The 57671-nt window shown below is 52.3% G+C and carries 55 protein-coding genes (1 of these 55 cut by a window edge); 38 read left to right on the top strand and 17 right to left on the bottom strand.

What is annotated here, in order from left to right; genetic code table 11:
• From mutL to NNO02_RS01260, 12 genes are all read left to right on the top strand, one after another.
• On the top strand, positions 1-1819 hold the 3' portion of the coding sequence (gene mutL, locus NNO02_RS01315; RefSeq protein WP_271454072.1) for a DNA mismatch repair endonuclease MutL. 44 nt of this gene lie to the left of the window's left edge; only the last 1819 of its 1863 coding nucleotides appear in the window; its start codon lies beyond the left edge, outside the window; its stop codon occupies positions 1817-1819.
• Positions 1812-2762, top strand: coding sequence for a tRNA (adenosine(37)-N6)-dimethylallyltransferase MiaA (miaA, locus tag NNO02_RS01310; RefSeq protein WP_271440275.1), 951 nt, complete (start codon positions 1812-1814; stop codon positions 2760-2762). The genes mutL and miaA overlap by 8 nt, the downstream gene beginning before the upstream one ends.
• A 210-nt stretch (positions 2763-2972) precedes the next feature.
• Entirely contained in the window at positions 2973-3281 is a 309-nt protein-coding gene (gene hfq, locus NNO02_RS01305) for an RNA chaperone Hfq (RefSeq protein WP_003025584.1), read from the top strand.
• A gap of 74 nt (positions 3282-3355) precedes the next feature.
• Entirely contained in the window at positions 3356-4636 is a 1281-nt protein-coding gene (gene hflX, locus NNO02_RS01300; protein WP_271440276.1) for a ribosome rescue GTPase HflX, read from the top strand.
• A gap of 189 nt (positions 4637-4825) precedes the next feature.
• The gene (gene hflK / locus NNO02_RS01295) at positions 4826-6079 is read left to right on the top strand and encodes an FtsH protease activity modulator HflK (protein ID WP_271440277.1); all 1254 of its coding nucleotides are present in this window, start codon (positions 4826-4828) and stop codon (positions 6077-6079) included.
• Positions 6080-6081: 2 nt separating this feature from the next.
• Positions 6082-7086 carry a protease modulator HflC gene (gene hflC, locus NNO02_RS01290; RefSeq protein WP_005122169.1) on the top strand — a complete coding sequence of 335 codons (1005 nt, stop codon included), beginning with the start codon at positions 6082-6084 and terminating at the stop codon, positions 7084-7086.
• Between the two features lie 83 nt (positions 7087-7169).
• Positions 7170-7367 carry a DUF2065 domain-containing protein gene (locus tag NNO02_RS01285; RefSeq protein ID WP_005122170.1) on the top strand — a complete coding sequence of 66 codons (198 nt, stop codon included), beginning with the start codon at positions 7170-7172 and terminating at the stop codon, positions 7365-7367.
• A gap of 102 nt (positions 7368-7469) precedes the next feature.
• The gene (purA, locus tag NNO02_RS01280) at positions 7470-8768 is read left to right on the top strand and encodes an adenylosuccinate synthase (protein WP_271454071.1); all 1299 of its coding nucleotides are present in this window, start codon (positions 7470-7472) and stop codon (positions 8766-8768) included.
• A 228-nt stretch (positions 8769-8996) separates the two neighbouring features.
• Complete coding sequence (nsrR, locus tag NNO02_RS01275; RefSeq protein WP_005134424.1) at positions 8997-9422, top strand: nitric oxide-sensing transcriptional repressor NsrR; 426 nt, start codon at positions 8997-8999, stop codon at positions 9420-9422.
• 38 nt (positions 9423-9460) lie between these two features.
• Positions 9461-11923, top strand: coding sequence for a ribonuclease R (rnr, locus tag NNO02_RS01270; RefSeq protein ID WP_271440278.1), 2463 nt, complete (start codon positions 9461-9463; stop codon positions 11921-11923).
• A 70-nt stretch (positions 11924-11993) separates the two neighbouring features.
• Entirely contained in the window at positions 11994-12725 is a 732-nt protein-coding gene (gene rlmB, locus NNO02_RS01265; protein WP_271440279.1) for a 23S rRNA (guanosine(2251)-2'-O)-methyltransferase RlmB, read from the top strand.
• 119 nt (positions 12726-12844) lie between these two features.
• Positions 12845-14467 carry an isovaleryl-CoA dehydrogenase gene (locus NNO02_RS01260; protein ID WP_271454070.1) on the top strand — a complete coding sequence of 541 codons (1623 nt, stop codon included), beginning with the start codon at positions 12845-12847 and terminating at the stop codon, positions 14465-14467.
• An 85-nt stretch (positions 14468-14552) separates the two neighbouring features.
• Here NNO02_RS01260 and yjfN read toward each other — a convergent pair whose 3' ends face one another.
• Complete coding sequence (gene yjfN / locus NNO02_RS01255; protein WP_005134428.1) at positions 14553-14828, bottom strand: DUF1471 family protease activator YjfN; 276 nt, start codon at positions 14826-14828, stop codon at positions 14553-14555.
• A gap of 147 nt (positions 14829-14975) precedes the next feature.
• The gene (bsmA, locus tag NNO02_RS01250; RefSeq protein WP_271440281.1) at positions 14976-15305 is read right to left on the bottom strand and encodes a biofilm peroxide resistance protein BsmA; all 330 of its coding nucleotides are present in this window, start codon (positions 15303-15305) and stop codon (positions 14976-14978) included.
• 181 nt (positions 15306-15486) lie between these two features.
• Between bsmA and yjfP the strand changes: the two genes are divergently transcribed.
• Complete coding sequence (yjfP, locus tag NNO02_RS01245) at positions 15487-16236, top strand: esterase (RefSeq protein ID WP_271454069.1); 750 nt, start codon at positions 15487-15489, stop codon at positions 16234-16236.
• Here yjfP and ulaR read toward each other — a convergent pair.
• The gene (ulaR, locus tag NNO02_RS01240) at positions 16233-16988 is read right to left on the bottom strand and encodes an HTH-type transcriptional regulator UlaR (protein ID WP_271440283.1); all 756 of its coding nucleotides are present in this window, start codon (positions 16986-16988) and stop codon (positions 16233-16235) included. The two genes, yjfP and ulaR, sit on opposite strands and share 4 nt — an antisense overlap.
• A gap of 105 nt (positions 16989-17093) precedes the next feature.
• Positions 17094-18158 carry an L-ascorbate 6-phosphate lactonase gene (ulaG, locus tag NNO02_RS01235; RefSeq protein WP_271454068.1) on the bottom strand — a complete coding sequence of 355 codons (1065 nt, stop codon included), beginning with the start codon at positions 18156-18158 and terminating at the stop codon, positions 17094-17096.
• 367 nt (positions 18159-18525) lie between these two features.
• Between ulaG and ulaA the strand changes: the two genes are divergently transcribed.
• The 6 genes from ulaA to NNO02_RS01205 are packed head-to-tail and all read left to right on the top strand — an operon-like array spanning position 18526 to position 22936.
• Positions 18526-19923 carry a PTS ascorbate transporter subunit IIC gene (gene ulaA, locus NNO02_RS01230; RefSeq protein WP_271440340.1) on the top strand — a complete coding sequence of 466 codons (1398 nt, stop codon included), beginning with the start codon at positions 18526-18528 and terminating at the stop codon, positions 19921-19923.
• A 15-nt stretch (positions 19924-19938) separates the two neighbouring features.
• On the top strand, positions 19939-20244 hold the full coding sequence (ulaB, locus tag NNO02_RS01225) for a PTS ascorbate transporter subunit IIB (RefSeq protein ID WP_045439008.1): 306 nt from the start codon (positions 19939-19941) through the stop codon (positions 20242-20244).
• 11 nt (positions 20245-20255) lie between these two features.
• Entirely contained in the window at positions 20256-20723 is a 468-nt protein-coding gene (gene ulaC, locus NNO02_RS01220) for a PTS ascorbate transporter subunit IIA (RefSeq protein ID WP_271440285.1), read from the top strand.
• Between the two features lie 12 nt (positions 20724-20735).
• Positions 20736-21386, top strand: coding sequence for a 3-keto-L-gulonate-6-phosphate decarboxylase UlaD (locus tag NNO02_RS01215; RefSeq protein ID WP_271454067.1), 651 nt, complete (start codon positions 20736-20738; stop codon positions 21384-21386).
• A 9-nt stretch (positions 21387-21395) separates the two neighbouring features.
• The gene (locus NNO02_RS01210) at positions 21396-22250 is read left to right on the top strand and encodes an L-ribulose-5-phosphate 3-epimerase (RefSeq protein ID WP_271440287.1); all 855 of its coding nucleotides are present in this window, start codon (positions 21396-21398) and stop codon (positions 22248-22250) included.
• Positions 22250-22936, top strand: a complete 687-nt coding sequence (locus tag NNO02_RS01205; protein WP_271454088.1) for an L-ribulose-5-phosphate 4-epimerase — start codon at positions 22250-22252, stop codon at positions 22934-22936. Before NNO02_RS01210 ends, NNO02_RS01205 begins: the two co-directional genes overlap by 1 nt.
• A 136-nt stretch (positions 22937-23072) precedes the next feature.
• On the opposite strand, the gene yjfY is transcribed toward NNO02_RS01205, so the two are convergent.
• Positions 23073-23348 (bottom strand): DUF1471 family protein YjfY, encoded by a 276-nt coding sequence (yjfY, locus tag NNO02_RS01200; protein ID WP_202039800.1) that lies wholly within the window; start codon positions 23346-23348, stop codon positions 23073-23075.
• Between the two features lie 298 nt (positions 23349-23646).
• Between yjfY and NNO02_RS01195 the strand changes: the two genes are divergently transcribed.
• The 6 genes from NNO02_RS01195 to NNO02_RS01170 all read left to right on the top strand — a co-directional run bounded on the left by NNO02_RS01195 (position 23647) and on the right by NNO02_RS01170 (position 27075).
• Positions 23647-24411, top strand: coding sequence for a TSUP family transporter (locus NNO02_RS01195; protein WP_271440288.1), 765 nt, complete (start codon positions 23647-23649; stop codon positions 24409-24411).
• A 158-nt stretch (positions 24412-24569) separates the two neighbouring features.
• A complete protein-coding gene (rpsF, locus tag NNO02_RS01190; RefSeq protein ID WP_003025672.1) occupies positions 24570-24965 on the top strand; it encodes a 30S ribosomal protein S6 in 396 nt (131 codons plus the stop codon).
• 6 nt (positions 24966-24971) lie between these two features.
• The gene (gene priB / locus NNO02_RS01185; protein ID WP_003025674.1) at positions 24972-25286 is read left to right on the top strand and encodes a primosomal replication protein N; all 315 of its coding nucleotides are present in this window, start codon (positions 24972-24974) and stop codon (positions 25284-25286) included.
• A gap of 4 nt (positions 25287-25290) precedes the next feature.
• The gene (rpsR, locus tag NNO02_RS01180; RefSeq protein WP_000135199.1) at positions 25291-25518 is read left to right on the top strand and encodes a 30S ribosomal protein S18; all 228 of its coding nucleotides are present in this window, start codon (positions 25291-25293) and stop codon (positions 25516-25518) included.
• Between the two features lie 41 nt (positions 25519-25559).
• On the top strand, positions 25560-26009 hold the full coding sequence (gene rplI, locus NNO02_RS01175) for a 50S ribosomal protein L9 (protein ID WP_137383988.1): 450 nt from the start codon (positions 25560-25562) through the stop codon (positions 26007-26009).
• A gap of 142 nt (positions 26010-26151) precedes the next feature.
• Positions 26152-27075, top strand: a complete 924-nt coding sequence (locus tag NNO02_RS01170; protein ID WP_202039798.1) for a DMT family transporter — start codon at positions 26152-26154, stop codon at positions 27073-27075.
• A 92-nt stretch (positions 27076-27167) separates the two neighbouring features.
• Here the strand turns inward: NNO02_RS01170 and NNO02_RS01165 are convergent, their stop codons facing one another.
• Positions 27168-27818, bottom strand: coding sequence for an OapA family protein (locus NNO02_RS01165; protein WP_271440289.1), 651 nt, complete (start codon positions 27816-27818; stop codon positions 27168-27170).
• A gap of 218 nt (positions 27819-28036) precedes the next feature.
• Here NNO02_RS01165 and fklB point away from each other — a divergent pair, with 218 nt between their 5' ends.
• Positions 28037-28657 carry an FKBP-type peptidyl-prolyl cis-trans isomerase gene (gene fklB / locus NNO02_RS01160; RefSeq protein ID WP_170974407.1) on the top strand — a complete coding sequence of 207 codons (621 nt, stop codon included), beginning with the start codon at positions 28037-28039 and terminating at the stop codon, positions 28655-28657.
• A 308-nt stretch (positions 28658-28965) separates the two neighbouring features.
• A complete protein-coding gene (cycA, locus tag NNO02_RS01155) occupies positions 28966-30375 on the top strand; it encodes a D-serine/D-alanine/glycine transporter (RefSeq protein WP_137383985.1) in 1410 nt (469 codons plus the stop codon).
• Between the two features lie 131 nt (positions 30376-30506).
• On the opposite strand, the gene ytfE is transcribed toward cycA, so the two are convergent.
• Complete coding sequence (gene ytfE, locus NNO02_RS01150; protein WP_137383984.1) at positions 30507-31169, bottom strand: iron-sulfur cluster repair protein YtfE; 663 nt, start codon at positions 31167-31169, stop codon at positions 30507-30509.
• 245 nt (positions 31170-31414) lie between these two features.
• On the opposite strand from ytfE, the gene NNO02_RS01145 reads away from it, so the two are divergent.
• Positions 31415-32986 carry a methyl-accepting chemotaxis protein gene (locus NNO02_RS01145; protein ID WP_271440291.1) on the top strand — a complete coding sequence of 524 codons (1572 nt, stop codon included), beginning with the start codon at positions 31415-31417 and terminating at the stop codon, positions 32984-32986.
• Between the two features lie 61 nt (positions 32987-33047).
• Here NNO02_RS01145 and NNO02_RS01140 read toward each other — a convergent pair whose 3' ends face one another.
• From NNO02_RS01140 to NNO02_RS01130, 3 genes are all read right to left on the bottom strand, one after another.
• Complete coding sequence (locus tag NNO02_RS01140; protein WP_271454087.1) at positions 33048-34016, bottom strand: DMT family transporter; 969 nt, start codon at positions 34014-34016, stop codon at positions 33048-33050.
• 76 nt (positions 34017-34092) lie between these two features.
• Positions 34093-34917 (bottom strand): AraC family transcriptional regulator, encoded by an 825-nt coding sequence (locus tag NNO02_RS01135; RefSeq protein WP_271454066.1) that lies wholly within the window; start codon positions 34915-34917, stop codon positions 34093-34095.
• Positions 34918-34998: 81 nt separating this feature from the next.
• Positions 34999-35847 carry an SDR family oxidoreductase gene (locus NNO02_RS01130; protein WP_271454065.1) on the bottom strand — a complete coding sequence of 283 codons (849 nt, stop codon included), beginning with the start codon at positions 35845-35847 and terminating at the stop codon, positions 34999-35001.
• A gap of 89 nt (positions 35848-35936) precedes the next feature.
• Between NNO02_RS01130 and NNO02_RS01125 the strand changes: the two genes are divergently transcribed.
• Positions 35937-36317, top strand: coding sequence for a winged helix-turn-helix transcriptional regulator (locus NNO02_RS01125; RefSeq protein ID WP_271440294.1), 381 nt, complete (start codon positions 35937-35939; stop codon positions 36315-36317).
• Positions 36318-36379: 62 nt separating this feature from the next.
• On the opposite strand, the gene NNO02_RS01120 is transcribed toward NNO02_RS01125, so the two are convergent.
• Complete coding sequence (locus NNO02_RS01120; RefSeq protein ID WP_271454064.1) at positions 36380-38323, bottom strand: bifunctional 2',3'-cyclic-nucleotide 2'-phosphodiesterase/3'-nucleotidase; 1944 nt, start codon at positions 38321-38323, stop codon at positions 36380-36382.
• Between the two features lie 188 nt (positions 38324-38511).
• Here NNO02_RS01120 and cysQ point away from each other — a divergent pair, with 188 nt between their 5' ends.
• A complete protein-coding gene (gene cysQ, locus NNO02_RS01115) occupies positions 38512-39252 on the top strand; it encodes a 3'(2'),5'-bisphosphate nucleotidase CysQ (protein WP_271454063.1) in 741 nt (246 codons plus the stop codon).
• Here cysQ and NNO02_RS01110 read toward each other — a convergent pair.
• Entirely contained in the window at positions 39242-39799 is a 558-nt protein-coding gene (locus NNO02_RS01110) for a YtfJ family protein (protein ID WP_271454062.1), read from the bottom strand. The two genes, cysQ and NNO02_RS01110, sit on opposite strands and share 11 nt — an antisense overlap.
• Before the next feature lie 326 nt (positions 39800-40125).
• Here NNO02_RS01110 and NNO02_RS01105 point away from each other — a divergent pair, with 326 nt between their 5' ends.
• Entirely contained in the window at positions 40126-40332 is a 207-nt protein-coding gene (locus NNO02_RS01105; protein WP_003025710.1) for a DUF1107 domain-containing protein, read from the top strand.
• A 65-nt stretch (positions 40333-40397) separates the two neighbouring features.
• Here NNO02_RS01105 and NNO02_RS01100 read toward each other — a convergent pair whose 3' ends face one another.
• Both NNO02_RS01100 and msrA read right to left on the bottom strand, forming a co-directional pair.
• Entirely contained in the window at positions 40398-41735 is a 1338-nt protein-coding gene (locus tag NNO02_RS01100; RefSeq protein WP_271440298.1) for a hemolysin family protein, read from the bottom strand.
• Positions 41736-42031: 296 nt separating this feature from the next.
• Positions 42032-42670: a peptide-methionine (S)-S-oxide reductase MsrA gene (gene msrA / locus NNO02_RS01095; protein ID WP_271449167.1), complete on the bottom strand. Its 639-nt coding sequence runs from the start codon at positions 42668-42670 to the stop codon at positions 42032-42034.
• Between the two features lie 212 nt (positions 42671-42882).
• Here msrA and tamA point away from each other — a divergent pair, with 212 nt between their 5' ends.
• Genes tamA through NNO02_RS01080 form a run of 3 tightly spaced genes read left to right on the top strand, consistent with a single transcriptional unit; the run spans position 42883 to position 48736 of the window.
• A complete protein-coding gene (gene tamA, locus NNO02_RS01090) occupies positions 42883-44616 on the top strand; it encodes an autotransporter assembly complex protein TamA (RefSeq protein WP_271454061.1) in 1734 nt (577 codons plus the stop codon).
• Complete coding sequence (gene tamB / locus NNO02_RS01085; RefSeq protein WP_271454060.1) at positions 44613-48389, top strand: autotransporter assembly complex protein TamB; 3777 nt, start codon at positions 44613-44615, stop codon at positions 48387-48389. The genes tamA and tamB overlap by 4 nt, the downstream gene beginning before the upstream one ends.
• A gap of 2 nt (positions 48390-48391) precedes the next feature.
• Positions 48392-48736 carry a gamma-glutamylcyclotransferase family protein gene (locus NNO02_RS01080; protein WP_048212859.1) on the top strand — a complete coding sequence of 115 codons (345 nt, stop codon included), beginning with the start codon at positions 48392-48394 and terminating at the stop codon, positions 48734-48736.
• A 57-nt stretch (positions 48737-48793) separates the two neighbouring features.
• Here the strand turns inward: NNO02_RS01080 and NNO02_RS01075 are convergent, their stop codons facing one another.
• The 3 genes from NNO02_RS01075 to ppa form a co-directional block, all read right to left on the bottom strand.
• Positions 48794-50803 (bottom strand): TonB-dependent receptor domain-containing protein, encoded by a 2010-nt coding sequence (locus NNO02_RS01075; RefSeq protein WP_271454059.1) that lies wholly within the window; start codon positions 50801-50803, stop codon positions 48794-48796.
• Between the two features lie 86 nt (positions 50804-50889).
• The gene (gene yncE / locus NNO02_RS01070) at positions 50890-51960 is read right to left on the bottom strand and encodes a 7-bladed beta-propeller protein YncE (protein ID WP_271454058.1); all 1071 of its coding nucleotides are present in this window, start codon (positions 51958-51960) and stop codon (positions 50890-50892) included.
• A 209-nt stretch (positions 51961-52169) separates the two neighbouring features.
• Entirely contained in the window at positions 52170-52697 is a 528-nt protein-coding gene (ppa, locus tag NNO02_RS01065) for an inorganic diphosphatase (protein ID WP_005134479.1), read from the bottom strand.
• A gap of 309 nt (positions 52698-53006) precedes the next feature.
• Here ppa and ytfQ point away from each other — a divergent pair, with 309 nt between their 5' ends.
• The 4 genes from ytfQ to yjfF all read left to right on the top strand — a co-directional run bounded on the left by ytfQ (position 53007) and on the right by yjfF (position 57593).
• Complete coding sequence (ytfQ, locus tag NNO02_RS01060) at positions 53007-53963, top strand: galactofuranose ABC transporter substrate-binding protein YtfQ (RefSeq protein WP_048212856.1); 957 nt, start codon at positions 53007-53009, stop codon at positions 53961-53963.
• A gap of 103 nt (positions 53964-54066) precedes the next feature.
• Positions 54067-55569 (top strand): galactofuranose ABC transporter, ATP-binding protein YtfR, encoded by a 1503-nt coding sequence (ytfR, locus tag NNO02_RS01055; RefSeq protein ID WP_271440305.1) that lies wholly within the window; start codon positions 54067-54069, stop codon positions 55567-55569.
• Between the two features lie 13 nt (positions 55570-55582).
• Complete coding sequence (ytfT, locus tag NNO02_RS01050; RefSeq protein ID WP_271440306.1) at positions 55583-56605, top strand: galactofuranose ABC transporter, ATP-binding protein YtfT; 1023 nt, start codon at positions 55583-55585, stop codon at positions 56603-56605.
• Positions 56592-57593: a galactofuranose ABC transporter, permease protein YjfF gene (gene yjfF / locus NNO02_RS01045; protein WP_271449172.1), complete on the top strand. Its 1002-nt coding sequence runs from the start codon at positions 56592-56594 to the stop codon at positions 57591-57593. Before ytfT ends, yjfF begins: the two co-directional genes overlap by 14 nt.
• Positions 57594-57671 lie beyond the last annotated feature (78 nt).

Genomic DNA, 57671 nt, shown 5'->3' with positions numbered 1-57671 from the left:
CGCAGGCGAGGTGGTGGAACGACCTGCGTCGGTGGTTAAAGAGCTGGTAGAAAACAGCATCGATGCGGGTGCAACGCGTATCGATATTGATATCGAACGCGGTGGGGCGAAGCTTATCCGTATTCGTGACAACGGTTGTGGGATTAAAAAAGACGAGCTGGCGCTGGCGCTGGCGCGTCACGCCACCAGTAAAATTGCCTCGCTTGATGATCTCGAAGCGATTGTAAGCCTTGGATTTCGTGGAGAGGCACTGGCGAGTATCAGCTCGGTTTCCCGTTTAACACTGACATCGCGTACGCAAGAACAACCCGAAGCCTGGCAGGCCTATGCTGAAGGGCGTGACATGGATGTGACGGTTAAACCCGCTGCGCATCCGGTGGGTACCACGCTGGAAGTACTGGATCTGTTTTACAACACGCCAGCACGACGCAAGTTTATGCGCACGGAGAAAACGGAATTTAACCACATCGACGAAATTATCCGCCGCATTGCGTTGGCGCGTTTCGATGTGACGATTAATCTGTCGCACAACGGCAAAATGGTGCGCCAGTATCGTGCTGTCGCGGCGGATGGACAAAAAGAGTGCCGACTGGGTGCTATTTGCGGGACACCGTTTCTGGAGCATGCTCTGGCGATTGAATGGCAGCATGGCGATTTGGCGCTGCGCGGCTGGGTGGCCGATCCGAACCACACGACGGCGGCGCTGGCGGAAATCCAGTATTGCTATGTGAATGGCCGGATGATGCGCGATAGACTGATCAACCATGCCATTCGCCAGGCTTGTGAAGATAAGCTGGGCGCCGATCAGCAACCCGCATTTGTACTGTATCTGGAAATTGACCCGCATCAGGTGGATGTCAACGTGCATCCAGCCAAACATGAGGTACGCTTTCACCAGTCTCGTCTGGTGCATGATTTTATTTATCAAGGGGTGTTAAGCGTCCTGCAACAGCAGTTGGAAACCTCGCTGCCGTTGGTTGATGACGAAGAACTCGCCCCGAGACACATCCCGGAAAATCGCGTGGCGGCAGGGCGTAACCATTTTGCCGAACCTGCGCCAGCGCGTGAACCTGCTACTCCCCGTTATTCTGCCTCTTCCAGTAGCGGGAGTGGTCGCCAGGGGCAGGCAAGCGCCAGTTGGCCGCATGCCCAGCCTGGATATCAAAAGCAGCAGGGCGAAATTTATCAGCGCCTGCTGCAGACACCGGCTCCGATGCACAAACCACCGGTCGCTGAAACACCGACGGTACCTCTTACCGGCAACAGTCAGGGGTTTGGACGGGTGCTGACTATCGTAGGGACAGACTGTGCATTACTGGAAAGCGATGGCCAGATTCGGCTGCTGGCGTTACCTGTTGCGGAACGGTGGTTGCGTCAGGCGCAGCTTACGCCTGGGCAGGGTCCTGTTTGCGCTCAGCCACTGCTGATCCCGTTGCGTCTAAAAGTCACCGCAGGTGAAAAAGCAGCGTTGCAAAAAGGACAAAGCCAACTGGCCGATTTGGGGATTGAATTTCAGCTGGATGCGCAGCATGTGACCATCCGAGCGGTGCCTTTACCCTTACGCCAACAAAATTTACAAATCTTGATTCCTGAACTGATAGGCTACCTGGCGCAGCAAACCGTATTCGAAGCGGGCAACATTGCGCAGTGGATTGCACGTAACCTGATGAGCGAGCATCCGCAGTGGAGCATGGCCCAGGCGATTACGCTGTTGGCGGATGTTGAGCGGCTATGCCCACAACTCGTGAAGGCGCCGCCGGGTGGTCTGTTACAACCTGTTGATTTACATTCGGTAATGAACGCCCTGAAACATGAGTGATACCTGTAAGGCGAGCCTGCCAAAGGCAATTTTTTTAATGGGGCCGACGGCCTCCGGTAAAACGGCATTAGCAATTGAATTGCGTAAAGTTTTGCCTGTAGAGTTGATAAGCGTTGATTCCGCCCTTATTTACAAGGGGATGGATATTGGCACCGCGAAGCCTGATGCTGATGAATTGAAGGCCGCACCACACCGATTGCTGGATATTCGTGATCCGGCGCAAGCGTATTCTGCAGCGGATTTTCGTCGCGATGCGCTAGCCGAGATGGCCGATATCACCGCAGCGGGGCGTATCCCGCTGTTAGTGGGTGGCACAATGTTATATTTCAAAGCGTTGCTTGAAGGGTTGTCACCGTTACCGTCGGCGGACTCGGAGGTCAGGGCCAGAATCGAGCAGCAGGCGGCAGAGCTTGGATGGGACGCGTTACACCGACAGCTTCAGGAGATTGACCCGGTAGCTGCGGCGCGGATTCATCCAAATGATCCGCAAAGACTTTCCCGGGCACTGGAAGTTTTTTTCATTTCGGGTAAAACTTTAACGGAGCTGACGCAAACGTCAGGAGATGCTTTGCCGTATGAGGTGCACCAGTTTGCGATCGCTCCGGCGAGCCGTGAATTGCTCCATCAGCGAATTGAGCAGCGTTTTCATCAGATGTTAGCTTCAGGTTTTGAAGCAGAAGTCCGGGCGCTTTTTGCCCGAGGAGATTTGCATACGGATTTGCCTTCCATTCGTTGTGTAGGGTATCGCCAGATGTGGTCATACATTGAAGGCGAAATTTCATACGATGAAATGGTTTATAGAGGTGTTTGCGCCACGAGGCAGTTAGCGAAGCGGCAGATAACCTGGTTGCGTGGTTGGGAAGGGGTGCACTGGCTTGACAGTGAAAAGCCTGACCAGGCGCGAAACGAAGTATTACAGGTTGTTGGTGCTATCGCGAACTGAATGTGTACAATTGAAACGTATCGTGCGCAATTTTTCAGAACCATAAGGTTCAATACGCAAAGTCATTCAAGTTGCATCAAGGCAGCAAGAGAGTGAATCCCCAGGAGCTTACTCAAGTAAGTGACAGGGGTGAACGAACGTCGCTAACGTAGAGGCAACCTGAAGGATGAAGCGTATTAAGTACAAATAAGCATATAAGGAAAAGAGAGAATGGCTAAGGGGCAATCTTTACAAGATCCGTTCCTGAACGCACTGCGTCGGGAACGTGTTCCAGTTTCTATTTATTTGGTGAATGGTATTAAGCTGCAAGGTCAAATCGAGTCTTTTGATCAGTTCGTGATCCTGTTGAAAAACACGGTCAGCCAGATGGTTTATAAGCACGCGATTTCCACTGTTGTCCCGTCTCGCCCGGTTTCTCATCACAGCAATAATGCCACCGGCGGCACTGGCAGCAACTACCATCACGGTAGCAACGCGCAGGGTTCATCAGCGCAACAGGACAGCGAAGAAACCGAATAAGGTTTTAGGCTGTTTTACACACGGGGAGCCAGAGATCCTGCGTTCCCCGTTGATATATATTGAGGGGTTGACGCTTGTTTGACCGTTATGATGCCGGTGAGCAGGCGGTACTGGTACACATCTATTTTTCGCAAGACAAAGATATGGAAGACCTCCAGGAGTTTGAATCTCTGGTTTCTTCCGCCGGTGTCGAAGCAATGCAGGTGATTACCGGGAGCCGTAAAGCACCGCACCCGAAGTTTTTTGTTGGTGAAGGTAAGGCAATCGAAATTGCCGAAGCCGTAAAAGCGACTGGCGCTGCGGTGGTGATTTTTGATCATGCTCTAAGCCCTGCCCAGGAACGTAACCTGGAACAGTTATGCCAGTGTCTTGTTATCGACAGGACTGGTCTCATTTTAGATATTTTTGCCCAGCGTGCGCGGACCCATGAGGGTAAGTTGCAGGTTGAGCTGGCGCAGTTGCGCCATATGGCTACACGCCTGGTCCGTGGCTGGACTCACCTTGAAAGGCAAAAAGGCGGGATTGGTTTGCGTGGTCCGGGTGAAACCCAGCTCGAAACTGACCGTCGTTTGCTGCGTAATCGCATTTTGCAAATACAGTCGCGCCTGGAAAAAGTTGAAAAGCAACGTGAGCAGGGGCGGCAGTCGCGCAAGAAAGCGGATGTCCCAACCGTATCACTGGTGGGATATACCAACGCCGGAAAATCCACCCTGTTCAACCAGATAACCGAAGCTCGGGTCTACGCAGCGGATCAACTGTTCGCGACCCTGGACCCAACGCTGCGCCGCATAGACGTTGCGGATGTCGGTGAAACCGTGCTGGCGGATACTGTAGGGTTTATCCGTCATTTGCCGCACGACCTGGTGGCGGCGTTTAAGGCCACTTTGCAGGAGACTCGTCAGGCGACCTTGCTGTTGCACGTTATTGATGCGGCAGATTTTCGTGTGCAGGAAAACATTGAGGCCGTCGACACGGTTCTTGAAGAGATCGATGCAAATGAAATCCCGACGCTGCTGGTAATGAATAAGATCGATATGCTGGATGATTTTGAACCGCGTATCGACAGAGATGAAGAGAATAAACCCATTCGCGTGTGGGTCTCAGCGCAAACGGGAATTGGCATACCACAGCTTTTTCAGGCTTTGACAGAGCGACTTTCCGGTGAGGTTGCGCAACATACGTTGCGTCTGCCGCCGCAGGAAGGGCGACTGAGAAGCCGGTTTTACCAACTTCAGGCAATAGAGAAAGAGTGGATGGAGGAAGACGGTAGCGTAGGTCTGCAAGTACGTATGCCGATCGTAGACTGGCGTCGCCTCTGTAAACAAGAACCGGCACTGGAAGACTATGTTGTCTGACCTGACGGATATGGCCTGAAGATTTTTTCGCCTCTATTCCTCGTGGATTTTATGCGGCAGGAAGGCGGCAAGTCCTGAAATCTCCAGGCACATAGTCAACTATGTGACTGGGGTTGAAAGACGTAGCCAACGCATCTGCAGCGCAAAAGACGCAGGTATAGCATCGCATAACAAATATGGAGCACAAAAATGGCGTGGAATCAGCCCGGTAATAACGGACAAGACCGCGACCCCTGGGGAAGCAGCAAACCTGGCGGCAACCCTGAGGGAAATGGAAATAAAGGTGGTCGCGATCAGGGACCTCCCGATCTGGATGATATCTTCCGCAAACTGAGTAAAAAACTCGGTGGTTTGGGCGGCGGTAAAGGTACTGGCTCTGGCGGTGGTAGTTCATCACAAGGCCCGCGTCCGCAACTGGGCGGCCGAGTCTTTACTATCGCAGCGGCAGCTATCGTCATTATCTGGGCGGCTAGCGGTTTCTACACCATTAAAGAAGCGGAACGTGGCGTGGTGACACGCTTCGGTAAATTCAGCCATCTGGTTGAGCCGGGTCTGAACTGGAAACCGACCTTTATCGACGAAGTGACTCCGGTCAACGTTGAAGCTGTGCGTGAACTTGCCGCATCCGGCGTGATGCTGACATCAGACGAAAACGTCGTGCGCGTTGAAATGAACGTGCAGTACCGTGTGACCGATCCGCAGCGTTACCTGTTCAGCGTAACCAGCGCGGATGACAGTCTGCGTCAGGCAACTGACAGCGCCCTGCGTGGGGTCATCGGTAAATACACCATGGATCGTATCCTGACCGAAGGGCGTACCGTTATTCGTAGCGATACCCAGCGTGAACTGGAAGAAACCATTCGTCCGTACAATATGGGTATCACCCTGCTGGACGTCAACTTCCAGGCTGCACGTCCGCCGGAAGAGGTAAAAGCGGCGTTTGATGATGCTATCGCAGCGCGTGAAAATGAGCAGCAGTACATCCGTGAAGCAGAAGCGTATACCAACGAAGTTCAGCCACGTGCAAACGGTCAGGCGCAGCGTATTCTGGAAGAAGCGCGTGCGTATAAGACCCAGACCATCCTGGAAGCACAGGGTGAAGTGGCTCGCTTCGCAAAAATTCTGCCGGAATATAAAGCCGCACCGCAGATTACTCGCGAGCGTCTGTATATCGAAACCATGGAAAAAGTGCTGAGCCATACCCGTAAAGTACTGGTTAACGATAAGGGCAGTAATCTGATGGTTCTACCGTTGGATCAGATGCTGAAAGGCGGTACTGCGCCAGCAGCTAAGACTGACAGCAGTTCAAATCTGCTGCGTCTGCCACCGGCAACGTCTTCCAGCACTGGAGCAAGCAACACCTCGTCCACCAGTCAGGGCGATATTATGGACCAACGCCGCGCGAATGCGCAGCGTAACGACTACCAGCGTCAGGGGGAATAACGATGCGTAAGTCAGTTATTGCGATTATTATCATCGTTCTGGTAGTTCTGTTCATGTCTGTCTTTGTGGTCAAAGAAGGCGAGCGCGGTATTACCCTGCGCTTTGGTAAAGTTCTGCGTGACGATGACAACAAGCCGCTGGTCGTTGCACCAGGCCTGCACTTCAAGATTCCGTTTATTGAATCCGTGAAGATGCTGGATGCGCGTATTCAGACCATGGACAACCAGGCCGATCGCTTTGTGACCAAAGAGAAGAAAGACCTGATCGTTGACTCCTACATCAAGTGGCGCATCAGTGACTTTAGCCGCTACTACCTGGCAACGGGCGGTGGCGATGTTTCTCAGGCAGAAGTGCTGTTGAAACGTAAGTTCTCTGACCGTCTGCGTTCTGAAATCGGTCGCCTGGACGTGAAAGATATCGTTACCGATTCCCGCGGTCGTTTGACTCTGGAAGTCCGTGATGCGTTGAACTCCGGTTCTGCTGGCACAGAAGATGAAGTCGCGACTCCGGCGGCGGATAGCGCGATTGCCGAAGCGGCTGAACGTGTGCAGGCTGAAACGAACGGTAAAGTCCCGGTCATCAACCCGAACAGTATGGCGGCACTGGGTATCGAAGTGGTCGATGTGCGTATCAAGCAAATCAACCTGCCAGCTGAAGTGTCCGAGGCTATTTACAACCGTATGCGCGCTGAGCGTGAAGCGGTAGCACGTCGCCATCGTTCACAGGGTCAGGAAGAAGCGGAAAAACTGCGTGCAACAGCGGACTATGAAGTCACTAAAACGCTGGCAGAGTCTGAGCGTCAGGGCCGCATTATGCGCGGTGAAGGCGATGCAGAAGCCGCTAAACTGTTTGCCGATGCGTTCAGTCAGGATCCTGACTTCTACGCCTTCATCCGTAGCCTGCGCGCTTACGAGAAGAGCTTCGAAGGAAACCAGGATGTCATGGTCATGAGCCCGGACAGCGATTTCTTCCGTTACATGAAGACGCCGAATAGCGCAACACGCTAAAATAGTTCCAGCGGTTTTAGACCAGCAAAACCACCGGTATCCCCAGGGATACGGTGGTTTTCTTTTTTATATAAGGACGACGGATGAATTCAACAATTTTGCTGGCGCTCGCGCTGGTTTTGGTGCTGGAAGGCTTGGGTCCTATGCTGTATCCCCGCGCCTGGAAGAAAATGATCTCGGCGATGGCACAACTTCCTGAAAATATTTTGCGTCGTTTTGGTGGAGGTCTTGTGGTCGCGGGCGTTGTCGTCTACTACATGTTGAGGAAAACGATTGGCTGATCAATAAGTAGACTAATTTGCAGATTTTTGGATGCAAAAAGTGCTGTATATCTGAAAAAGCGGTGGTAGAATCCATTTTTAAGCAAACGGTGATTTTGAAAAATGGGTAACAACGTCGTCGTACTGGGCACCCAATGGGGTGACGAAGGTAAAGGGAAGATCGTCGATCTTCTGACTGAACGGGCTAAATATGTTGTGCGCTACCAGGGCGGTCACAACGCAGGCCATACTCTCGTAATCAACGGTGAAAAAACCGTCCTCCATCTTATTCCATCAGGTATTCTTCGCGAGAATGTAACCAGCATCATCGGTAACGGTGTTGTTCTGTCTCCGTCCGCGCTGATGAAAGAGATGAAAGGGCTGGAAGATCGTGGTATCCCGGTTCGTGAGCGCCTGCTGCTGTCTGAAGCGTGTCCGCTGATCCTTGATTATCATGTTGCGTTAGATAACGCTCGTGAGAAAGCGCGCGGTGAGAAAGCGATCGGTACCACCGGTCGTGGTATCGGCCCGGCTTATGAAGATAAAGTGGCTCGTCGCGGTCTGCGCGTTGGCGATCTGTTTGATAAAGCAACTTTCGCTGAAAAACTGAAAGAAGTGATGGAATATCACAACTTCCAGTTGGTGAATTTCTACAAAGTTGAAGCAGTTGACTACCAGAAAGTGCTGGATGATGTGATGGCGATTGCCGACATCCTGACGTCTATGGTTGTTGATGTTTCCGATCTGCTGGATCAGGCGCGTAAGCGTGGCGATTTCGTCATGTTTGAAGGTGCGCAGGGTACTCTGCTGGATATCGACCACGGTACCTATCCGTACGTAACGTCCTCCAACACCACTGCGGGTGGCGTGGCGACCGGCTCCGGCCTGGGCCCGCGTCATGTGGACTACGTTCTGGGTATCATCAAAGCATACTCCACCCGTGTAGGTGCAGGTCCGTTCCCGACTGAATTGTTTGATGATGTCGGCGAGTTCCTGTGCAAACAAGGTAACGAGTATGGCGCAACGACGGGTCGTCGTCGTCGTACCGGCTGGCTGGACTCCGTCGCTGTGCGCCGTGCGGTACAGATTAACTCCCTGTCTGGCTTCTGCCTGACCAAACTGGACGTACTGGACGGTTTGAAAGAGGTGAAAATCTGTGTTGCTTACCGTATGCCGGATGGCCGTGAAGTCACGACTACTCCGTTGGCAGCAGACGACTGGAAAGGTATTGAGCCGATTTACGAAACCATGCCTGGCTGGTCTGAATCCACCTTTGGTGTGAAGGATCGTAGCGGTCTGCCGCAGGCAGCACTGAACTACATCAAGCGTATTGAAGAACTGACCGGTGTGCCGATTGATATTATCTCAACTGGCCCAGACCGTACTGAAACCATGATCCTGCGCGACCCGTTCGACGCATAATCATGTTTGGCGCAGTGCCGCTGGCGCTGCGCATATCAGGCCTACATGTGTTATTTTGTAGGCCGGATCAGGCGCTTTTCACCGCCATCCGGCTTAACAAAGAGTGAATTCCTCGCTTTTTTCCTTCCCGAACTGAAATAAATTAGCGACCTGGCTGGTGGCTGGTTTATCATCAATATAAATAATACTACCAGGCTTATCCGTTTTATCCCTTTTCCTGAGGTTGATGTGCAGTTAACAAGTTTCACCGATTACGGATTACGTGCGCTAATCTACATGGCGTCGCTACCCGAAGGACGTATGACCAGTATTTCTGAGGTGACAGAAGTCTACGGCGTGTCCCGTAATCATATGGTCAAAATAATCAATCAACTTAGCCGGGCGGGCTTCGTTACTGCTATTCGTGGAAAAAATGGCGGCATCCGCTTGGGCAAACCGGCTAAGGCTATTGGAATTGGTGATGTGGTTCGCGAGCTGGAACCCTTATCGCTGGTTAACTGTAGCAGCGAGTTTTGCCACATTACCCCTGCCTGCCGACTCAAGCAGGCGCTTTCTAAGGCAGTGCAAAGTTTTCTCACGGAACTGGACAACTACACACTTGCTGATTTGGTTGAAGAGAATCAACCGCTTTATAAATTATTGCTGGTGGAGTGACGAAAATCTTCATCAGAGCTGACAATGGAGGAACCTCGATGTCACAAGATCCTTTCCAGGAGCGCGAAGCTGAAAAATACGCGAACCCTATCCCGAGCCGGGAATTTATCCTCGAACATTTAACTAAACGTGAAAAACCGGCCAACCGCGATGAGCTGGCCGCTGAACTCAATATTGAAGGTGAAGAGCAGCTGGAAGCGCTGCGTCGCCGCCTGCGCGCGATGGAGCGTGACGGGCAACTGGTCTTTACCCGTCGTCAGTGCTACGCGCTGCCGGAGCGTCTTGACCTGCTAAAAGGCACCGTTATTGGCCATCGTGATGGCTACGGTTTCTTGCGCGTCGAAGGACGCAAAGATGATTTGTACCTGTCCAGCGAGCAGATGAAAACCTGCATTCATGGCGATCAGGTACTGGCACAACCGCTGGGTGCGGATCGTAAAGGCCGCCGCGAAGCACGTATCGTGCGCGTGCTGGTACCGAAAACTAGCCAGATTGTTGGTCGCTACTTTACTGACGCTGGTGTGGGATTTGTCGTACCGGACGATAGCCGACTGAGTTTTGACATCCTGATCCCGCCTGAAGAGGTGATGGGTGCCCGTATGGGCTTTGTGGTGGTGGTTGAACTCACTCAGCGCCCGACTCGTCGTACCAAAGCGGTGGGTAAAATTGTCGAAGTGCTGGGCGATAATATGGGCACCAGCATGGCCGTTGATATGGCCCTGCGTACTCATGAAATTCCCTATATTTGGCCGCAGGCAGTAGAGAAACAGGTCGCCGGTCTGAAAGAAGAAGTACCGGAAGAGGCGAAAGTCGGGCGTGTTGATTTGCGCGATTTACCGCTGGTTACTATCGATGGTGAAGATGCGCGTGACTTTGACGATGCCGTTTACTGCGAGAAAAAGCGTGGTGGCGGCTGGCGTTTATGGGTGGCGATTGCTGACGTAAGTTATTACGTTCGCCCACCGACCCCGCTGGACCAGGAAGCCCGTAGCCGCGGTACATCCGTGTACTTCCCATCGCAGGTTGTTCCAATGCTGCCGGAAGTGCTGTCAAACGGATTGTGTTCGCTCAACCCGCAGGTGGACAGGCTGTGTATGGTCTGTGAAATGACCATTTCGTCAAAAGGTCGTTTAACCGGCTTTAAATTCTACGAAGCGGTAATGAGCTCCCATGCGCGCCTGACTTACACCAAAGTCTGGCACATGCTGCAGGGCGATCAGGAACTGCGTGAGCAGTACGCGCCGTTGGTGAAACATATTGAAGAGCTGCATAACCTCTACAAAGTGCTGGATAAAGCGCGTGAAGAGCGCGGCGGTATCTCGTTTGAAAGTGAAGAAGCGAAGTTTATCTTCAATGCTGAACGCCGTATCGAGCGTATTGAACAGACGCAGCGTAATGACGCGCACAAACTGATTGAAGAGTGCATGATCATGGCGAATATCTCAGCGGCGCGATTCGTTGAGAAAGCCAAAGAGCCTGCACTGTTCCGTATTCACGATAAGCCAACGACCGAAGCGATTAATTCTTTCCGCTCGGTACTGGCCGAGCTGGGACTGGAGCTGCCTGGCGGTAACAAACCAGAGCCGCGTGATTATGCTGAACTGCTGGAGTCGATTGCTGACCGACCTGACGCAGAAATGCTGCAAACTATGTTGCTGCGCTCCATGAAACAGGCCATTTACGATCCGGAAAACCGTGGTCACTTTGGTCTGGCGCTGCAATCTTATGCGCACTTCACCTCACCGATTCGTCGTTACCCGGACCTCTCGTTGCACCGTGCTATCAAATATCTGCTGGCGCAGGAGCAGGGTCATAAAGGTAACACCACGGAGACGGGGGGCTACCATTATTCGATGGAAGAGATGCTGCAACTGGGCCAGCACTGTTCGATGGCAGAGCGCCGTGCTGACGAAGCCACGCGCGATGTTTCTGATTGGCTGAAGTGCGATTTTATGCTGGATCAGGTCGGTAATGTCTTTAAGGGCGTTATTGCCAGCGTGACGGGTTTTGGCTTCTTTGTTCGTCTTGATGAGCTGTTTATCGACGGTCTGGTGCATGTCTCCTCGCTGGATAACGACTACTATCGTTTTGACCAGGTAGGGCAACGCCTGACAGGCGAATCCAGCGGTCAGATGTATCGCCTTGGCGATCGTGTGGAAGTCCGTGTGGAAGCCGTCAATATGGACGAGCGCAAAATCGACTTTAGTCTGATTTCCAGCGAACGTGCTCCGCGCAATGAGGGTAAAACCGCGCGCGAAAAAGCCAAAAAAGGCGATGCAGGTAAGAATACCGGTAAACGTCGCCAGATGGGCAAAAAGGTGAATTTCGAGCCGGACAGTGCTTTCCGCGGTGAGAAAAAAGGCAGAGCCAAACCTCAGGCGGATAAAAAAGCGGCTGAGAAAAAAGGCGACAAAAAAGCGAAAAAGCCTTCGGCGAAAACGCTTAAAATCGCTGCCGCCACCAAAGCCAAACGCGCGGCGAAAAAGAAAGTCACGGAATAAGCCATAAACCGTAAGCCGGGTGGCCAGCGTGCCGCCCGGCGTTACACCTAAACTATTAACGAGTACATTCATGAGTGAAATGATTTACGGCATCCATGCGGTGCAGGCTCTGTTGGAGCGTGCGCCTGAGCGCTTTCAGGACGTCTTTATTCTCAAAGGTCGTGAAGATAAACGTCTGCTGCCGCTGATCCATGCACTGGAAGCACAGGGTGTTGTCATCCAGTTAGCTAACCGCCAGTTCCTGGATGAGAAAAGTGAGGGTGCGGTTCATCAGGGGATTATTGCGCGCGTGAAGCCGGGTCGTCAGTATCAGGAAAACGATCTTCCGGATCTGATTTCGGAACTTGACCAGCCGTTCTTTTTGATCCTCGATGGCGTCACCGATCCGCATAACCTGGGCGCATGCCTGCGTAGCGCAGACGCTGCCGGTGTGCATGCGGTGATCGTGCCGAAAGATCGTTCTGCACAATTGAATGCGACGGCGAAAAAAGTTGCCTGTGGCGCGGCAGAAAGCGTACCGCTGATCCGCGTGACCAACCTGGCGCGCACCATGCGTATGTTGCAGGAAGAGAACATTTGGATTGTTGGTACCGCGGGCGAAGCTGACCATACGCTGTATCAGAGCAAAATGACCGGGCGTCTGGCACTGGTAATGGGCGCAGAGGGCGAAGGTATGCGTCGCCTGACCCGAGAACATTGTGACGAACTGATCAGTATCCCGATGGCAGGGAGCGTTTCGTCGCTAAACGTTTCAGTCGCGACCGGCATCTGCCTGTTTGAAGCCGTTCGTCAGCGCGGGTAATTGATTCCCTCTTCTCTTAAGCCATCCTTCGGGATGGCTTTTTTGTGACCTTTATCCCAGGCATCCTCTTCTCTGACTGACCATACTTATGGCGACGGCCATTGACGGAGGGAGACACAATGCACTGGCAAACGCATACCGTTTTTAACCAACCTGTACCGCTCAATAACAGCAACTTATACCTGTCCGATGGCGCATTGTGTGAAGCCGTTGCTCGCGAAGGCGCGGGCTGGGACAGCGATCTTCTCGCCAGTATTGGCCAGCAATTAGGGACCGCGGAATCGCTTGAGTTGGGCCGCCTGGCCAATGCCTTTCCCCCCGAATTATTGCGTTACGATCCGCAAGGGCAACGACTGGATGATGTGCGGTTTCATCCCGCCTGGCATTTACTGATGCAGGGATTGTGCGCAAACCGCGTGCATAACCTGGCCTGGGAAGAGGAGGCCAGGCAGGGCACGTTTGTTGCCCGGGCTGCACGTTTTATGCTGCATGCGCAGGTGGAGGCGGGCACCTTGTGCCCGATAACCATGACCTTTGCCGCCACGCCGCTGTTACTGCAGATGCTACCTTCACAATTTCATGATTGGTTTACCCCTCTGCGCAGCGATCGCTATGACTCACATTTGCTGCCCGGTGGACAAAAGCGTGGGGTGCTGATTGGTATGGGAATGACGGAGAAGCAAGGGGGTTCAGATGTGCTGAGCAATACCACTCAGGCTGAACGTCTTGCAGATGGCTCATATCGCCTGGTGGGACATAAATGGTTTTTCTCCGTGCCGCAAAGCGATGCGCATTTGGTACTGGCGCAGACAAGGGGGGGCTTATCCTGCTTCTTTGTACCGCGATTCTTACCTGATGGTCGACGCAACGCCATCCGCCTTGAACGCCTGAAAGATAAGCTCGGTAACCGTTCTAATGCCAGTTGCGAGGTCGAGTTTCAGGATGCTATCGGCTGGCTGCTGGGCGAGGAAGGGGAAGGTATTCGCCACATCCTGAAAATGGGCGGTATGACGCGTTTCGACTGCGCGCTGGGTAGTCACAGCATGATGCGACGTGCTTTTTCCGTGGCGATTTATCATGCACATCAGCGGCAGGTATTTGGTAAACCTTTGATCGAACAACCGATGATGCGTCAGGTACTAAGCCGAATGGCATTGCAGTTGGAAGGGCAGACCGCATTACTGTTTCGGCTGGCGCGAGCCTGGGATCGCCGCACCGATGCGAAAGAAGCCCTGTGGGCCAGATTATTCACACCCGCAGCGAAATTTGCCATCTGCAAAAATGGCATGCCGTTTGTTGCCGAGGCGATGGAAGTGCTGGGCGGAATTGGCTATTGCGAGGAGAGTGAGTTGCCGCGTTTGTACCGTGAAATGCCGGTAAACAGTATCTGGGAAGGCTCCGGCAACATCATGTGTCTTGATGTATTGCGGGTACTGACGAAACAACCCGGCATGTACGATATGCTCAGTGAGGCTTTTGCCGAAGTAAAAGGGCAAGATCGTCATTACGATCGGATGGTGCGTCAGTTACAGCAACACCTGCGTAAGCCCAGTGAGGCGTTGGCGAGGGAGATTACGCAGCAGCTTTTTCTGCTCGGGTGTGGCGCGCAGATACTGCGTTATGCCTCTCCGCCAGTCGCGCAGGCCTGGTGTCAGATGATGTTGGATACGCGTGGTGTAAAACAGTTGTCTGCACAGGTGCAGAGTGATTTGCTACTGCGGGCGACGGGAGGAATACGGTAAGACTATGCCAGATGGCGATGCTGTCGCGTCGTATCCTGCCTACGTTCAATACCGGCAGGATACGTTTACGCCATCCGGCAATCTGTTATGCATAAAGTATGGCCTGTACGCGCCAGTTATCTGGCTGCTGTTCTTCATACATCTGAATAATCCGGTACCAGGAGGCACCTTGTTCATCCGCTTTTAACGCCACAACGCGTTCTACATCCTGCGGGTTTCCTGCAATGTTACTGACTGATATCAGGCCAATTTCGTTCAGGCCTGTTACGCAGTCAGCACTGGCGAACTCGGCAGACTGCGCCGTTGTACCTACCAGTCCGGCAGAAAGCAGCAGTGAGGATAAGGCAAGTGATTGTTTCATCGTCAGCTCCATTATTCGTACCCCTACACATGGCAGGGCATTCCATCGCGATAATAAACCTCAAGCTCCCTGCTGTTGGTTTATTGTGCACAGGTAAACGCATAGGGGCGCAAAGCAATGTAAAGCTGACTAAATTTCAACCCAATGTTATTTACGATACAAAATAGCTTGTGAATACCATTGGCCTGTCACTACGGTCTCATCAACTAATAAGACAACGTAATAATCAGCTTTAGCCGCGACGGCTTTGGCACGGATCTCTGCCAGCGCATCATCTGGAGAGCCTCTTACCAGCGCATTGACTGTCCCTATTCGCTGCAACCCGTTGCTCTGGTCGCGGCGGATTTCTTGCGGGTGGTCGGCTACGGGCGGTGCAGGTTGTGGTGTACCCTGTAATACGCTACAGGCGCTTAAAAACGTCACCAGCAACAAAGAGGCAAACCGACGCATAACTCTATCTCGTTTCCTGATAGCCATAGTGTAGTGCCTTATTAAATTCCCTTTAGGGGAATGTTCCCGAATTGTTATCTCTCACGCGATTTTCGAATGAAAATGTTGCGAAAGCGTAACCCAGTTCTCAACATTATGAATCATTGCTGAACACATTCACTTGCGTTAAGTATTTCTCCATGGCATACCAGAAAAAAAGAGGCGACAAATGATAGAAATTGAAACACGCCAGCTGGCTGGTATCCCTGTCCTGCACGCCGTTCCTGCGGGTAAACGCGAGTGCTCACTCCCTTGTATTATCTTCTATCACGGGTTTACCTCTTCAAGTCTGGTCTACAGCTATTTTGCCGTTGCTCTGGCACAGGCCGGATTCCGGGTCGTGATGCCAGATGCGCCCGATCATGGCGCACGCTCGACGAGTGACGCTCAGGGGAGAATGTATCGCTTCTGGCAGATTTTGCAGCAAAATATGCAGGAGTTTGCGACGTTACGTGCGGCGCTGGTGGCAGAAAATTGGCTATCAGATGAACGTCTTGCCGTCGGAGGAGCCTCAATGGGGGCAATGACGGCTCTGGGCATTATGGCGCGTCATCCTGACGTAAAATGTGCAGCGAGCCTGATGGGTTCGGGGTATTTTACCCGGCTTGCACAAACGCTTTTCCCCCCCGTAGTGGTTCAGACGCCAGAACAGCAGGCGGAATTTGATAAGATTATCGCCCCACTGGCCGAGTGGGATGTTACACATCAGTTGCAACGTCTGGCCGACAGACCATTACTGTTGTGGCATGGCCAGGATGACGATGTGGTTCCGGCTGTGGAAACGTTCCGTTTGCAGCAGGCGTTAATTCAGGCAGGTCTGGATAACAATCTAACCTGCCTGTGGGAAGCGGGTGTCCGACACCGCATCACGCCAGAAGCGCTCGCTGCGACAGTATCGTTTTTCCGCCAGCACCTCTAAACCCGTAAAATGTTCACGCCCTGAGCTTCAAGTTGTTCCAGGATCTCAGGGTTAGCATTTTTGCCGGTAATCAGCATATCGATTTGATCGGCACGGCTGAACAACATTCCCGCACGTTCTCCAACTTTACTGCTATCGACCAGCACCACCAGTTTGCCGACCACGTTGAGCATCTTTTGCTCTGCCATCGCCGTCAGCATATCGGTTTTATACAGTCCATCTGCGGTCAGTCCTTTACCACTCGTAAACATCCAGTGTCCGGCATACAGGCTATTTTCGCTGCCCTGCGGGCTAAGAGTGATGGATTGGCTCTTGTTGTATTGCCCTCCCATGATGATCACGCTTTCATGCTCCTGGTCGATCAGATAGTTTGCCAGCGGCAGATAATTCGTGATGATCTGCACGGGTTTGCCACACATTTCGCGTCCGAGCAGGAAGGCGGTTGATCCGCAGTTGATCACCACGCTTTCGCCTGCATTCACTAACTGGGATGCCGCTTTGGCAATGCGAACTTTTTCATCGTGATTCTGTGCCTGGTGCAGATTCATCGGTGTCCAGCGTGGGCGCTGTTGGGTAATGGCTTCTGCGCCGTTACGGACTTTCTTGAGTTTGCCGCTTTCGTCGAGCTTGTTGATATCCCTGCGTGCTGTGGCCGGTGAAATCCCCAGGCGCTCAATTACGTTCTCAACGGTAACAAAGCCCAATTGCGCCAGCATATCCAGCAATATTTGATGTCTTTGTGCTTCAGTCATGAGCTATTCCGATACAAATTGATTTGAAAAGATGATATTTGAAATAGCCTGGAAATACTAAGTAAATGGGAAAAAATGCCGGGAGAAACCGGCATTTTGTGTGGATCACAGGAAGGATTTAAACGGTAAATCCGGCTCAATCGTAAAGCAGTCATCAAAGCCGCGTGGATAGTGATATTCGAAGTTATCTTTATCCAGTGGCCAGGTGAACTTGCCGCCGACCTGCCAGATAAACGGTTTGAAATTATACTTCAGGCGGTCTTTTTTCATGTCCCACAGGACGCGGATCTCCTGTGGATCAGCCTGGAAGTTTGACCAAATATCATGATGGAAAGGGATCACCACTTTTGTATTCAAGGATTCCGCCATACGCAGTATGTCGGAACTGGTCATCTTGTCCGTAATCCCACGCGGGTTTTCACCGTAGGAGCCGAGTGCGACGTCGATCTGATGCTCATTTCCGTGCTTGGCGTAGTAGTTTGAGTAGTGGGAGTCGCCGCTGTGGTACAACGTGCCGCCCGGAGTCTTGAACAGATAGTTGACCGCGCGTGCATCCATGCCATCTGGCAGAACGCCTGCGGCTTTTTGGTCGGCTGGCAGGGTGATTAACGCAGTACGGTCGAACGCGTCAAGCGCATGAATTTCAATATCTTTCATCTTAACAACATCACCTGGTTTTACCACAATACAGCGCTCTTGTGGTACGCCCCAACCTATCCACAGATCGACACAGGTTTGTGGTCCGATAAACGGGACATTGTCAGCACAGTTCTGCATGATGGCAGCGGCGATATTCACATCAATGTGATCGTTATGATCGTGCGTAGCAAGAACCGCATCGATCTGACGAATAGCAAATGGATCAAGGACAAACGGCGTAGTGCGCAGATTGGGTTGTAGTTTCTTTACACCCGCCATGCGCTGCATTTGGTGGCCGGTTTTCATCAGTGGATTGCCGTGGCTTTGTTTACCAGTGCCGCACCAGAAATCGACGCAGACGTTCGTCCCGCCTTCCGACTTCAGCCAAATTCCAGTACAGCCAAGCCACCACATCGCAAAGGTGCCCGGCGCAACCTGTTCCTGCTCGATCTCTTCATTTAGCCAACTTCCCCATTCCGGGAATGTGTTCAGGATCCATGATTCACGCGTGATACTTTTTACTTTACTCATCGCATTTACCCTCATGTTTATTCATATCGAATCATAACGTGATTTAATTTGATTGATACTGACATCATTTTATCAAGAAGGCAATGTGCTGATTTTTTATGTCACCGCAAGAAATGGGGAGGATTCACAGGGTTATAAGTTGTTTTTGTATCAGTGTTTAATTGTATTTATTTGTTTTATCAGAGGTTATTTTTTTACTGCTGAATAACGAACAAGACCTTTCTTACAGTGAGAGAATTATTTGCGTACTGCATCACATTTAATCAAATTCAATCTTGTTGTGATTACTTTTGAAAACTAGAGTGGGGGCACAACATCCTGGGCATCTGTAATGAATGTTCAGCAACTTCGTCTACTGGAGATCGTTATGGAGATCCTCTACAACATCTTTACCGTCTTTTTTAATCAGGTTATGACTAACGCCCCACTGCTGCTGGGGATTGTGACCTGTCTCGGCTACATCTTGCTGCGTAAAAGTGTCAGCGTCATTATCAAAGGCACGATCAAAACGATCATCGGCTTTATGTTGCTGCAGGCAGGGTCCGGCATCCTGACCAGCACGTTCAAACCGGTAGTGGCTAAGATGTCTGAGGTCTATGGCATCAATGGGGCAATTTCAGATACCTATGCCTCAATGATGGCAACCATTGAACGCATGGGGGATGCCTATAGCTGGGTGGGGTATGCGGTGCTGTTAGCGCTGGCGCTGAATATTTGTTACGTACTTCTTCGACGTATTACCGGTATCCGTACCATCATGTTGACCGGACACATCATGTTCCAACAGGCGGGGCTGATTGCGGTTTCTCTGTATATCTTTGGTTACCCGATGTGGACCACCATTATCTGTACGGCGGTACTGGTGTCGCTCTATTGGGGTATTACCTCCAACATGATGTATAAGCCGACGCAAGAAGTGACCGATGGCTGTGGCTTCTCCATTGGTCACCAGCAGCAGTTCGCCTCCTGGATTGCTTACAAAATTGCCCCCTATCTCGGTAAGAAAGAAGAGAGTGTCGAAGACCTTAAACTGCCGGGCTGGCTGAATATCTTCCATGACAACATCGTATCGACCGCGATAGTGATGACTCTTTTCTTCGGCGCAATTCTGCTCTCTTTTGGTATTGATGTGGTCCAGGCGATGGCGGGAAAAACGCACTGGACGGTGTATATCCTGCAAACTGGTTTCTCGTTCGCTGTTGCCATTTTCATCATCACCCAGGGTGTACGTATGTTCGTTGCTGAACTTTCAGAAGCGTTCAACGGTATTTCTCAACGTTTGATTCCTGGGGCAGTACTGGCGATTGACTGTGCGGCGATATACAGCTTTGCCCCAAACGCTGTGGTCTGGGGTTTTATGTGGGGCACCATTGGTCAACTGATTGCTGTTGGCATTCTGGTAGGCCTCGGCTCTTCCATTCTGATTATTCCCGGCTTTATTCCAATGTTCTTCTCTAACGCCACTATCGGCGTATTTGCTAACCATTTTGGCGGCTGGCGAGCGGCGCTCAAGATTTGTCTGGTGATGGGCATGATCGAAATATTTGGCTGTGTCTGGGCGGTAAAACTCACCGGTATGAGCGCCTGGATGGGAATGGCTGACTGGTCGATTCTGGCTCCACCCATGATGCAAGGGTTTGCCTCTATCGGACTGATTTTTATGGCCGTCATTATTCTGATTGCACTGGCTTATATGTTTTTCGCAGGTCGCACGTTGCGCGCTGAGGAAGACGCAGAAAAACAACTGGCAGAACAGTCTGCTTAATAAGGAGTTCCGATTATGACCGTACGTATTCTGGCTGTATGTGGCAACGGACAGGGCAGTTCCATGATCATGAAAATGAAGGTGGATCAGTTTTTAACTCAGTCAAATATTGACCACACGGTGAATAGCTGTGCAGTGGGTGAGTACAAAAGTGAACTGAGCGGCGCGGACATCATCATCGCCTCTACCCACATCGCCGGCGAAATTACCGTTTCTGGCAATAAGTATGTTGTAGGGGTGCGCAACATGCTGTCTCCCGCTGATTTTGGTCCAAAACTGCTGGAAGTGATTAAAGAACACTTTCCGCAGGACGTGAAGTAAGGACACGGAATATGAAACTACGAGATTCGCTGGCGGACAATAACGCCATCCTTTTACAGGCTGACGCCAGTAACTGGCAGGACGCGGTAAAGCTGGGCGTGGATCTGCTGGTTAAGGCTGATGTGGTCGAGCCACGCTACTACCAGGCTATTCTCGACGGGGTTGCACAGCACGGTCCTTATTTTGTGATTGCCCCTGGGCTGGCTATGCCGCATGGGCGCCCTGAAGAGGGGGTTAAAAAAACCGGTTTTGCGTTGGTCACGCTGAAAACACCGTTAGTGTTCAACCATGAAGATAATGACCCGGTCGACATCCTGATCACAATGGCGGCGGTTGATGCTAATACGCATCAGGAAGTCGGCATCATGCAGATCGTTAACCTGTTTGATGATGAAGCCAATTTTGACCGTTTACGCGCCTGCCGCACCGCGCAGGAAGTGCTGGATTTAATTGATAACGCCACTGCGGCGGCTGTTTAAAGGAACAATAAAATGTCATTACCTATGTTGCAGGTTGCGCTGGATAACCAATCAATGGCTTCTGCGTATGAAACGACGCGGCTGATTGCCGAAGAGGTGGATATTATTGAGGTCGGCACCATCCTTTGTGTTGCTGAAGGCGTACGCGCCGTACGTGATCTGAAGGCGCTCTATCCACATAAAATTGTGCTGGCGGATGCCAAAATTGCCGATGCGGGAAAAATCCTGTCGCGTATGTGCTTTGAAGCCAATGCCGACTGGGTCACTGTGATTTGCTGTGCAGATATCAACACTGCCAAAGGTGCGCTGGAAGTGGCGCACGAGTTTAACGGCGACGTACAGATTGAACTGACTGGCTATTGGACGTGGGAACAAGCACGAGAGTGGCGCGAAGCGGGTATTGGGCAGGTGGTATATCACCGCAGCCGCGATGCGCAGGAGGCCGGTGTGGCATGGGGGGAGGCGGATATCAGTGCCATCAAACGTCTGTCTGATATGGGCTTCAAGGTCACCGTTACCGGGGGGCTGGCGCTGGAAGACCTGCCGCTGTTCCAGGGGATTCCGATTCATGTCTTTATTGCTGGTCGCAGCATCCGCGACGCCGCCTCTCCGGTGGAGGCTGCGCGTCAGTTCAAACGTTCCATTGCCCAACTGTGGGGATAAGGAGCGGACATGTTGTCAAAACAGATCCCACTTGGCATCTATGAAAAAGCGCTCCCCGCCGGGGAGTGTTGGCTGGCGCGCCTACGCCTGGCAAAGGAGTTGGGTTTTGACTTTGTTGAAATGTCGGTTGATGAAACCGACGCGCGCCTGTCGCGGCTTGACTGGAGCCGCGAACAGCGTCTGACGCTGGTCACCGCTATTGCCGAAACCGGTGTGCGTGTCCCCTCTATGTGCCTGAGCGCCCACCGTCGTTTCCCGCTGGGTAGTGAAGATGATGCGGTACGCGAGCAGGGGCTTGAGATTATGCGTAAAGCGATTCGGTTTGCACAAGATATCGGCATTCGCGTTATTCAGTTAGCTGGGTATGACGTCTACTATCAGCAAGCCAACAACGAAACGCGTCGCCGTTTTCGCGATGGCCTAAAGGAAAGTGTCGAGATGGCGAGTCGCGCACAGGTCACACTGGCGATGGAGATCATGGATTATCCGTTGATGAATTCGATCAGTAAGGCGCTGGGCTATGCCCACTACCTCAATAATCCGTGGTTCCAGCTCTATCCTGACATTGGCAATTTGTCGGCGTGGGATAATGACGTACAGATGGAACTGCAGGCGGGTGTTGGGCATATCGTGGCGGTGCATGTGAAAGATACCCGGCCGGGTATCTTTAAAAATGTCCCCTTCGGTGAAGGGGTTGTTGATTTCGAACGCTGTTTCGAGACGCTCAAGCAGAGTGGGTATTGCGGACCATACCTGATTGAAATGTGGAGTGAAACGGCGGAGAACCCCGTGCTAGAAGTGGCAAAGGCGCGCGATTGGGTGAAAGCGCGGATGGCCAGTGCCGGTCTGATGGAGGCAACATGATACAAGAGCTCAAGCAGCAGGTTTTTGCAGCTAACATGGATCTTCCACGCTACGGGCTGGTGACCTTTACCTGGGGCAACGTCAGCGCCATCAATCGTGAACATGGGCTGGTGGTGATTAAACCTAGCGGTGTTGCCTACGAAACCATGCAGGTCGACGACATGGTGGTGGTAGATTTGGACGGAAACGTGGTTGAAGGGCGCTATCGCCCTTCATCTGACACGGCCACGCATCTGGCGCTGTACTGCCGTTATCCGTCGCTTGGCGGCGTGGTGCATACCCACTCAACTCATGCCACAGCGTGGGCGCAAGCGGGGCAGTCCATTCCGGCGCTTGGCACAACGCATGCAGATTACTTCTTTGGCGATATTCCCTGTACCAGGGCGTTAAACGAAGCAGAAGTGCAGGACGAATATGAGTTGAATACCGGTAAGGTCATCATTGAAACACTGGGAGACGCTGCGCCACTGCATACGCCAGGCGTCGTCGTGTATCAGCATGGCCCGTTTGCCTGGGGCAAAGATGCTCACGAGGCGGTGCATAACGCGGTGGTGATGGAAGAGGTGGCAAGAATGGCGTGGATTGCGCGTGGCATTAATCCGGCGCTAAACCCCATCGACGATTATCTGATGAATAAGCATTTTATGCGTAAGCATGGACCCGATGCTTATTACGGGCAGAAGTGAAACGTTGCCCCGGGCTACGTACACTTCTGGGTGTGTGTAACCGATCCGCTCGGGGTAACGCCTTCATGCAAAAAAAGCCCCCAATAAAGGGGGCAAGTCAAACTGTGGCAATGTTCTCGTTGGTTATTTCCGGGTGCTAGCGATAAATGTCTGCGCTGGCGTGTATGTTGCCGTTACTACCGGGTTCTCTGATGAGGATCTCGTGGTAGTAAGTTGCGCCTTGCGCATCTGTCTCTTCGTTCAGAGCTTGAGTGGCTTCACTTTCAGTGGCGAAGTTATGATTTATGTAAATTACGCCTAAGCTCTGTACATCATCCATATTTCTGGCCTGATGATTGTCAATTTTGATGGCTGCCATTGCATTTGCGCTCAGCAAAAGCACAGCCAGAAGGGTCAAAACACGGGCTCGCATATGTACCTCCTCGACTGCGGTCTTTGGTTGCTTGTCTCCTGTGAGTCGTTAGCTTCTGATGTAATTTTAACCGCAACCAACGTAGTCGATAGCGACCATTTCTGATGCAGTTGTTCAAAAAATTACCGCATTGCCATCTTTCCTTTAATTAACAGTCAGCTGATATCTACCGCTGCGATAAAAAATACCTGTTTCCCAGGCATAAACTCTTACCAAATTGTCAATTTTACCAGAGGAGTACGCCGTTTATAGTGGGCTGAATAATCAACATAACTTTATGATTATAAGGCAAAAACTTATGGATACTTCATTCATGGATTTCAGCTACTTTGTGATTATGTTTATGGTCGCGCTGGTGGCTGGCTTTATTAACGTGGTGTCTGGCGGCGGCGGGTTTCTCTCTATTGGCGCATTACTGATTTCCGGTTTACCCCCGGCTAACGCGCTAGCAACCAATAAGATTCAGGCGTTGGGCAGTTCGCTGACCTCTGGGATTTACTTTTTACGCCGGGGACACATCAACGTACAGGAACATAAGTCTGTGTTCTTATCTGCTTTTATTGGTTCGGCGTTAGGTACGACGCTTATTCAGTTCATTGAGCCTGAACTGCTGAGAAAACTGCTGCCGGTACTGATTATTGCTGTCGCTATCTACTTTATTTTTGCGCCTAATCTCAGCGAGCCGAAGAGAAAGCAAAAAGTCTCCCTGTTTCTCTTTTCGTTGATCGGTGGTGGTTGTATTGGTTTTTATGATGGATTTCTCGGCGCTGGGGCCGGCTCCTTTTATACGCTCAGCTATATCCTGTTGTGGGGATACAGCATCGATAAGGCGCAAATTCACTCTAACTTTATTAACCTGGCGTCGAACATCGCCTCGATTTTGTTTTTCATTTTCGGCGGTAAAATGATCTGGTCGCTGGGGCTGGTGATGTTTGCCGGGCAGTCCCTCGGCGCACGTCTTGGCGCGACGGTCGTACTGACGCGTGGCAAGAAAGTCATCCGACCCATGATTGTGATTGTCTCCATTTGCATCAGCGTCAAAATGCTGCTGGATATGTATTAATGGCGACATGATAAATAATCGTACAAGCGCCTTGAGTTTACCTGCTGACCCCAGTATTATGACGCGTCATTTTTCAGCCGACCTTTAACACGTTCCTTGCCTCCATGGGCCTCGGCTGACCCAGACAGGAGGCTGAATAATCCGTAAGGAGCAATTCGATGCGTCATTACGAAATCGTTTTTATGGTCCATCCTGACCAGAGCGAACAGGTTCCGGGTATGATCGAACGCTACACTGCTGCCATCACTGGTGCAGAAGGCACGATCCACCGTCTGGAAGACTGGGGCCGCCGTCAGCTGGCTTACCCGATCAACAAACTGCACAAAGCTCACTACGTTCTGATGAACGTTGAAGCGCCGCAGGAAGTGATCGATGAGCTGGAAACTACCTTCCGCTTCAACGATGCCGTTATCCGCAGCATGGTTATGCGTACTAAACACGCTGTTACCGAAGCATCTCCGATGGTTAAAGCGAAAGACGAGCGTCGTGAACGTCGCGATGATTTCGCTAACGAAACCGCAGATGATGCTGAAGCTGGGGATTCTGAAGAGTAATTTCTGATGACCAACCGTCTGGCGCTGTCCGGCACTGTGTGCAGGGCTCCCCTTCGAAAGGTCAGTCCATCAGGAATTCCTCATTGCCAGTTCGTGCTTGAGCATCGTTCTGTGCAGGAGGAAGCCGGCTTTCACCGGCAGGCGTGGTGCCAAATGCCCGTTATTATTAGCGGACACGAAAACCAGGCCATTACTCACAGTATAACGGTCGGTAGCGCAGTGACCGTTCAGGGGTTCATCTCTTGCCATAAGGCAAAGAACGGCCTGAGCAAAATGGTTCTGCATGCCGAGCAGATTGAATTGATAGATTCTGGAGACTAGCCATATGGCACGTTATTTCCGTCGTCGCAAGTTCTGCCGTTTCACCGCGGAAGGCGTTCAAGAGATCGACTATAAAGATATCGCTACGCTGAAAAACTACATCACCGAAAGCGGTAAGATTGTCCCAAGCCGTATCACCGGTACCCGTGCAAAATACCAGCGTCAGCTGGCTCGCGCTATCAAACGCGCTCGCTACCTGTCCCTGCTGCCGTACACTGATCGTCATCAGTAATCGGTCACGGTCCATTAATACGACTTTGAGAGGATAAGGTAATGCAAGTTATTCTGCTTGATAAAGTAGCAAACCTGGGTAGCCTGGGTGATCAGGTTAACGTTAAAGCGGGCTATGCTCGTAACTTCCTGGTACCACAGGGTAAAGCTGTTCCTGCTACCAAGAAAAACGTTGAATTTTTCGAAGCGCGTCGCGCTGAACTGGAAGCCAAACTGGCTGACGTTCTGGCCGCTGCTGAAGCTCGTGCTGAGAAAATCAATGCACTGGAAACCGTAACCATCGCGTCTAAAGCTGGCGACGAAGGTAAACTGTTCGGTTCCATCGGTACTCGCGACATCGCTGACGCTGTAACTGCAGCTGGCGTTGACGTTGCTAAGAGCGAAGTTCGTCTGCCGAACGGCGTTCTGCGTACCACTGGTGAGCACGAAGTGAGCTTCCAGGTTCACAGCGAAGTGTTTGCTAAGCTGACTGTAAACGTAGTTGCAGAATAAGTTTTTATTCTGATGACCGCGTAAAAGCGCCGGCCTTGTGCCGGCGTTTTGCTTTTCTACCCTCCTGTTTTTCGCTCTGGCTATTCTTTGTCCTTTTCGGGATAATCATAAAAATAAAACATTATTTCAAAGTGGTGATGGAATGGAACCAACGCACCAACCTCTGTTCGCGCGTAAAAATGTTGTCTACCTGGGCGCAGCCTTCTGTTGCCTGTTGTGGGGGAGCGCTTATCCAGCGATAAAAAGCGGATACGAGATCTTCCAGATTGCCACGGATGATATTCCGTCAAAAATTGTCTTTGCCGGATATCGTTTCCTGTTTGCGGGATTATTGCTGTTGCTGCTGGCGATGGTGCAACGTAAACCAATTGGCAGGTTAAGCCCACGTCAGTTTGGCCAGCTTACGCTGCTTGGGTTGACGCAAACCTCGCTGCAATACATTTTCTTTTATATCGGTCTGGCATTCACGACAGGTGTAAAGGGGTCAATCATGAACGCTACCGGTACATTCTTTAGCGTGCTTCTGGCCCATTTTATCTATCAAAACGACAAACTAAGCTACAACAAAGCGCTGGGTTGTATTCTGGGTTTTACCGGCGTGATGGTGGTGAACTTCAACAGCGGAATGGATTTTAGTTTCAGCCTGTTAGGGGACGGTTCAGTCGTGATGGCGGCCTTTATTCTCTCTGCGGCCACGCTGTACGGTAAGCGCATTTCTCAGACGGTAGACCCAACGGTCATGACAGGTTACCAACTGGGGATGGGCGGTCTGGCGTTGGTTATTGGCGGCTATGCTTTTGGCGGGACACTGACCGTACATGGATCTGCTTCAGTGGCTATTCTGGGTTACCTGACGTTGCTTTCATCGGTGGCCTTCGCGTTGTGGAGCATTTTGCTCAAGTACAACCGCGTAGGAATGATCGCGCCGTTTAACTTCCTGATCCCGGTTTCAGGGGCGGTGCTGTCGTCAATTTTCCTCGGTGAGAACATTCTCGAATGGAAATATGCGGTGGCGCTGGTGCTGGTCTGTTCGGGGATTTGGTGGGTGAATAAGGTGAAGCGGTAACGCCTGATGGCGCTACTGCTTCTCAGGCCTACAATTGCGGGGGGCGTAAGCCGGGTAAGGCGAAGCCGCCACCCGGCAATCAGTACATTTAACTAACGGGCGCGAATAAAGCTGCCGTTGGGCTGGCGGGTAAACAACACCTGCTGACCATTTCCGCTATCAATGGTTAACCCGGTCACCACCCCGTTAGCATTCTGCCTGATTTGGATCATCTGGCCGTCTTTCAAATTGCTCAGTGGCTTTCCGGCACCTTCCACTTGCGCCATTGCGTACACATCTGTTGGCGGAAGGTTATGGTCCCGGAAGACCTGCGCCAGCGTTTTCCCTGAGTCTACGCGGTAGGTACGCCACTGCTGCTCAATACCACTATTCTGCTGAAAGGGCTGTGTCTGAGACTGTGATTGCTGGCTCTGTGGCTGTGTATCGGGATCGCCTTCCTGGATGGGTTCCGGCGCAACGGGAGCCACCTGGCCGGGATCATTTTGTGGTGCGACCAACTGTGCCTGAAGCTGTGCTTCAGTTGGCGGCTGGGACTGCGACTGCAAATCCAGCTGTGCATTACGCGTGACCACCGGGGTATCGTTGGTGTCATTGGAAGGGAGCAGGAAACCTATCACCAGCACGATGGCAGCAGCAATAATGCCACGGCGATGCATAGGCGGTAGCGGGTCCATAATGCGAAAATTGTCCGGTGCATGCCAGATTTTCGCCAGGGTTGGTTTTAATTCAAAGCGCCCGGGCATGGCTTTCCTCCTGCTCCGCGTCTCGTTCCTCTGTCATAGAGTATAGATCGCTAACTCTATGATACTTGTTCAGGTACCCGCTTTCGTGACATTGATGCGGGCAATAGCATTGTTTCTTTTTCCTCGCGATTTGTCATCTGTTCCCGAGACAAAGTTTTACCGGATGCGGCATGGCTGATATGCTGCCCGCTACTTTACATCCGATGAAAGGAAATATGATGGCTACCCCGACTTTTGACACTATCGAAGCGCAAGCAAGCTACGGCATTGGTTTGCAGGTAGGACAGCAGCTGAGCGAATCCGGTCTGGAAGGGCTGTTGCCTGAAGCGCTGGTAGCGGGTATCGCTGATGCGCTGGAAGGTAAACACCCGGCAGTGCCTGTTGATGTTGTGCACCGTGCGCTGCGTGAAATTCACGAACGTGCTGATGCCGTACGTCGCGAGCGTTTCCAGGCTATGGCGGCTGATGGCGTCAAATATCTGGAAGAAAACCGTGAGAAAGAAGGTGTGAATAGCACTGAATCCGGTCTGCAGTTCCGTGTGTTGACTCAGGGTGAAGGTTCTATCCCGGCACGTACCGACCACGTACGCGTGCATTATACCGGTAAACTGATCGACGGTACCGTGTTTGACAGCTCTGTTGCGCGTGGTGAACCAGCTGAATTCCCGGTTAACGGCGTGATCCCTGGCTGGATTGAAGCACTGACCCTGATGCCGGTAGGTTCCAAATGGGAACTGACTATTCCTCAGGAACTGGCTTACGGTGAGCGTGGCGCTGGCGCGTCCATTCCTCCGTTCAGCACGCTGGTATTTGAAGTTGAGCTGCTTGAAATCCTGTAAGCAGTAATTTCTGTTCCCCCCGACGCAGGGGGGAGCAACAAAATAGCGTGAAAAGCTATTGTTATGCCGATGTCGATATTTTATCTTGCAAATGATGTTATTGCGTGTATTTTTGTGAACTGATTCTCGCTATCAGAGTGATATGACACTCACTTTAAACATAAAATTAACATTATATCTAAATCTTAGTATTCATCCCGCCGATTCTTACCTAATATCGATGAGTCCTGCCAACAGGATCGTCGTATCATAGACACACTAAAGGCCGTAGAGCCTGAACAACACAGACAGGTACAGGAAGAAAAAACATGGTAGATCAGGTAAAAGTCGATGCCGTTGAAGAGGCTTCGTCTGAACAGTCGCTACGGCGCAATCTTACAAACCGTCATATTCAACTTATTGCAATTGGTGGCGCTATTGGTACCGGCCTGTTTATGGGCTCTGGGAAAACCATCAGCCTCGCCGGGCCGTCGATCATTTTTGTCTATATGATCATCGGTTTTATGCTGTTTTTCGTGATGCGGGCAATGGGAGAATTGCTGCTCTCGAATCTCGAATACAAATCCTTTAGTGATTTCGCCTCCGACCTGCTCGGGCCCTGGGCCGGGTATTTTACCGGCTGGACCTACTGGTTCTGCTGGGTGGTTACCGGGATGGCAGATGTCGTTGCGATTACGGCGTATGCGCAATTCTGGTTCCCCGGACTGTCAGACTGGGTGGCATCGCTGGCGGTGATCATTCTGTTGCTGGCTCTTAACCTCGCCACGGTGAAAATGTTTGGTGAGATGGAGTTCTGGTTTGCGATGATCAAAATCGTCGCCATTGTCGGCCTGATTGTCGTCGGTCTGGTGATGGTACTGACGCACTTCCAGTCGCCAACCGGCGTTCAGGCTTCGTTTACTCATCTGTGGAATGACGGTGGATGGTTCCCGAAAGGTCTGAGTGGCTTCTTTGCGGGCTTCCAGATAGCAGTCTTCGCGTTTGTTGGTATTGAACTGGTGGGTACGACGGCTGCAGAAACTAAAGATCCGGAAAAGTCTCTGCCGCGCGCGATTAACTCGATTCCAATCCGTATCATCATGTTCTACGTTTTCGCGCTGATCGTGATTATGTCCGTGACGCCGTGGAGCTCGGTGGTTCCCACTAAGAGCCCATTCGTTGAACTGTTTGTGCTGGTAGGTCTGCCAGCGGCGGCGAGCCTGATTAACTTTGTGGTGCTGACATCAGCGGCCTCTTCCGCAAACAGCGGCGTGTTCTCTACCAGCCGTATGCTGTTTGGTCTGGCTCAGGAAGGTGTTGCGCCAAAAGCGTTTGCTAAGCTGTCTAAACGTGCGGTGCCGGCGAAAGGCTTGACCTTCTCCTGTATCTGCCTGTTGGGCGGCGTGGTAATGCTGTACGTGAATCCGAGCGTAATCGGTGCGTTCACCATGATCACCACCGTGTCGGCAATCCTGTTTATGTTTGTCTGGACCATCATTCTTTGCTCTTATCTGGTGTATCGCAAACAGCGTCCACACCTGCATGAGAAATCGATCTACAAGATGCCGTTAGGCAAGCTGATGTGCTGGGTATGTATGGCGTTCTTCGTCTTCGTACTGGTGCTGCTGACGCTGGAAGAGGATACCCGTCAGGCGCTGATCGTCACGCCGCTGTGGTTTATCGCGCTGGGTCTGGGCTGGTTGTTTATCGGTAAGAAACGTATGGCAGGTACGCGTTAATCGCTAAGCAGTGAGATGTAGGCCGGATAAGGCGTTTATGCCGTCGGGATTGCCTGATGCGCTGCGCTTATCAGGCCTACGTTCAAGGTCGTTGTAGGCCCGGTAAGGCGAAGCCGCCACCGGGCAAAAGGTTACTCCCCGGCTAACGCACGCGGGAACAACACATTGTTTTCCAGGCTGATGTGTTCCATCAGGTCGTCGATCATCTCGTTAATGCCGTTATACATTGCTTTCCATGTGGTGCAGGCTTCTGGCGGCGGCGTTACGTTGTTGGTGATGTGCTTGATCACTTCTACCAGTTCGCCGGCCTCGTCATGTTCGCTTTCCATCACGCTGATTGGTCCCATCGCCTGACTCCCCATTCCCTGTTTGATCATTGGGAACAGAATTTGCTCTTCTTTCATCATGTGGCTTGACAGCTCTTCATGCAGCATCGTCAGGTTCTTCGCCAGACCACGCGGTACGCTCGGCTTGTCGGCATGTACACGTTCAACTTTAGTGGCCTGCAGGATCAGCTCCGGCAGCTGTTCGCGGTGGCGGTCATGATAACGAATGACGATATGGTCGATGATTTCTGCCAGTGCCACGGTGCGCCAGTCTTTTTCCAGCGGCTGCTCAGCCAACTGAGCGAGCTGCGCTTCGATAGCTTCCACATCCAGCTCTTTACGTGCGGCAGCGCGTGCCAGCGTTTGCTTACCGCCGCAGCAGTAATCCATATCGTATTTACGAAACAGTGCCGACGCGCGAGGAATAGAGAGCGCCAGTTCACCTAAAGGTTGATCGCGATAAGACATAGCCGTTACCTCATTCTCAATAATATAAGATGTATTTTAAATGCAACTTATGAGGAAGGATATAACCCTTTCGAGGCAGAGGATTTTGTGATGACTGTCACGAAAAATTCTTGTCTCTTTAACATGCTGAATCTTATTGAAAAGGGGTAACGCGGTGAAAAAAGCTACGCCGCAAGATTAAATAAGCCGACGCTGCTGCCGATAGTTAGACCTCAGACAATACCTGCATAATTAAAAGGCAACAGATGTTCAAACGAATCAAAGTGATAACCTTACTTATCACCGTGTTACTCGCCCTGGGCGCGATGCAGCTCATTTCCGCAGGCGTTTTTATTGGCGCGCTTAAAAACGACAAGGAAAACTTTAACGTTTCTCAACTTTCCAGCCAGAACGTGGCGGAGTTTACCGATGCATGGATTAGCCTGAACCAGGCTCGTGTCACGCTCAATCGGGGCATGCTGCGTTTGCAAGGGACGATGGCGAGCGAAATTAATGGCGGACAGTTGACGGAGTTAGTGAACACGGCGAATCGCCTGCTGGCAGACGCAAAAGAGCATTACGATAAATACTACGCGCTGCCGGAAACGCCGGGTCTGGATGAAAGTCTGGCAGACCGACTGGAAGAACAGTACGGTATCTATTCTACTGCGCTTGCAAAAATGAACGCGCTGCTGGCTGAAGGCAAACTGGAAGACATGTTCAAACAGAATGCCGAGCAAAAGCAGACAGCCATGCAGGAGGTTTATCAGGAGTGGCGTGCCGCACAAGCCGCACTGGCGAATGAGGGAGTACGGGATAACGAAAATGATTACCAGAAAATTATCTGGTTGTTGTCCGCCGTACTGTTGATTGTGTTGACCGTCATTATCGTCAGTTGGATTGCCATGCAGCGTGTCCTGCTGAAACCACTCCACGAAGTGATGGGACATATTCGCCATATCGCTTCAGGTGATCTGACCCACACTATTACCGCCGATGGCAGTAACGAAATGGCGCTATTGGCACAGAACGTCCGTGATATGCAGCAGGCGCTGGCTAATACGGTTAGCGTGGTACGTGACGGTGCGGATACTATCTATACCGGTGCGGGTGAAATTGCCGCAGGCAGTAACGATCTCTCTTCGCGTACTGAACAGCAGGCTGCTTCTCTGGAAGAAACGGCTGCCAGTATGGAACAGCTCACGGCCACCGTAAAACAGAATGCGGACAATGCGCGACAGGCGACCAGCCTTGCAAAAAATGCCTCGCAGACGGCGCAGAAAGGCGGAACCGTGGTCGACGGCGTGGTGCGTACGATGGATGAAATCGCCACCAGTTCCAGCAAAATTGCGCAAATTACCACGGTTATCGACGGTATTGCTTTCCAGACGAATATTCTGGCATTGAATGCGGCGGTAGAAGCGGCGCGTGCGGGTGAACAGGGGCGCGGTTTTGCCGTGGTGGCAGGTGAAGTGCGCACGCTGGCGCAGCGTAGCGCTCAAGCGGCGAAAGAGATTAAGGCGCTGATTGATGACTCAGGGAATCGGGTCAATGCCGGTACGGCACTGGTGCATGAAGCGGGTGAGACGATGGCGGAAATTGTCAGTGCCGTCACTCAGGTTACCGATATTATGAGCGAAATTGCGTCGGCGTCCGATGAGCAGAGTCGGGGTATCGATCAAGTCGGGCAGGCCGTTGCCGAAATGGATCGTGTGACACAGCAAAACGCCTCGCTGGTGGAAGAGTCTGCCTCTGCAGCTGCCGCGCTCGAAGAGCAGGCGGCCAGACTGAATCAGACGGTGGCGGTGTTTAAAGTGTCGCGCCGGACGGCGGCGTAAACGCCTTATCCGGCCTACATGAGATCGTACAGTCCTTGTAGGCCTGATAAGCGCAGCGCCATCAGGCATCCCCTGAAACCGGCACTACCGCCGGTTTCTGCGGTTTTGACCGCACCGCAATTACCACGCCTATTACCAGCAGCGCAATACCGCTTAGCGTCAGCAATGGCGGCATCTCCTGACGCAGCATAAAGGTGTATAACAGACCCGCCAGTGTTTCAAAGACAATCAGCGGTCCGAGGATCACCGTCGGCAACTTCTGACTGGCGACGTTCCAGCACAGTGCGCCAACCCACGAGCACAATATCGCAATGGCGATCATCAGGCCGATAAACACGTCCGGTCGCGGGCCAAAGGGCAGCGAGAATTCCGGTGTTTGTCCACGCAGCCACAGGCAGGCTGCGATGTACCCCAGCAGCGAAACCGGAAGCGTCACCAGCGCCTGAGCTGTTGCCCACATCATTGGATGCTTATCCGGGTTTTCCCGCAGCCAGCGGGCATTGCGTAGCGCGTACCAGGCCCAGCACACCACGGAGATCAGCGCCAGAGCGATGCCTGAACCATATCGCCAGCCGCTAAAATCAGGCAACCCCTGACTGAGCTCAGAGATATTCACGCACAGCAGGCCCATGCCGATCAGTACCAGCGCAGGAGCCAGGCGCCACCACGATAATTTGCCGTCGCGTTGGCTATAAAGCAGGTTGGCGAAGACCGGGATCACGACCGGTAATGTGCCGATGATCATGGTTGAAACCGGCGCGCCGGTGCGCTGAATGGCGCTGGCCAGACAAACGTAATAAATCAGGTTGCCCATCAGGGTTAACGCCAGCGCCGTTATCCAGTCTTTACGCGTCAACTGACGCAGACGCCCGCGACCCAGCCAGGCCAACGGTAGTGCGATTAGCCCCAATGCCAGATAACGCCCCATCGACTGTAATACCGCCGGGTATTCCGGTACGAGCAAGGGGCCGACAAAAATTAATCCCCACATCAGCCCGGCCAGCAGGGCATACAACACACCGCTAATCATTTTTGACATCCACATCATTAAACATAGCGCTGAGTGTAGGCAGGGAAAACATCACTGTATTGTATGAGATTGCGCATTAGCGCGAATAAACCTGCTTCTGATAGCGTACCGGCGTAATGCCATAGCGATGGGTAAAGGCGCGGGTGAGGTGCGATTGGTCGGTCAGTCCGGTGGCGGCGGCCACATCTGCGGCAGGCATACCGTAGGTCAGAAAACCTTTGGCTCGCCACAGGCGGATCGCCATCAGCATCTGATGCGGTGTGACGTGAAAATGAGACTTGAACTGGCGCTGAAAATGCCAGGGACTGAGTGACGCCACGCGAGCCAGCTCATCGAGTGTCACAGGGTTCATGTAGTTATCGTGCAGGTATTCACGCACGCGTTCGAAGCGATGTGCCCCCTCCGGTAATACCGGTGCATGGCGAGCCAGCGGCTGGAATGTATCGATCAGATCGAGCAGCAATCCCTTTTGCGCCAGCGGATCTTCGGTGTTCCACAGACCGTGGATCAATGAACAAATCTGATGCGAGCGCAGCGGATCGTGACGGGTAACGTCATGGAACCACCAGTGACGAACGCCGGTGACCTCTTCCAGAAGATCGGGCTCAAGGTAGATCATCCGGTAGCGCCAGCCGTCGGCGGTTTCAGCTTCACCGGTGTGCAGTTCATCGGGGTTCATGGTGACAACGGAGTGGGCAGGCGCTACATATTGCGTGCCACGGTAGCGAAAACGCTCGGCACCGGCTTCAATCGCGCCAATGCCGAAAGCTTCATGGGTGTGCGGCTCAAACGCATAACGGGAGATGTGCGCATGATACAGTTCAACGCCTGGCACCTGCGCCAGATGGCGAAAGCGGGCGCTGTCTTTCTCATCACAAAACTGCTCAGGTACACCTTGCACGTTATCTCTCCCCACGCATCATCTTGTCATTATCAGAGAGGATGCGTGAGGATGCCACCACAATTAACCGATTTTTAACACTTACACGATACCTTTGACGCTGTCCGCCAACGAGGTGGTTGGGCGGCCAATCAGTTTGCTCAGCGTATGGCTGTCGTCAAAGAGCCCGCCTTTGGAGGCACCGACGTCAGAATCGGCCAGCATGTCCGCCAGTCCGGCAGGCAGACCAAAACCTTTTAGCGCGGCGGCAAAATCGGCTTCACTCAGGTTCTGATACACCACCTTTTTACCACTCTGTTTGGCCAGCTCAGCGGCCAGTTGGCTCAGCGTCCAGCCCTCATCGCCTGCCAGTTCGTAGATTTTACCAGCGTGACCGTCTTCGCTGATAACGCGCGCGGCGGCTGCGGCATAGTCGGCGCGGGTCGCTGAGGCGATTTTGCCTTCTCCTGCAGCCCCAATAAACACGCCGTGCTCCAGTGCCGCTGGCGCACTCGCCAGATAGTTTTCGGTGTACCAGCCGTTACGTAACAACGCGTAGGCAATGCCGGAGTCTGCCAGCATCTTCTCGGTTGCCACATGCTCATCAGCCAGCCCCAGCGGGGAGGTGTTGGCGTGAAGCAGGCTGGTATAGGCGATAAATTTCACGTGGGCAGCTTTCGCCGCGTTAATCACGTTGCGATGCTGCGGAGTACGTTGTCCGACTTCGCTCGACGAGATCAGAAGCAGCTTGTCGATACCCTGCAAAGCCGTCGTAAAGGCGGCTTCGTCGGTGTAATCCGCCTGGCGAACGATGATGCCTTGCTGACTCAGTGCTGCCGCTTTAGCAGGGTTGCGTACAATCGCCACTATCTGGCTGGCAGGTACGGTTTTCAACAGGCTTTCAATAACGTGTTGGCCCAGTTGGCCAGTGGCGCCGGTAATCGCAATCATGGGGAACTCCTTGGTATTGGTCTTGTGTTTAAACACGCTAACACCTAAACTTACTTTTAGTAAGTACGTACAAAAAGGTAAGTATAGAGATGACAGCTTCGACGCTTTCTCAACAATTGCGCGACGGCAATTTGTTTGCCGAGCAGTGTCCCTCTCGCGAGGTGTTAAAACACGTCACCAGTCGCTGGGGCGTATTGATTCTGGTGGCGCTGCGTGACGGTACGCACCGGTTCAGCGATTTACGTCGCAAAATGGGCGGCGTCAGCGAAAAGATGCTGGCGCAATCACTGCAGGCGCTGGAGCAGGACGGGTTTATCAACCGGGTATCGTATCCGGTCGTCCCGCCGCATGTGGAGTATAGCCTGACCCCGTTGGGTGAGCAGGTGAGCGATAAAGTTGCGGCACTGGCCGACTGGATTGAAATGAATTTACCGCAGGTTTTGGCGCAGCGGGACGAGCGGGCGGCGTGATGGGTAGGCGGCGTATTTTGTAGGCCGGATAAGACGCTATTGCGTCGCATCCGGCACGAAAATTACTTACTCAAATCCAACTGATAAATCGCAAAGCCGATATCGTCGGTGGCGACTTTCTTCAGCGGATACTGCCCGTTGTCTTTGATAAACGCCGCGGCCTTATCGGACGGTGACGTTTCAAATCGAATATCCAGTTTCTTATCGCTGTGAATCGGTGCCAGACGCCAGTTGTTATCTGCCGCCGGGTGGATTTCACCGGCGCTCTTCGTTTGAGCGCTTATCCATGCAGCCAGCACCGCGCGGTTTTCATCCGGCGACGCAAAGGCGATGTGGCTGTCTCCGGTTCCGGCGAACTTACCACCATAGGCACGATAGTTGTTGGTTGCGACGAGGAAGGTTGCATCAGGATCGATAGGTTTGCCGTTAAAGGTCAGGTTTTTAATACGTTCCGCTTGCGGGTTTATGGTCTGGCACTCGCCGTCGTAACGGGCCGGCTGTGAAACATCAATCTGATAATCCACGCCGTCAATGACGTCAAAGTTATAGGTACGGAACCCATCCCAGTTAATCAGCGACTGCGGCTTGTTGCTGTGAACATCTATCTGATTAAACTGGCCGGCGGAACATTCCAGCCACTCTTTAACCTCTTTACCGCTGGCTTTTACGACCACCAGGGTGTTGGGATAGAGATACAAATCAGCGGCATTACGGAAGGTTAGCTGGCCTTTTTCGACTTCCACAAAGCTTGCCGGATCGTTCTTGCGTCCACCGACCTTAAACGGCGCGGCGGCGGAAAGTACCGGCAATTTTGCCAGGTCCGGATCGCCCTGAATAAAGTGTTCCACATAGGCTTTCTGGGCGTTATTCACCACCTGTACGGTGGGGTCATCCTGTACCAGCGCCAGGTAGCTGTACATATTGTCGGCGGATTTACCGATCGGTTTGCTGACAAACTCACGGGTGGCGTCATGATCGGCTTTCAGGATCTCAACGATTTTTTTGTCTTCAGCTGCCAGTGATTTTTTCGCCGCGGCGTCATAAATGGGGCGTGCCTCGGCTTTCGCCTGGCTGACCTGCCATTTACCGCTATCGTTATTCAGTACCAAATCTACCACGCCCAGGTGATCGCCCCACATGCCCGGCATGACTGCAGGTATGCCATTGAGCGTGCCTTTCGCGATATCAGCTCCTTTGATGTTGGCAAAATCTTTCCCCGGGAAGACGGCATGAGCATGGCCAAACATAATGGCGTCCACGCCCGGCACTTCGCTGAGGTAATAAACGGAGTTTTCCGCCATGGTCTGATACGGGTCGGCAGAAAGACCGGAGTGAGCAATCACTACTACTACATCCGCGCCTTTTTCCCGCATCTGCGGAATATATTTACGTGCGGTTTCGGTGATGTCGTTCACGGTCACTTTACCGCTGAGGTTGGCTTTATCCCAGGTCATGATCTGTGGGGGCACAAAGCCGATGTAACCTATCTTCAGCGTCTGCTTATTCCCCTCTTTGTCGACGACGTCAGTGTCTTTAATCAGATAAGGGGTGAACAGCGGCTTTTGGGTTTTAACATCGATAATATTGGCGTTAACGTAGGGGAATTTCGCGCCAGCGAGGGCATTGTGCAGATAGTCGAGGCCGTAGTTAAATTCATGATTACCAAGGTTGCCGACTGCGTAGTCCAGCGTGTTGAGCGCCTTATATACCGGATGTGTTTCACCCGCTTTAAGCCCTTTGGCAGCCATGTAATCCCCAAGCGGGCTGCCCTGAATCAGATCGCCGTTATCAACCAGCACGCTGTTTTTGACTTCGCTGCGTGCTGCATTAATCAGACTCGCCGTCCTCACCAGGCCGAATTTTTCAGTCGCCGTATCTTTGTAATAATCGAAATCCATCATATTGCTATGCAAATCAGTGGTTTCCATTATGCGCAGATCGACGGTCGCGGCATTCACGCTGGCTGCAATCAGCGTGGCGAGAAGCGTTGCACTAAACTTAATCATCAGGGGCATCCTTTTAAGATCTAAGCCACAAAAGAAAATGTATATAAATCTTCTTGCTTACAGAACTGTGAATCATGACATGAATATAGCGTTTAAAACCGCAGACGCTATCACAGTTGGCGGATCCCTTGACGATCGGGTATAAGTAAAACAACGAGTTAACACCACTGACAGAAACGAGGTGGAGAATGCTAGAACATGTATGCCAGCTTGCACGGAACGCGGGCGATGCCATTATGCAGGTCTACGATGGACGCAAACCGATGGAGATTACCAGCAAGCAGGATGATTCTCCGGTCACGGCGGCGGATATTGCCGCGCACACGGTGATCCTCGAAGGATTACTGGCACTAACGCCGGATATTCCGGTTCTGTCTGAAGAGGCACCCCCTGGCTGGGATGTTCGTCAACACTGGCAGCGCTACTGGTTGGTCGATCCGCTGGATGGAACCAAAGAGTTCATTAAGCGTAACGGTGAATTTACCGTTAACATTGCGCTTATCGAGAAGGGAAAGCCGGTGCTGGGCGTGGTGTATGCCCCTGTGATGAAAGTGATGTACAGCGCGGAACATGGCAAAGCGTGGAAAGAAGAGTGTGGTGTACGCAAACAAATTCAGGTTCGTGATGCTCGTCCACCGCTGGTGGTGATTAGCCGTTCGCACGCGGACAATGAGCTAAAAGAGTATCTGCAACAGTTAGGCGAACATCAGACCACGTCGATTGGCTCGTCGCTGAAGTTCTGTCTGGTTGCCGAAGGGCAGGCGCAACTGTATCCGCGTTTTGGACCCACAAACGTGTGGGACACCGCAGCAGGCCACGCGGTTGCAGCCGCTGCCGGGGCTCACGTTCACGACTGGCAGGGAAAACCCCTGGATTACACACCGCGTGAATCGTTCCTTAACCCCGGCTTCCGCGTCTCTATTTACTGAGCAATTTGTGCAGCAGGGCGATAACCTGCTGCACCTCATCCTGCGTTAGCGCACCATCTTTTGCCCACTGTACGCGTCCGTCCTTGTCGAGAACGACAATAGCGGAGCTCTCTTCATCCAGTTGCCAGGCTTTACGCGCAATACCCTCGCTGTCGACAATAAATTGTGACCACGGGTAGAGCTTCTTATTACTCTCCAGGCTGCTGCGCACGAATATGCCCGAACCAGGAATGGCATCATCCGTGTTGACGATGGTGGTGGTCTGGTATTTATCATGCGGCAGATTTGCCGCTTTGATGGCTTCAATCAGTGTCGCATTTTTCTCTTTGGCGGAGGTACGTCCGGCGATGTGTTGCACAATGCGGACTTTCCCTGGCAGTTGCGCGCTATTCCAGTTTTTGTAGCTAAACTTATCATTATCGAGAATCAGTTCGCCGCGATCGGCAATGCCCACCGGCGGTACACGTTGGTTGGTTTCAAACTTATGCGCGGAGGCAATCATCGGCAGCAGCAGGCACGACAGGGCCAGCAGTTTTTGTAAGGTCATGGGTTTTCCTTCTTTCTTTATTTTGCAGGTGATCCGACCACTTGGGCCTGGAATTTAATCATATGTGCGAATGATGCTTTTTCCCGCAAGCGCGATGCCAGTTTGCGGACGGGCGCACAAATCCTGCGAAAAATGAAGGCTTATACTGAAGACAGCGAAGCGTTGAAAAGATAATTCTGAATAATTGTAACCTGAAGGTAAATAAACTTATACACGCTGGAAACATGGTTCAGATAGTCTATAGTCATAAGGCATTAAAATTTGCGCCTGAGGATTGTCGGACCGATTGTGGTACCGCAAAGGCGTAACGCTCAGCAGGAGATACAATGAAAATTTTCCAACGATACAACCCGCTGCAGGTGGCGAAGTACGTGAAGATCCTGTTTCGTGGACGGTTATATATCAAGGATGTAGGCGCTTTTGAGTTTGATAAGGGTAAGATTCTTATCCCAAAAGTGAAGGACAAACTGCATTTTTCTGTTATGTCCGAAGTTAACCGTCAGGTTTTGCGTCTGCAGACAGAGATGGCTTAACCAAAGTGCTATGCAGTAGTTAAAAAAACGGCTCCTGATGGGAGCCGTTGATGTTTCTGGCGGGATTACGCCCTGGTCTCTTCTTTTGCATCCGGCAGTTTCGGTACCAGGACGCTCGGTTTACTGTCCAGACGTGTTACCAGCAGCTGATCGATCTTGTAGTTATCGATATCCACCACTTCAAATTTGTAGCCTGAGAACTTCACTGAATCGGTGCGTTTCGGGATTTTACGCAGCATGAACATCATGAAACCGCCGATGGTTTCATAGTTACCGGACTGCGGGAACTCGTCGATATCCAGCACACGCATCACGTCATCAATCGGCGTACCGCCGTCAATCAGCCATGAATTCTCATCACGCGCGACGATCTGTTCTTCCAGACCCTGGCCGACTAAGTCACCCATCAGCGTCGTCATTACGTCATTAAGCGTAATAATCCCCACTACCAGTGCATACTCGTTCATGATGACGGCAAAGTCTTCGCCTGCGGTTTTGAAGCTTTCCAGCGCTTCTGAGAGCGTCAGCGTATCCGGCACAATCAGCGTGTTGCGGATCTGCACACCGCTATTCAGCGCCATGCTTTGGTTTGCCAGTACGCGATTAAGCAAGTCTTTGGAATCCACATAGCCAATGATGTGGTCGATATCTTCATTACAGACCAGAAACTTGGAATGCGGATGTTCCGCCACCTTGTTCTTCAGGCTCTGTTCGTCTTCGTGCAGATCAAACCAGATAACGTTTTCGCGCGAGGTCATTGAAGACGGCACGGTACGGGATTCCAGTTCAAATACGTTTTCGATCAGCTCATGTTCCTGCTTGCGCAGAACCCCTGCCAATGCGCCGGCTTCCACTACGGCGTAGATATCGTCCGAAGTGATGTCATCTTTACGCACCATCGGGATCTTAAACAGACGGAAAATGTTATTTGCCAGACCATTAAAGAACCATACCAGCGGGCGGAACACGAGCAGACAGAAGCGCATCGGGTTGATGATACGCAAAGCCACAGCTTCTGGCGCAATCATACCGATGCGTTTCGGGGTTAAATCCGCGAACAGGATGAACAGGCCAGTCACCAGGGAGAACGACAGAATAAAGCTCAATTGTTCGGACAGCTCTGGGGCAAAGTATTTCGAGAACAGACCGTTAAATGCCGGTGAAAACGCTGCATCACCGACGATACCGCCAAGAATAGCAACCGCATTAAGACCAATTTGCACGACGGTAAAGAACATGCCGGGGTTTTCCTGCATCTTCAAAACACGCTGTGCATTTACGTTGCCTTCATCGGCAAGCAACTTAAGTTTTATTTTGCGTGATGCGGCGAGCGAGATCTCGGATATCGAGAAAAACGCACTCACGGCGATCAGGCAGAGAATGACTAAAATACTGTTTAACATATCTTATCCAGCGTTACGCCAGATCCTCGGAAGGGAGAAGTTGGTACTCGTCGTCTTTCAAGTTGCAGGGGCGTTGGGGCCAGCGCTAGCGCTGTTCAAAACACCTATGGCGTTTTGTCCTGCAACCCGAAATCCATAAAGTATAAATCCAATGGAAAATTCATTGAAAACCTGCTCGTGGAGTTGAGCCGGTAAATTCAGACGCTAGTATAGCGTAAGGTACTGTAAAGCCGCCAGAGGTCACGTTAAGGGCGTGGAAATGCCCGATAAGCGCTGTGCTATCGGGCCGTTGCGGGTTAATTCTGCGGTGGCAGGCAAACGCCTATGCCGCCAATGCCACAGTATCCATAAGGGTTTTTATGCAGATACTGCTGATGATCGTCCTCGGCGTAGTAGAACGGGGTCGCCGTGCTGATTTCCGTCGTAATCTTGCGTTCGTCGCCCGCGGCGGTCATTGCCGCCTGAAAGCGTTCAAGGCTGGCCTGCGCGGCTGCGCTTTGCTCCGGGGTTAATGGATAAATCGCGGAACGGTACTGCGTACCCTGGTCGTTCCCCTGACGCATACCCTGCGCCGGGTCATGATTTTCCCAGAACACCTGCAGCAGTTGTTCGTAGCTGATAACATGCGGGTCATAGACGATGCGTACCGCTTCGGCATGGCCCGTATCACCAGAACACACTTCCCGATAGGTTGGGTTTGGGGTATAGCCACCGGTGTATCCGGCTGCTGTGCTGTATACCCCTGGTAGTGACCAGAATAAGCGCTCCACGCCCCAGAAACATCCCATGGCGAAGAGGGCTATCTCCATGCCGTCGGGCACGTTGGTCATCGAATGCTGATTAACCGCATGCAACGTTGCTACCGGCATCGGGGTATTGCGTCCAGGTAGCGCATCTGCTTGAGTAACAAGATGCTTTCTATCAAATAAACTCATGGCCGTTCTCCCGAAATCAGTCATTTGGGTTAAGGTTGTAACGAGACGCGTCTTTGCCCACAATAAATAGTGTGAATGCGTCTAGAGTTAAACATAAGAAATATTTGGGTTGTCGTCTGTTTTTCAACTCTTATTGTTGATTTTTTGTTAAGCCGAGGAACGGCATAGTATTTTTTTCCAGGGGTGGGAAAAAAGGATATTCAGGAGAAAATGTGCCACATATCCGTCAGTTATGTTGGGTGGGATTACTGTGCTTAAGTGGCTCCGCCACCGCTGCGAATGTTCGCTTACAGGTCGAAGGATTATCAGGACCGCTGGAGAAAAACGTCCGTGCGCAGCTGTCCACGATTCAGAGTGACGAAGTCACACCAGACCGGCGTTTTCGTGCGCGCGTTGATGATGCTATCCGCGAAGGGCTAAAAGCGCTGGGCTACTTTGAGCCGACCATTGATTTTGAGTTACGTCCACCACCGGCGAAAGGACGTCAGGTGCTGATTGCTAAAGTGACGCCTGGCGAACCGGTACTGATCGGCGGGACAGAGGTGGTTTTACGCGGTGGCGCACGTACGGACAAAGATTACCTGGACCTGCTGAAGACGCGTCCGGCCATTGGCACCGTGCTGAATCAAGGCGATTATGACAGCTTCAAAAAGTCGCTCACCAGTGTGGCGTTGCGTAAAGGTTATTTCGACAGCGAATTTAATAAAAGTCAGCTCGGAATTGCACTCGATCGCCGCCAGGCATTCTGGGATATTGATTACAATAGCGGAGAGCGCTACCGCTTTGGCCATGTCACTTTTGAAGGTTCGCAAATTCGCGATGAGTACCTGCAAAACCTGGTGCCGTTCAAAGAGGGTAAAGAGTACGAGTCGAAAGATCTGGCTGAGCTAAACCGTCGCCTTTCGGCAACCGGATGGTTTAATTCCGTGGTGGTGGCGCCTGAATTTGATAAAGCCCGTGAAACTAAAGTACTGCCGCTAAAAGGCGTGGTCTCGCCGCGAACCGAAAATACCATCGAAACCGGGGCCGGCTACTCGACTGACGTTGGGCCGCGGTTGAAAACCTCGTGGAAAAAGCCGTGGATGAACTCCTACGGCCATAGCCTGACCACCAGTGCCAGTATTTCTGCGCCAGAGCAGGTCCTTGATTTCAGCTATAAAATGCCGTTGCTAAAGAACCCGCTGGAGCAGTATTACCTGGTGCAGGGGGGTTTTAAGCGTACCGATTTAAACGACACCGAACAGGACTCTACCACGCTCGCGGTCTCCCGCTACTGGGATCTGTCGAGTGGCTGGCAGCGTGCAATCAACCTGCGCTGGAGCCTCGACCACTTTACCCAGGGTGACGTCACCAACACGACGATGCTGCTCTATCCGGGCGTGATGATTAGCCGGACGCGCTCGCGCGGCGGCCTGATGCCTGTCTGGGGTGATTCCCAGCGCTATTCCATTGACTATTCCAATACGGCCTGGGGTTCAGACGTTGATTTCTCCGTCTTCCAGGCGCAGAACGTCTGGATCCGTACACTGTACGACAAGCACCGTTTTGTGATGCGCGGTAACCTCGGCTGGATTGAAACCGGTGACTTCGACAAAGTCCCGCCGGATCTGCGTTTCTTCGCCGGGGGCGACCGCAGTATTCGTGGCTATAAATACAAATCTATTTCGCCGGAAGGCAGCGACGGCAAGCTGAAAGGGGCCTCGAAGCTGGCGACCGGTTCGCTGGAATATCAATACAACGTGACCGGGAAATGGTGGGGCGCGATGTTTGTCGATAGCGGTGAAGCGGTCAGCGATATCCGCAGAAGCGATTTCAAAACCGGTGCCGGGGTCGGTGTACGCTGGCAGTCGCCGGTGGGGCCTATCAAGCTCGACTTTGCCGTCCCTGTAGGCGACAAAGATGAACATGGTTTACAGTTTTACATCGGTCTGGGGCCTGAATTATGAGTTTATGGAAGAAGATAAGCCTCGGGGTGCTGGTTTTTATCCTGCTGTTGTTAGGTACCGTCGCGTTCCTGGTGGGGACAACCTCCGGTCTGCATCTGGTCTTCAAGGCAGCTAATCGCTGGGTGCCTGGGCTGGAGATTGGCCAGGTTACCGGCGGCTGGCGGGATCTGTCGCTGAAAAATATCCGCTACGACCAGCCCGGTGTGGCGGTAAATGCCGGTGAAGTACATCTGGCGGTGGGACTCAACTGCCTGTGGAACAGCAGCCTGTGCGTCAACGATCTGTCGCTGAAAGATATCAACGTGGCGATCGACAGTAAAAAGATGCCGCCTTCCGCGCCGGTTGCAGAAGAAGAGAGCGGGCCGCTCAACCTTTCCACGCCTTATCCCATCACGCTTTCACACGTGGCGCTTAACAACATCAATATCAAAATTGATGACACCACGGTTTCCGTCCTGGATTTCACTTCCGGCCTCAACTGGCAGGAAAAAACGTTGACCCTGAAGCCAACGTCATTACAGGGGCTGCTGATCGCGCTGCCTAAAGTGGCAGATGTGGCGCAGGAAGAGGTTGTCGAACCGAAGATTCAACATCCGCAGCCGGACGAAAAACCGCTGGGTGAAACGCTAAAAGATCTGTTCTCAAAGCCGGTGCTGCCGGAAATGACCGATGTCCATCTGCCGCTGAATCTTAATATTGAAGAGTTTCGTGGCGAGCAGCTGCGTGTGACCGGGGATACAGATTTAACGGTACATAACATGCTGCTGAAAGTAAGCAGCATTGACGGCAACATGAAGCTTGATGTGCTGGATATCGACTCGAATCAGGGAACAGTAAAGGCCAGCGGCACGGCGCAACTCACCGACACATGGCCGGTTGATATTACATTAAACAGCACACTCAATATCGACCCGTTAAAAGGCGAAAAGGTGAAGCTGAAGGTCGGCGGCGCGCTGCGTGAACAGCTGGAGGTCGGCGTCAATCTTTCCGGTCCGGTTGATCTGGATCTGCGTGCGCAGACGCGCCTGGCGGAAGCGGGGTTACCGCTCAATCTGGAGGTGAACAGTAAACAGGTTTACTGGCCGTTCACCGGCGACAAGCAGTTCCAGGCTGATGATATCAAGCTCAAGCTGACCGGCAAAATGACCGACTACACGTTATCGATGCGCACCGCGGTGAAAGGGCAGGATATCCCTCCGGCCACCATTACGCTGGATGCCAAAGGTAACGAACAACAGATCAATCTCGACAAACTCAGCATTGCGGCGCTGGAAGGAAAAACCGAGCTGAAGGCGCTGGTGGACTGGCAGCAGGCCATTAGCTGGCGCGGAGAGTTAACGCTGGATGGCATCAATACGGCAAAAGAGATCCCTGATTGGCCGTCAAAACTGAATGGTCTGGTGAAAACCCGCGGCAGTCTGTATGGCGGAAGCTGGCAGATGGAGGTTCCGGAACTGAAGCTGACCGGGAATGTGAAACAGAATAAGGTCAATGTGAACGGCTCACTGAAGGGGAATAGCTACCTGCAGTGGACCATTCCAGGCCTACACCTGGAACTGGGGCGCAACAGCGCTGAGGTAAAAGGGGAACTGGGAGTTAAAGATCTCAATCTGGATGCGACGATTGATGCCCCGAGTCTGGATAACGCACTGCCGGGGTTAGGTGGTACGGCAAAAGGACTGATTAAAGTTCGCGGTACGGTCGAGGCACCGCAACTGCTGGCGGATATCACCGCCCGTGGTCTGCGCTGGCAGGAACTTTCCGTGGCTCAGGTGCGCGTCGAGGGCGATGTGAAATCAGCTGAGCAAATCGCCGGTAGCCTCAACGTGCGCGTAGAGCGGATTGTGCAACCTGACGTCAATATCGGGCTGGTCACTCTGAACGCCAAAGGCAGTGAAAAGCAGCATGAATTACAGCTACGCATTCAGGGGGAGCCGGTTTCCGGGCAACTGGATCTGGCCGGCAGCTTCGATCGCAAAGAACAGCGTTGGAAAGGGGCGTTGAGCAATACCCGCTTCCAGACGCCGGTCGGTCCGTGGTCGCTTAACCGTGCGATTGCGCTGGATTACCGTAACCAGGAGCAGAAAATCAGCATTGGGCCACACTGCTGGAATAACCCGAATGCGGAACTGTGCGTGCCACAAACGATTGATGCGGGCGCGGAAGGTCGCGCGGTGGTGAATCTGAACCGTTTCGATCTGGCGATGCTGAAACCGTTTATGCCGGATACAACCCAGGCCAGCGGCGTCTTCAGTGGCAAAGCCGATGTGAGCTGGGACACGACCAAAGAGGGGCTGCCGCAGGGACAGGTCACGCTAAGTGGGCGTAACGTGAAGGTCACCCAGAGCGTAAACGATGCTGCGTTACCGGTCGCGTTTGAGACGCTGAACCTGACCGCTGACCTGCACAACAACCGTGCTGAGCTGGGATGGCTGATTCGCCTGACCAATAACGGGCAGTTCGACGGACAGGTGCAGGTAACCGATCCGCAGGGACGACGTAATCTTGGCGGTAATGTGAATATCCGCAACTTCAATCTGGCGATGGTGAATCCCATCTTCTCCAGAGGCGAAAAAGCTGCGGGAATGATCAACGCCAACCTGCGTCTGGGCGGCGATGTGCAAAGTCCGCAGTTGCTTGGACAACTGCAGCTTAGCGGTCTGGATATCGACGGTAACTTTATGCCGTTTGACATGCAGCCAAGCCAGCTGGCTGTGAACTTCAACGGAACGCGTTCGACGTTGGCGGGCGAGGTGCGTACGCAGCAGGGGCAGATTAACCTCAGCGGTGATGCCGACTGGAGCCAGATAGATAACTGGCGGGCGCGTGTTGCAGCCAAAGGCAGTCGCGTGCGTATCACCGTGCCGCCGATGGTGCGTCTGGATGTCTCGCCGGATGTGGTCTTCGAAGCCACGCCGAGCCTGTTTACCCTTGATGGCAACGTGGATGTGCCGTGGGCGCGTATCGTGGTGCATGACCTGCCGGAAAGTGCGGTGGGGGTGTCCAGCGACATGGTGATGCTCAACGACAATCTGCAGCCAGAGAAGCCGCAAAGCGCGGGTATTCCGATCAACAGTAACCTGAACATTCATGTAGGCAACAACGTACGTATCGATGCCTTTGGTCTGAAAGCGCGTCTGACGGGCGATCTGAAAGTTGCACAGGATAAGCAGGGGCTGGGGTTGAACGGGCAGATCAATATCCCGAGCGGGCGTTTCCATGCCTATGGTCAGGATTTGATTGTGCGTAAGGGTGAGCTGTTATTCTCCGGTCCGCCGGATCAGCCGTTACTCAACATAGAAGCAATTCGTAACCCAGATGCCACCGAAGACGACGTGATCGCCGGTGTTCGCGTCACTGGTACTGCCGATGAACCGAAGGCGGAGATCTTCTCCGACCCGGCGATGTCGCAGCAAATGGCACTTTCCTATCTGCTACGCGGACAAGGACTCGATAGCGAACAGAGCGATAGTGCGGCGATGACATCAATGCTTATTGGCCTGGGGGTTGCACAAAGTGGTCAGGTTGTGGGTAAAATCGGGGAGACGTTTGGCGTAAGCAATCTGGCACTGGACACGCAAGGGGTGGGTGACTCCTCTCAGGTGGTTGTCAGCGGATACGTACTGCCAGGTCTGCAGGTGAAATATGGTGTGGGTATATTTGACTCTTTAGCGACACTCACGCTACGTTATCGTCTGATGCCTAAGCTATATCTGGAAGCAGTGTCTGGCGTAGATCAGGCACTTGATTTGCTCTATCAGTTCGAGTTTTAGCAATGCGAATATTTGTCTACGGCAGTTTACGAACCAAACAAGGCAACAGCCACTGGATGACCAATGCCCTGTTGCTGGGAAATTTCAGTATCGACAACTACCAGTTGTACAGCCTGGGCCACTATCCAGGCGCCGTTCCGGGAAATGGAACAGTACACGGGGAAGTTTATCGTATTGACAACGCCACGCTGGCAGAGCTTGACGCTCTGCGTACGCGAGGTGGTGAATATGCACGCCAGTTAATTCAGACGCCGTACGGAAGTGCATGGATGTACGTGTACCAACGTTCAGTCGAGGGATTAACGCTGATTGAAAGCGGTAACTGGTTAGACCGAGACCAGTACTGATATATCGCCTACGAGAATAAACAACGCCGCCTTCGGGCGGCGTTGTTTATTTAAGGCTTAAAACTCTACGCGCGCGCCGAGATTATAGCGACGGCCTTCCACCTGAGCGGATTCATTCCACGCGGTAGTCAGCTTCGGATCTTCATCCAACACGTTGTAGACGCCAGCCATCAACTGCGTGTGCTTATTGAGCTGATAACGTACGCCCACATCAACCATTGTGTAGTCATCGTATTTGTAATTATTGCCGCTGTTGCGGTTACTGCTGCGATAGTTCACTGTACTCCACACGTCGAGACTCTGTGTCGCCGCCCAGGTCAGCGACAGATTCGCCATATGACGCGGGTAGTCGTTCAGCGCGTAGCCTTTGTTGACGCCACTTTTCTGCTCGCTGTGGTTCCAGGTGTAGTTAGCGTTGGCTTTGAGGTCGGCGCTAATTTGCCAGTCGGCATTCAGCTCAATGCCGTATACGTCTGCCTCACTGACGTTAAAGTATTTACTGACGGAATCTGCTTTGTAGCCATTCACCGAGCACTGGTTTGTCGCCGTGGTTTCACAAATGGTTTGTTCAGCGATTTTGTCTTTGAACTGGGTATAGAAGACGGTGCTATCCAGCGCCAGCGCATCGCCCGTCCAGTAGAGACCCAGCTCAGAGTTAACGCTTTTCTCTGGTTTCAGGTCGTCATTACCTACCGTCAGGAATGGATAAGGCACGGTTGAGCCGTAAGGGGTGACGAAGTTGCTGGAGGTCGCGCGTAGCTCCGGCTTTTTATATCCTGCCGAAATACCGCCCTTTAGCGCCCAGGCATCGCTGAAGGCCCAGTTACCGTACATTTTTGGCGTAATATGCGTGCCAAAGTTATCGTCCTGATCCATACGTGCCGAGGTGGTCAGGATGAAATCGTCGATACTCCAACCATCTTCAGCAAACAGCGCCCAGCCGTTGCGGCTGATTTTAGTTACCGGCTCTGAGCCGGGCAGCGTTTTGTTAGCCACATCAAAGCGGTCATTTAACTCTTCGCGGGTAAAATTCGCCCCGATGGTCAGTTTATGGTTGTCGAGTGTAAACGTGGTTTGCGAATTAGCGACATAGTTTTCCATCTGCACATACTGTGGAGCCTGCCCGTTATAGACGTACTTCGAACGGCCTTTCTCGTAGTTAATGTAGTTGGTTGTCGCGATGGTATCGTCTGCGTACCAGCCGGTATGCGTCAGGGTGGCGGCATTACGATCGAACAGCCATGACCACGGCGCACCGCGTTTCTGAGTGCGATTTTTCTCCTGCTCGCCGGTGACCACGTTGAGGTCGAACAGGTTGTTTTCGCTGGCGGCAAGACCCAGCGTCATATCAACGGATTTACGGTTGTGTTTGCCGAAATAGTTATTTCGATCGTCATCGCGGCGATCGAGCCAGTCGGCCGCCACGCTAAGGCCCAGCACATCGGGCACAATCGGCCCCATGGTAAACAGGTTCATCTGACTGGTATTGCCAAGATACTGGTGTTCCTGAAGCCAGGTATTCGCCGCAATTGCCGTCGTCCAGTCTTTCGCGCCGTACGGTTTTTTGGTGATGACGTTGACCACACCGCCGATAGCGTCTGAACCGTACAGCGATGACATCGGCCCGCGAATAACCTCAATACGCTCAATGGCCTCCATAGGCGGTAAGAAGTTGGCTTCGGTACCAATATCATGGCCGTAGGGGCGCGACTCACCGGTATTCTGTTTGACGCTGTTAACCATAAAAGCGGTATAGGACGGGTCCATACCGCGGATCATAATGCTGCCCGCGTTCATGCCGCTGCTGTTGGTGACCGAGACACCGGGAAGGTTTTTAATCGCTTCACCAATGCTACGGTCCGGCTGAATATCCAGCGTTTTACGATCGATAACCGAAATGGTGGCTGGCGCTTCGCGCTTTTGCTGCGAGAACCCGGATGCGGTGATCACCATTTCATCTTCGCTATTGCGTGAGGTTTCCGTTAATTCTTCGGCCTGCGCGGGAAAAATAGCACCGCCTGAGAATGCAACGATCCCTGTCAGCGTAATAAGTTGACGCGTTTTCATAATATAAGACACCTGAAAAGTAAAAAAATAAAAGCATCACCTTGCAACCCGGAAAAGCTGCAAGGTGTAAGAAGCGTTTTTAATTATTAATATTTAGACAGATCGACTTTCAGCACGTAGTCGGGTTTTATGCCAATCATCTTTTCCGACTGCTTTACACTGACATACAAGGTGTTAGCATCTGCCGAAAGCGCCAGGCTGTTAGGTAAGGCCTGGGTTTCAATGCTTTGTTTTACCTGATAAGTCTTGCTATCCACAATGCTGATGCGTTTTGCATTACGGTGGGTGATATAAACTTCCTGGCGTTTTTCGTTATATAGCACAGCTAAAGAATTAATGACCTTAACTGGTGCAATAACTTTTCCATTATTAATGTCGACAACCAGAACATCAGCCAGATCAGGATCGGTCAGAAACGCACGATTATTTTTTGCATCAAGCGCAATATTCAGGAAGAAATGTTTTTTGTTAGATTCAATGGTAAAACGGTTAATAATTTTTTGGCTGGTGGTATCCAGCGTAATCAGTTCATTTCGGCCATTCACGACATACAAGCGATCTTTATCAGCATCAACGGCCATACCGGTCGGGTACTGACCCATGTTTTCAAGAGTGGCAATTTTTTCACGTTTTTGCGTATCCACGACCCAGACAATGCCTTTTTCAGCCACGCCGGAGACATACAGGCGGTGATGCTGTTTATCGAGCACCATTTCACGGGTATGGACAATATCTTTCGGGTTGCTGGCTTCGCTCAGTTGCAGTATCGCCAGCTCTTTACCGCTGCGGGTATCGATTAAGGTGACTGAACCTTCCAGCGTGTTGCCGACATACAGTACCTGGTTCTCTTCATCCAGCGCGGTGGCGAAGGCACGGCGGCTGGTCTTGATGACTTCGGTGGTTGTGAGTTTTTCCAGATCGAGTTTGTAGATAAGCCCGCTGGTTTTGTCTTTATCAAATGACGGAGACGAGGCGGCAAAAAGCGTGTTCTGCTGACTATCAACCGCCAGTTCATACACGCCGTTACCGACATCGCGGGTCAGAAAATCGTTTTCAGGCAGCGTCTCTGCCGTGCTGGGCAGGCTGGTAAATAACAGCGCCGTGACGAGTGCTACGCCGGAATAGTGTTTCAGGGACTTCACAGTGTGGAGGTTCATTGACTTTTATTCACATTTATTTACGTGTTGCGAATGATAATGAGATCTAATCTCATTCGCAAATAAGATAAATGAAATGTGACTACCCAATCTGGTAGGTCAAAAAGAAACCAGTGGGCTACCGGGTAAATGAAGGGAGGGAAAGTACAGACATAAAAAAACCCTTACTAACCAGAGGTTGGTGTTCAGGGTTTTCAGCGCAGGCGAAATTACTTCTTCGCGCGCTCGAAGGAAGCAACGATTTCAGCTTTAGCCGCTTCAGCGTTGTCCCAACCGTCAACTTTCACCCATTTGCCCGCTTCGAGGTCTTTATAGTGCTCGAAGAAGTGAGTGATCTGCGCTTTCAGCAGGTCCGGCAGGTCGTTAACATCTTTGATGTGATCGTATTCTTTGCTCAGTTTGGTGTGCGGTACGGCAACCAGTTTCGCATCTTCACCGGATTCGTCGGTCATTTTCAGTACGCCAACCGGACGGCAGCGGATAACTGAACCTGGCTCCAGCGGGTACGGAGTCGGGACCAGAACGTCTACCGGGTCACCATCCAGAGACAGGGTGTGGTTGATGTAACCGTAGTTGCACGGATAGAACATCGCGGTGGACATGAAGCGGTCAACGAACAGGGCGCCGCTCTCTTTGTCAACTTCGTATTTGATCGGATCTGCGTTTGCAGGGATCTCGATAACAACGTAGATATCTTCCGGCAGATCTTTACCGGCAGGGACGTTGAGTAAGCTCATGTCTGTTTCCTTTAAATAAGCTATGGCAAACAAGTGGCGGGTATTATAGCCAACTCGCGCCGAATGTCTCCGCTTGTTTTCGATTTCGCGGTGCACATTTTCTTCTTTTTTCTTCTCTTTCGTGACAGAAAAATCCATATCTTCAGCCGCATTTTTCATAGTGATATGAAAGCGATTACAAAGTTGTGATTAACGTTTTATTTACTTTTTTGAAGTGTGATGTAACGCAATTCGTTACATGCTCAATTGTCTATAGTTTTTTCGCGACTGTTTATTAACCAACAATATTCCCCCTACGAGGACGCACTTATGTGGAAGCGCTTACTTTTAGTCACAGCAGTTTCGACAGCCATGTCGTCTATGGCATTGGCAGCCCCTTTAACCGTAGGATTTTCGCAGGTTGGCTCTGAATCCGGCTGGCGCGCGGCGGAAACCAATGTGGCGAAAAGCGAGGCCGAAAAGCGTGGTATTACGCTGAAAATCGCTGACGGCCAGCAAAAACAGGAAAACCAGATCAAAGCCGTACGCTCATTTGTCGCGCAGGGCGTGGATGCCATCTTTATTGCGCCGGTCGTGGCAACGGGTTGGGAGCCGGTGTTAAAAGAAGCGAAAGATGCCAACATTCCGGTCTTTTTGCTCGATCGTTCCATCGATGTAAAAGACAAATCTCTCTATATGACCACCGTTACTGCCAATAACGTGCTGGAAGGTAAATTAATCGGCGACTGGCTGATTAAAGAGGTGAACGGCAAACCGTGTAACGTGGTTGAGCTGCAAGGGACCGTCGGGGCCAGCGTGGCGATTGACCGTAAAAAAGGTTTTGCCGAAGCCATCGCCAGCGCGCCAAACATCAAAATTATTCGCTCTCAGTCCGGGGACTTCACCCGCAGCAAAGGCAAAGAAGTCATGGAGAGCTTTATCAAAGCTGAAAATAACGGCAAGAACATCTGCATGGTTTACGCTCACAACGATGACATGGTGATCGGGGCTATCCAGGCGATTAAAGAAGCGGGTCTGAAGCCGGGCAAAGATATTCTGACCGGTTCAATCGACGGCGTACCGGATATCTATAAAGCGATGATTGATGGCGAAGCCAACGCCAGCGTCGAGCTGACGCCAAATATGGCAGGGCCGGCATTCGATGCGCTGGAGAAATTCAAGAAAGACGGCACTATGCCTGAGAAGCTGACCATTACCAAATCCATCCTCTATCTGCCGGATACGGCAAAAGAAGAGTTAGAGAAGAAGAAAAACATGGGCTACTAGGCCTTCATGAAAATGCCGGGGGCGCTGCGCTTGCCCGGCCTACATTACGCTCTTTTGTAGGCCGGATAAGCGCAGCGCTATCCGGCGTGATGCAGGGGGAACCATGACCACCGACCAACATCAGGAAATCCTCCGCACCGAAGGATTAAGCAAATTCTTTCCCGGCGTTAAGGCGCTGGATAATGTGGATTTCAGTTTGCGTCGTGGCGAGATTATGGCGCTGCTGGGAGAAAACGGGGCCGGAAAATCGACGCTGATCAAAGCGCTGACCGGCGTTTATCATGCCGATCGCGGCACGATCTGGCTCGAAGGCCAGACTATCTCCCCTAAGAATACTGCTCATGCCCAGCAATTGGGGATTGGCACCGTATATCAGGAAGTAAACCTGCTGCCCAATATGTCGGTGGCAGATAATCTTTTTATTGGTCGTGAGCCGCGGCGCTTCGGTTTGTTGCAACGCAAGCAAATGGAAAAACGTGCCACGGAGCTGATGGCGTCTTACGGTTTTTCGCTCGACGTGCGCGAGCCGCTGAACCGCTTTTCGGTGGCGATGCAGCAGATAGTTGCCATCTGTCGGGCGATCGATCTCTCCGCGAAAGTGTTAATTCTCGATGAACCCACCGCCAGCCTCGACACCCAGGAAGTTGAAATGCTGTTCGGCCTGATGCGCCATCTTCGCGATCGCGGCGTCAGCCTGATCTTCGTCACCCATTTCCTCGATCAGGTTTATCAGGTCAGCGATCGTATCACCGTCCTGCGTAACGGCGGGTTTGTGGGTTGCCGTGAAACCCGGGAATTACCGCAAATCGAACTGGTGAAAATGATGCTGGGTCGTGAACTGGATACCCATGCACTACAGCGTGCGGGCCGCACATTGCTGAGCGATAAGCCAGTGGCGGCATTCAGTGATTTTGGTAAGAAAGGTACGATTGCACCGTTCGATCTGCAGGTACGCCCCGGCGAGATCGTTGGGCTGGCGGGGCTGCTGGGATCGGGACGAACAGAAACGGCGGAAGTGATCTTTGGTATTAAACCCGCAGACAGCGGCAGTGCGCTGATCAAAGGTAAACCGCAGGTGCTGCGATCGCCGCATCAGGCTTCGTGTCTGGGGATCGGCTTCTGCCCGGAGGATCGCAAAACGGATGGCATCATCGCCGCGGCTTCGGTACGGGAAAATATCATTCTGGCCCTGCAGGCGCAGAGAGGCTGGCTGCGGCCCATCCCGCGGAAAGAACAAAACGAGATCGCCGAGCGCTTTATTCGTCAGCTCGGTATCCGCACCCCCAACGCTGAACAGCCGATTGAGTTTCTCTCCGGCGGCAATCAGCAAAAAGTCTTGCTCTCGCGCTGGCTGCTGACCAAACCGCAGTTCTTGATCCTTGATGAACCCACGCGGGGAATCGACGTCGGCGCGCATGCTGAGATTATCCGCCTGATCGAAACGCTGTGCGCGGATGGTCTGGCACTGCTGGTGATTTCATCCGAACTGGAAGAGTTAGTGGGCTATGCCGATCGGGTCATTATTATGCGCGATCGCAAACAGGTGGCCGAGATCCCGCTGGCTGAATTGTCCGTACCGGCGATCATGAACGCTATTGCGGCCTAAGGAGACTATGGTGATGCCTCAATCTCTCCCTCAATCCAATCCGCCTGAGCGGCGGTTTCGCTGGCCAAAGGGAATGCCGCAACTGGTGGCGCTGCTGTTGGTGTTGCTGGTGGATAGCCTGGTCGCTCCGCATTTCTACCAGGTGATTTTGCAGGATGGTCGGCTGTTCGGTAGCCCGATTGATATTCTCAACCGTGCCGCGCCCGTGGCGCTGTTGGCGATTGGTATGACGCTGGTGATTGCTACCGGCGGCATCGACCTTTCCGTGGGGGCAGTCATGGCTATTGCTGGCGCTACTACTGCGGCGATGACGGTGGCCGGGCACAGTCTGCCGGTAGTGCTGCTTGCTGCCTTAGGCTCCGGCCTTCTGGCGGGATTGTGGAACGGGATTCTGGTGGCGATCCTCAAGATCCAACCGTTTGTCGCGACGCTGATCCTGATGGTGGCCGGGCGTGGGGTGGCGCAGTTGATCACCTCCGGGCAGATCGTCACCTTCAACTCACCTGATCTGTCGTGGTTTGGCAGCGGCTCGCTGTTGCTTTTCCCCACGCCGGTAATTATTGCACTGCTAACGCTGGTGGTGTTCTGGTTGCTGACCCGAAAAACGGCGCTGGGCATGTTTATTGAAGCGGTAGGCATCAACATTCGTGCGGCAAAAAACGCCGGGGTCAACACCCGCATCATTGTGATGCTCACCTATGTACTGAGCGGCCTGTGCGCAGCGATTGCGGGCATTATTGTCACCGCGGATATTCGCGGGGCCGATGCCAATAACGCCGGGTTATGGCTGGAGCTGGATGCCATCCTCGCGGTAGTTATTGGCGGTGGCTCGCTGATGGGCGGACGTTTTAACCTGCTGCTATCGGTAATTGGCGCGTTGATCATTCAGGGGATGAACACCGGGATTTTACTGTCGGGCTTCCAGCCGGAACTGAATCAGGTGGTCAAAGCCATCGTGGTGTTGTGCGTGCTGGTCGTGCAGTCACAACGCTTTATCAGCCTGATAAAAGGAGTGCGCGGTCGTGATAAAACGTAATTTACCGCTGATGATCACCCTCGGGGTCTTTATTTTGGGCTACCTCTATTGCCTGACGCAATTTCCGGCTTTTGCCTCCACCCGGGTGATCTGCAATATTCTGACTGATAACGCCTTTTTAGGGATTATCGCCGTGGGTATGACTTTCGTCATTCTCTCCGGGGGGATCGATCTTTCCGTCGGGTCGGTGATTGCCTTTACGGGGGTATTTTTAGCAAAAGCGATTGGTTACTGGGGGATTTCGCCACTGCTGGCGTTTCCTTTGATTCTGGCAATGGGCTGTGCGTTTGGTGCGTTTATGGGATTGCTGATTGATGCCCTGAAGATCCCTGCATTTATCATTACCCTGGCGGGAATGTTCTTCCTGCGCGGCGTTAGCTATCTGGTTTCCGAAGAGTCGATTCCGATCAACCATCCTGTTTATGACGCCCTCTCCAGTCTGGCATGGAAGATCCCCGGCGGCGGTCGCCTGAGTGCGATGGGATTACTGATGCTAGGGGTCGTCGTCATCGGTATATTCCTGGCGCACCGTACGCGCTTTGGTAATCAGGTTTACGCCATTGGTGGCAGCGCCACTTCGGCCAACCTGATGGGCATCTCAACCCGCAGCACCACCATCCGTATCTATATGCTGTCCACCGGGCTTGCGACGCTTGCCGGCATTGTCTTTTCCATTTACACCCAGGCCGGTTATGCGCTGGCAGGTGTCGGAGTTGAACTGGATGCTATCGCCTCGGTAGTGATTGGCGGTACGTTGCTCAGCGGTGGGGTTGGTACGGTTTTAGGTACCTTATTTGGCGTTGCCATTCAGGGGCTGATTCAGACCTATATTAATTTTGATGGCACATTAAGTTCCTGGTGGACAAAAATCGCGATTGGCATTTTATTGTTTATTTTTATTGCCTTACAACGTGGTCTCACGGTGCTTTGGGAAAATCGTCAGAGCTCGCCGGTCACTCGCGTGAGTACGGCTGAAGTACCAAAGTAACATCATGATTTTCCAGAAAACATTTAAATACCTAAACTTTTTCCGGTTGTAGTCGATAGGTTCTGTACAGGTCTGTTT

This window comes from Citrobacter sp. Awk 2 (genome assembly GCF_028069815.1).
Lineage (GTDB): Bacteria > Pseudomonadota > Gammaproteobacteria > Enterobacterales > Enterobacteriaceae > Citrobacter.
Note: the sequence above shows the minus strand (reverse complement) of the source record. Positions and strands in the feature narration are given on the sequence as shown.

What these genes read in the sequence shown, in the direction of transcription:
- miaA (WP_271440275.1), top strand. Translation starts at nt 1,812, where the DNA reads ATGAGTGATACCTGTAAGGCGAGCCTGCCAAAGGCAATTTTTTTAATG.
- hfq (WP_003025584.1), top strand. Translation starts at nt 2,973, where the DNA reads ATGGCTAAGGGGCAATCTTTACAAGATCCGTTCCTGAACGCACTGCGT.
- hflK (WP_271440277.1), top strand. Translation starts at nt 4,826, where the DNA reads ATGGCGTGGAATCAGCCCGGTAATAACGGACAAGACCGCGACCCCTGG.
- hflC (WP_005122169.1), top strand. Translation starts at nt 6,082, where the DNA reads ATGCGTAAGTCAGTTATTGCGATTATTATCATCGTTCTGGTAGTTCTG.
- NNO02_RS01285 (WP_005122170.1), top strand. Translation starts at nt 7,170, where the DNA reads ATGAATTCAACAATTTTGCTGGCGCTCGCGCTGGTTTTGGTGCTGGAA.
- purA (WP_271454071.1), top strand. Translation starts at nt 7,470, where the DNA reads ATGGGTAACAACGTCGTCGTACTGGGCACCCAATGGGGTGACGAAGGT.
- rnr (WP_271440278.1), top strand. Translation starts at nt 9,461, where the DNA reads ATGTCACAAGATCCTTTCCAGGAGCGCGAAGCTGAAAAATACGCGAAC.
- rlmB (WP_271440279.1), top strand. Translation starts at nt 11,994, where the DNA reads ATGAGTGAAATGATTTACGGCATCCATGCGGTGCAGGCTCTGTTGGAG.
- NNO02_RS01260 (WP_271454070.1), top strand. Translation starts at nt 12,845, where the DNA reads ATGCACTGGCAAACGCATACCGTTTTTAACCAACCTGTACCGCTCAAT.
- yjfN (WP_005134428.1), bottom strand. Translation starts at nt 14,828, where the DNA reads ATGAAACAATCACTTGCCTTATCCTCACTGCTGCTTTCTGCCGGACTG.
- bsmA (WP_271440281.1), bottom strand. Translation starts at nt 15,305, where the DNA reads ATGGCTATCAGGAAACGAGATAGAGTTATGCGTCGGTTTGCCTCTTTG.
- yjfP (WP_271454069.1), top strand. Translation starts at nt 15,487, where the DNA reads ATGATAGAAATTGAAACACGCCAGCTGGCTGGTATCCCTGTCCTGCAC.
- ulaR (WP_271440283.1), bottom strand. Translation starts at nt 16,988, where the DNA reads ATGACTGAAGCACAAAGACATCAAATATTGCTGGATATGCTGGCGCAA.
- ulaG (WP_271454068.1), bottom strand. Translation starts at nt 18,158, where the DNA reads ATGAGTAAAGTAAAAAGTATCACGCGTGAATCATGGATCCTGAACACA.
- ulaA (WP_271440340.1), top strand. Translation starts at nt 18,526, where the DNA reads ATGGAGATCCTCTACAACATCTTTACCGTCTTTTTTAATCAGGTTATG.
- ulaB (WP_045439008.1), top strand. Translation starts at nt 19,939, where the DNA reads ATGACCGTACGTATTCTGGCTGTATGTGGCAACGGACAGGGCAGTTCC.
- ulaC (WP_271440285.1), top strand. Translation starts at nt 20,256, where the DNA reads ATGAAACTACGAGATTCGCTGGCGGACAATAACGCCATCCTTTTACAG.
- NNO02_RS01215 (WP_271454067.1), top strand. Translation starts at nt 20,736, where the DNA reads ATGTCATTACCTATGTTGCAGGTTGCGCTGGATAACCAATCAATGGCT.
- NNO02_RS01210 (WP_271440287.1), top strand. Translation starts at nt 21,396, where the DNA reads ATGTTGTCAAAACAGATCCCACTTGGCATCTATGAAAAAGCGCTCCCC.
- yjfY (WP_202039800.1), bottom strand. Translation starts at nt 23,348, where the DNA reads ATGCGAGCCCGTGTTTTGACCCTTCTGGCTGTGCTTTTGCTGAGCGCA.
- NNO02_RS01195 (WP_271440288.1), top strand. Translation starts at nt 23,647, where the DNA reads ATGGATACTTCATTCATGGATTTCAGCTACTTTGTGATTATGTTTATG.
- rpsF (WP_003025672.1), top strand. Translation starts at nt 24,570, where the DNA reads ATGCGTCATTACGAAATCGTTTTTATGGTCCATCCTGACCAGAGCGAA.
- priB (WP_003025674.1), top strand. Translation starts at nt 24,972, where the DNA reads ATGACCAACCGTCTGGCGCTGTCCGGCACTGTGTGCAGGGCTCCCCTT.
- rpsR (WP_000135199.1), top strand. Translation starts at nt 25,291, where the DNA reads ATGGCACGTTATTTCCGTCGTCGCAAGTTCTGCCGTTTCACCGCGGAA.
- rplI (WP_137383988.1), top strand. Translation starts at nt 25,560, where the DNA reads ATGCAAGTTATTCTGCTTGATAAAGTAGCAAACCTGGGTAGCCTGGGT.
- NNO02_RS01170 (WP_202039798.1), top strand. Translation starts at nt 26,152, where the DNA reads ATGGAACCAACGCACCAACCTCTGTTCGCGCGTAAAAATGTTGTCTAC.
- NNO02_RS01165 (WP_271440289.1), bottom strand. Translation starts at nt 27,818, where the DNA reads ATGCCCGGGCGCTTTGAATTAAAACCAACCCTGGCGAAAATCTGGCAT.
- fklB (WP_170974407.1), top strand. Translation starts at nt 28,037, where the DNA reads ATGGCTACCCCGACTTTTGACACTATCGAAGCGCAAGCAAGCTACGGC.
- cycA (WP_137383985.1), top strand. Translation starts at nt 28,966, where the DNA reads ATGGTAGATCAGGTAAAAGTCGATGCCGTTGAAGAGGCTTCGTCTGAA.
- ytfE (WP_137383984.1), bottom strand. Translation starts at nt 31,169, where the DNA reads ATGTCTTATCGCGATCAACCTTTAGGTGAACTGGCGCTCTCTATTCCT.
- NNO02_RS01145 (WP_271440291.1), top strand. Translation starts at nt 31,415, where the DNA reads ATGTTCAAACGAATCAAAGTGATAACCTTACTTATCACCGTGTTACTC.
- NNO02_RS01140 (WP_271454087.1), bottom strand. Translation starts at nt 34,016, where the DNA reads ATGATTAGCGGTGTGTTGTATGCCCTGCTGGCCGGGCTGATGTGGGGA.
- NNO02_RS01130 (WP_271454065.1), bottom strand. Translation starts at nt 35,847, where the DNA reads ATGATTGCGATTACCGGCGCCACTGGCCAACTGGGCCAACACGTTATT.
- NNO02_RS01125 (WP_271440294.1), top strand. Translation starts at nt 35,937, where the DNA reads ATGACAGCTTCGACGCTTTCTCAACAATTGCGCGACGGCAATTTGTTT.
- NNO02_RS01120 (WP_271454064.1), bottom strand. Translation starts at nt 38,323, where the DNA reads ATGATTAAGTTTAGTGCAACGCTTCTCGCCACGCTGATTGCAGCCAGC.
- cysQ (WP_271454063.1), top strand. Translation starts at nt 38,512, where the DNA reads ATGCTAGAACATGTATGCCAGCTTGCACGGAACGCGGGCGATGCCATT.
- NNO02_RS01110 (WP_271454062.1), bottom strand. Translation starts at nt 39,799, where the DNA reads ATGACCTTACAAAAACTGCTGGCCCTGTCGTGCCTGCTGCTGCCGATG.
- NNO02_RS01105 (WP_003025710.1), top strand. Translation starts at nt 40,126, where the DNA reads ATGAAAATTTTCCAACGATACAACCCGCTGCAGGTGGCGAAGTACGTG.
- NNO02_RS01100 (WP_271440298.1), bottom strand. Translation starts at nt 41,735, where the DNA reads ATGTTAAACAGTATTTTAGTCATTCTCTGCCTGATCGCCGTGAGTGCG.
- msrA (WP_271449167.1), bottom strand. Translation starts at nt 42,670, where the DNA reads ATGAGTTTATTTGATAGAAAGCATCTTGTTACTCAAGCAGATGCGCTA.
- tamB (WP_271454060.1), top strand. Translation starts at nt 44,613, where the DNA reads ATGAGTTTATGGAAGAAGATAAGCCTCGGGGTGCTGGTTTTTATCCTG.
- NNO02_RS01080 (WP_048212859.1), top strand. Translation starts at nt 48,392, where the DNA reads ATGCGAATATTTGTCTACGGCAGTTTACGAACCAAACAAGGCAACAGC.
- NNO02_RS01075 (WP_271454059.1), bottom strand. Translation starts at nt 50,803, where the DNA reads ATGAAAACGCGTCAACTTATTACGCTGACAGGGATCGTTGCATTCTCA.
- yncE (WP_271454058.1), bottom strand. Translation starts at nt 51,960, where the DNA reads ATGAACCTCCACACTGTGAAGTCCCTGAAACACTATTCCGGCGTAGCA.
- ppa (WP_005134479.1), bottom strand. Translation starts at nt 52,697, where the DNA reads ATGAGCTTACTCAACGTCCCTGCCGGTAAAGATCTGCCGGAAGATATC.
- ytfQ (WP_048212856.1), top strand. Translation starts at nt 53,007, where the DNA reads ATGTGGAAGCGCTTACTTTTAGTCACAGCAGTTTCGACAGCCATGTCG.
- ytfR (WP_271440305.1), top strand. Translation starts at nt 54,067, where the DNA reads ATGACCACCGACCAACATCAGGAAATCCTCCGCACCGAAGGATTAAGC.
- ytfT (WP_271440306.1), top strand. Translation starts at nt 55,583, where the DNA reads ATGCCTCAATCTCTCCCTCAATCCAATCCGCCTGAGCGGCGGTTTCGC.